Raw genomic sequence first — 57671 nt, forward strand, 5'->3', positions numbered from 1 at the left:
CACCAGTGTGCTGGAGGGCATGAACAACCGAATCAAAGTTATCAAGCGGATGGCCTATGGATACCGCGACACTGCGTACTTCTTCCTGAAGATCCGTGCCGCATTTCCCGGCAAAGTGCGATGAACCTTTTTTTATGCTGTTTCCTGCCAAGTTTCCTGTCCAGTTTCGTGCTGACCGGCTGACCGGCTGACCGGCTGACCGGCTGACCGGCTGACCGGCCGACTGGCGTCGATTCGTTATGAACGGTGCTGTGTCGAGCGTCGGTCGTTGTCTCCCCTGGCCTGGTCTAGGCTGAAGCCTGACATTCACGCATCGGGAGGGTGGCGCATGGGCGGCAAGGTGGCGGCGGCGTATCAGGCGACCAGGGGGTCAGTGCTCGACGTGGATCGCGCCTTCTATGACGGCCTGACCGAACGGGCGGGGAGTCGGCGGCGGGTGGCCAGTCACCGGGTACCGATTCGTGATGGGCTGGCATGGGAGGTCAAGGCGGGGCAGGTCTTTCGCATCGCCATCGTCGATGGCGCCCAGGTCGGTGACTTCAACATGTGGCATCGCCATGACCCGCGCGAGCGCATGTGGGCCTCGCGCACCCGTCAGCTGCAGCGGGCCCATGTCAGCACCTACGACAGGCTGTGGTCGACGCTGCCCTTTCTGCGTCCCATGGCCACCATCATCGACGACACTCTGGCAGGCTACGGTGAGGACGCCGAAGGCGGGCGTGTGCATGACCTGCTGGGAACCCGCTGCGATCCCTACGTCAATCGCCTGTTGACCGGCGAGGACTTCGACTTTCACTGCCATTCCAACCTGGTGAGGGCGGTCGCGCCCTGGGGGTTGACCGAGTTTGACGTGCATGACGTGCTCAATGTCTTCCAGTGCACCGGGCTCAACGACGATGACCAGTACTTCATGAAGGCCTGCCCGGCGCGGCCTGGGGACTATCTTGAGCTGTTTGCCGAGATCGACCTGTTGTGCGCGCTGTCCTGCTGTCCCGGTGGCGATCTGTCGGTGGATCTATGGGGGCCGGACGCCAGGGATCCGCTGTCCACCTGCCACCCCTTGGCGGTGGAAGTGTTCGAGATCGAGTCCGAGCGGCTGGCGCAGTGGCAGCCGCCCGAATCTCCGGCCTATGCAGGCGCCCACGGGCGGCGTGATCCCGATGTGGATTGGGCCGATCTCAAGGACAAGAGCTAGGCGCTGCTCCGATCGGATTCCTTTCTGGGAGGGGAGGTTGGCCTGCCTATCCCTATTGGGCGGCGGCGACTGCCTCGCTTCGGTGCTTGGGTGAGGCGAGATTCTGGCGCAGTGTGGCGTCAGGTGCGGTTTCTGGCGCTGCGTCTGATTCGATGCGCTGGGCGCCGAGCCCCGCAAGGAATTCATCGAGATCGGTGATGCGGCGCAGGGCCTGAAAGCGGGAGGCGGCCTCGCGGTCGCGCGCCTTCATGTGGTTCATCCACTGCTTTAGTAGCGATACCACCACTTTTGCCGGGAGTGTGGTACGCTGCATTGCAGCATAGGACGTCAGGATACCGGCTCGCTGGGCCCATGTCGTGGCCGGCAGGCGCTCTCCGGTGCACTGCCAGTGGCGGATGCGCGGGGCGAGTTTCGGGTCGGCCAGGGCGCCGCGGCCAAGCATGACGTCGCGACAGCCGGACAGGGTGCGTGCCTTCCAGTAGTCCTCGAGGGTCCAGATGTCGCCATTGGCGACGACCGGGATGCGCAGGCGCTGGTTGATGCGGCCGATCCACTCCCAATGGGCTGGCGGGCGATAGCCCTCGTCCCGGGTGCGGGCATGCACCACCAGTTGGGTGGCGCCGGCGGCCTCGGCGGCCAGGGCGCAGTCCAGCGCCCGGCGGCGGTCGGAGAAGCCCAGGCGGATCTTGGCGGTGACCGGGATGCTGTCGCCCACGGCACGGTGGACGGCGTCCACGGCACGCTCCAGGCGTCGCGGATCGCGCAACAATGAGGCGCCGCCGTCATGGCGGTTGACCAGCTTGGCTGGGCAGCCGAAGTTCAAGTCCAGGCTGATGGCGCCGAGGCGTAGCGCCTGGCGGGCATTGGCGGCCAGGGCGTCGGGGTCGGAGCCGAGCAGTTGCAGGTGCACCGGGATGTGGTTGGGGGTGATGACGCCCTCGGTCGCCAGTTCTGGGCAGTGCTTGTAGAACACTCGAGGCGGCAGACGCGCGTCCACCACCCGTACGAACTCGGTGACCGTCCAGTCGAAGCCGGCGTCGCGGGTCAGCAGGTCGCGGGTATGGGCGTCGATCACGCCCTCCATGGGCGCGAGCCCGATGCGACCTTCGTCTAACCCCTGTTTATGTAGTAATTTAACAACCAAAACTGCTACCTTTAGACCATGGTGCTGTGCCGGGGATGTGGCAGGGTATAGCATCAAAATTTTTGCGCAAGCCGTATGATCCAGAAAGATCAAGGCAACTTTGGCGCTACAACGCGGAGGATCCCGCATGCAAGACACTCAGTTGCTCAACGAGGGCCTCAGCCTGATGGCGCTCGGCATGGGTTTTGTTTTTGTTTTTCTTACGGTGCTGGTGATCACCACCACGCTGATGTCTCGTGTCATCGGTCGCTACTTTCCCGAACCGGTGCCGGTCGAGGCGCCCAAGCGCGGGGCGGCACCCGCCGCGCCGGGACAGGACGATGCGGTGATGGCGGCGATCTCGGCCGCGGTTCACCGCTACCGCCAGCGTCGCTGAGGTCGTCCGTACCAGGCGACGACCCTGACCGTGAATTTCGACAAAGCGCTTCATAACGATAAGGACCCAGCCATGAGCGAATCTGCACGCCCGCTAGGCATCACCGATGTCGTGCTACGCGACGCCCATCAGTCTCTGTTCGCCACCCGCATGCGTATCGACGACATGCTGCCCATCGCCGAGAAGCTCGACAAGATCGGCTTCTGGTCGCTGGAATCCTGGGGCGGCGCCACCTTTGACGCCTGTATCCGCTACCTCGGCGAAGATCCGTGGGAGCGGATACGGGCGTTGAAGGAAGCCATGCCCAATACGCCCCAGCAGATGTTGCTGCGGGGCCAGAACCTGTTGGGCTATCGCCACTATGCCGATGACGTGGTCGACCGCTTCGTCGAGCGCGCCAAGACCAACGGGGTCGATGTCTTCCGCGTGTTCGATGCGATGAACGACCCACGTAACCTCGAGCGTGCGATCCAGGCGGTCAAGGCCAACGATGGCCATGCTCAGGGTACCATCTCCTACACCAAGAGCCCGGTGCACACCCTGGACAGCTGGGTGGAATTGGCCAAGTCCATCGCCGACATGGGCGCCGACTCCCTGGCGATCAAGGACATGGCGGGGCTTCTGACTCCCTATGACGCCTTCGAGCTTGTCACCAAACTCAAGTCGGCGCTGAATATTCGCATCCATCTGCACTGCCACGCCACTACCGGGCTTTCATCGGCGACCGCGCTCAAGGCCGCCGAGGCAGGCGTCGACAACGTCGATACCGCCATCTCCTCGATGTCGATGACCTACGGCCACAGCCCCACCGAATCGCTGGTGGCGATGCTCAAGGACACCGAGCGCGATACCGGCCTGGACCTGGAGGCCCTGGAAGATATCGCCGCCTACTTCCGTGAGGTGCGCAAGAAGTACGCCGCTTTCGAGGGCTCGCTCAAGGGCATCGACTCGCGCATTCTGGTGGCCCAGGTGCCCGGTGGCATGCTCACCAACATGGAAGGCCAGTTGAAGGAGCAGGGCGCCGGTGACCGTCTCGATGAGGTGCTCAAGGAGATTCCTCGGGTCCGTGAAGACCTCGGCTATATTCCGCTGGTGACCCCCACCTCCCAGATCGTCGGCACCCAGGCGGTGATGAACGTGATGATGGGGGAGCGCTACAAGTCCATCTCCAAGGAGGTGCAGGCGCTGCTCAAGGGCGAGTACGGCGCTGCGCCGGCGGACTTCGACAGCGAATTGCAGAGCCGGGTGCTGGACGGTGCCTCGCCGATCACCGAACGTCCCGCGGATCGACTGGATCCCGAGATGTCGCGGTTGACCGATGAGCTGGCCGCCAAGGCCAAGGACGACGGCATCCGCCTGGCCGAAGGCGAGCGTCAGGTAGACGACGTTCTGACCTACGCACTGTTCCCGCAGATCGGGCTCAAGTTCCTCAAGAACCGTGACAACCCCGACGCCTTCGAACCTGCGCCCAGCGTCGAGGCGGCGACGCCCGCTGCGCCCGCCAAGGCGCCGGCGGCCAAGGCTGGTACCGCCGGACCCGAGACCTACACCGTCAAGGTCAACGGCACCGCCTACGTGGTCGAGGTCGCCGAGGGTGGCGACATTTCCCAGGTCAAGGAAGCGCCCGCCGCTGGCTCTTCTGACGCTGCACCGGCGGCGCCGGCAGCTTCCTCCGGCGAGACCATCGATGCACCGCTGGCCGGCAACATCTTCAAGGTCAACGTCAAGCCCGGCGACAGCGTGGCCGAGGGTGACGTGGTGGTCATCCTCGAGGCGATGAAGATGGAGACCGAGGTCCGCGCTGCCGCTGCCGGCACCGTGTCCGACGTCCAGGTCGCCGAGGGCGACAGCGTCTCCGTCGGCGACACCCTGATCGTGCTTTAAGGACCTCCCATGGAGAAGATTCTGACCCTATGGTACGGCTCCGGGCTGTACAACCTGACCCTGGGCCAGGCGGTGATGCTGGTGGTGGGCCTGCTGCTCTTGTGGCTGGCCATCTCCAAGAAGTTCGAACCGCTGTTGCTGGTGCCGATCGGCTTCGGCGGCATCCTGGCTAATATTCCCGAGGCGGGGCTGGCGTTGTCGGCGGCAGAGCAGGCGGCCCACCTGGGGCGTCCCGAGCTGCTGGCGCAGATGGCCCAGGCGCTCGGCACCAGCCTGCCGGCGGGCGCCGACGTGGATACCTGGCGCTACGCCATCAGCGAGACGCTGCACGGTGATATCTCGCCGGCGCTGCTTCGTACCGCCAACGACCTGGCCATGGATGGGGGCTATTCCCATGGCATGCTGTATCAGTTCTACAGCGTGGCCATCGCCTCCGGTATCGCGCCGCTGGTGATCTTCATGGGGGTCGGCGCGATGACCGACTTCGGTCCGCTGCTGGCCAACCCGCGCACCCTGTTCCTCGGCGCCGCCGCCCAGTTCGGCATCTTCGCCACTCTGATCGGGGCGGTGGGCATGACCGCCATGGGCTGGATGGACTTCAGCCTCAACCAGGCTGCGGCCATCGGCATCATCGGTGGAGCCGACGGTCCGACCTCGATCTATGTCTCGAGCATCCTGGCCCCCGAGCTGCTGGGTGCCATCGCGGTGGCGTCCTACTCCTACATGGCGCTGGTGCCGTTGATCCAGCCGCCGATCATGAAGGCGTTGACCACCCAGAAGGAGCGCAGCATCGCCATGACCCAGCTTCGTCCGGTGTCGAAGCTCGAGAAGATCGTGTTTCCGCTGGCACTGCTGATCCTGGTGGTATTGTTCCTGCCGGATGCGGCGCCGCTGCTCGGGATGTTCTGCTTCGGCAACCTGATGCGTGAGTGCGGGGTGGTCGAACGGCTCTCGGACACGGCGCAGAACGCCCTGATCAACATCGTGACCATCTTCCTCGGACTGTCGGTGGGCTCCAAGCTGATGGCCGACCGCTTCCTGGCGGTGGAAACCCTGGGCATCCTCGGGCTCGGCATGGTGGCCTTTGCCATCGGCACCGCCTGCGGTGTGCTGATGGCCAAGCTGCTCAACCTCATCAGCAAGCATCCGATCAACCCGTTGATCGGCTCCGCCGGTGTCTCGGCGGTGCCCATGGCGGCGCGGGTGTCCAACAAGGTGGGGCTCGAGTCCAATCCCCACAACTTCCTGCTGATGCACGCAATGGGGCCCAATGTTGCTGGTGTCATCGGCTCGGCGGTAGCCGCCGGGGTGATGATCAAGTACCTGGGATGATGATCGGGTCCCCGACATGATGGTCCCGGGATGGTGATCAAGACCCGGGAGTAGAGTCATCCGGGCCCGCAGCCCAGGTTTGACCGAACGCAGCGCCCCCGCCGCCAGGTGGGGGCGCTGCTTTTGTAGCTGACTCTGGTCGAGCCCGTCATCCCGCTTACACGCGATCGCCACGGTGCTGTCATGCGCGCTTTCTAGTCTGGCGGCTATTGCCACCGACGGAGGACGGGCATGATCGATGTCGAAAAGGCCTTGATGGCCAAGGTGCCGAAGGCACAGAGCTGGCCAGCCTGGTGCCGCCGCCTGTTGAGCGCCGGCCTCAAGGGGCTGGTGCACGAGCGCGAGATCAATGCCTTTCTCGAGCGTCATCGCCGCGCCGGAGGGCTCGAGTTCATCGACGCGGTGCTCGATCAGCTGAACTTCGGCTATTCGCTGTCGTCGCGTGATCGCGACAACATTCCGGTCGCCGGCAGGGTGGTGATCGTCGCCAATCATCCCCTCGGTGCTCTGGATGGGCTGGCGCTGGTACGCATGGTGGCGGATGTACGCCCTGACGTGAAGATCGTCGCCAATGATCTGTTGATGCAGCTTTCGCCGTTGGCACCCTTGCTGCTGCCGGTGGACAACCTGTCGCGCAGGGGCTTTCGCAAGAGCCTGCAGGGCATCGTCGATGCCCTCGACGATGAACAGGCGGTGATCGTCTTCCCCGCCGGCGAGGTGTCGCGGGCGGGGCCCAAGGGGGTAAAGGACGGCAACTGGCTGTCGGGTTTCCTGCACGCGGCCCGGCGCACCAATGCGCCGATCCTGCCGGTGCACGTGGGCGGTCGCAACTCCTCGCTGTTCTATTCGTTGGCCTCGCTGTACTCGCCGCTGGGCACGCTGCTGTTGCCCCACGAGATGTTTCGCCAGAAAGGGCGGCACATCACGCTCAAGGTGGGGGGCGAGATCCCGCTGTCACGCTTCGACCGCGAGGACCTGGCCACCGTCGCCAAGCTCAAGCTGTTGCGCAAGCACGTCTACCGTCTGGGGCGGGGACGCAAGGGCGTGTTTGTCTCCGAGGCCGGTATTGCCCATCCGGAAAATCGCCAGCACCTGCGAGAGGAGCTGGTCGACGCCGAGGTGCTGGGCAGGACGCCTGACGGCAAGCAGATCCTGCTGTTTGACCATCGTCCCGACTCTGCGGTGATGCGTGAGATCGGGCGGCTGCGCGAAATTGCCTTTCGCCGGGTCGGCGAGGGCACCGGCAAGAAGCGGGATCTGGACGAGTACGACGAGCACTATCGTCATCTGGTGCTGTGGGACGATCGTGACCTGGAAATCGCCGGGGCCTATCGTCTCGGTGAGGTCGGGCGCATCCTCGATAGCAAAGGCATCGAAGGGCTCTACAGCGCCACCATCTTTCATCTCGAACAGGCGCCGATGGATCGCTGGCGCCACGGGCTGGAGCTGGGCCGCAGCTTTGTCCAGCCACGCTACTGGGGACGTCGCAGTCTCGACTATCTCTGGCATGGTCTTGGCGCCTACCTGCGCCATCATCCCGAGGTGCGCTGGCTGTTCGGGCCGGTGACCATTCCCAATCATCTACCGCCCCTGGCCAAGGACCTGCTGGTCAGCTACTACCGGCACTACCACGGGGACGGTGACAGCCCGATCCGGGCCAAGGCGGTGTGCACGATGTCGCGCGCCGGGCGCGAGGAGGCGGATCGGCTGTTCGCCGGCAACGATGCCGGCGAGGACTTTCAGCGCTTGAAAGGCGCCCTGCAGGCCATGGGGGCGGGGGTGCCGGCGCTCTACAAGCAATACGTGGAGGTGGCCGAACCTGGCGGCGTCAGCTTCAAGGCCTTCGGCGTGGATACCGCCTTCGGCTACTGTATCGATGGCCTGGTGGTGGTCGACGTGGCACGGCTCAAGGCCGACAAGCGCAGACGCTATATCGGTGAAGACGCTGTCTCGTCTGGAGAGGACGCTCTCACCAAGGACGAACACGCCGTCCTGGAGAGGCCGCTTTAGCAGGGGTCGCGTCGGACCGGTCCCGGAGGCGGAACAGACGGGGCTGGAGGCTCCCTCGACGTTAGCATCGAGCGGGCCTAGCCTGCCTGATGGTCCAGGGACTCGATGCGGCCCTTCAGGCGAGTGCTGAGCTCGCTCAGGTCGGTGGACCGTTCACTGGGCCAGCCCAGGGTCAAGGTGACGCCTTCGGCCCCGTAGTCGACCGCCTGCACCGGGATATCCTGCCCCTGGCACCACTGCCGTGCGTCGGCCTCGCCGGCAAAGTCGACCCGTATCTTGAGTGGGCGGCGCTCGATGCATTCGCCCCTGGGCAGGCTTTCCAGCGCCGTGACCAGCGCCTGGGTATAGGCGCGGGCGAGTCCGCCGGTACCGAGTTTGGTGCCGCCGAAGTAGCGGGTCACCACCGCGCCCACCTGGCCGATGCCATCGCCATCGAGTGCCTGAAACATCGGTCGGCCGGCGGTACCGCCCGGCTCGCCGTCATCGGAGAAGCCAATGTGCACCTGCTCCCCGGGCGGGCCTGCGATGTAGGCGCTGCAATGATGGCTGGCATTGGGATGCTGCCTGCGAGCCTCGGCCAGCAGCGCTTCGAAGTCCGCCACCTTGGGGGCGTGGGCCACCCAGGCGATAAAGCGGCTCTTTTCCACCTCGATCTCGCTTTCGTGCCACTCACCGGGGGCAAGCTCGGGTATCGGGTAGCGCATCAGGCGGCCATTTCTTCCTGGCGGGCGACACCCATGACAAGGCCCAGCACACGGATGTCACTGTTCTTCAGGTAGATCGGGGGCATGGTCTCGTTGGCCGGCTGCAGGCGAACACCATTCTTCTCGATATAGAGCTTTTTCAGGGTGACCTCCTGGTCATTGATCATCACCACCGCCGTTTCGCCGTTCTCGGCGCTTTCCTGGCGTTCGATGATGATCACATCGCCGTCGAAGATATTGCAATCGATCATCGAGTTGCCGCACACCTTGAGGGCGTAGGTGTTGCGCCTGACCATGCGCGATGGCACCTGCAGGGTGGCGTTGTCCAGGCAGGCCTCGATCGGCATGCCGGCGGATACCTGCCCCAGCAGGGGGACCTCCACCAGGGCATCCGAGGTGGAGTCGACGGGTGCCCAGCTGTCGGCGATGGGCAGGTTGGGCAGGCGTTCGAGGAACTGGCAGGTCGCGATATCCATGGCGCGGGGTCTCCCTTGTTGTGAGGGTCGGGCTGTCACGGGATGGAGTAGCGGGTGGCGATTGGTGTCAACGTCGAGGGATCTTGATACTGTCGATTCATACAGTATGTGAAAGATAGCAGGCCTCGCCGCTCGTGCAAGTGCCATGGATCAACGAAAGGTGCATTGCCTGTGCGATTGCGGCTGTCAGCTGCGCTGGCTGTCTGGTTCGGGTAGTGCAATCGGTGTAAAGTCTGTGCGTGATTTGCTGCCCCGTCCCTGGTTGTGGAGTGCCCTTTGCGTCTGTGTCTTGAAGCCCGACAACTGGCCTGTGAGCGCGATGGCCGCTGGTTGTTTCGAGGATTGGATGTTGTCCTCAAGGCGGGGGAAGTGCTCCGAGTCGAGGGACCCAACGGCAGTGGCAAGACCACGCTGTTGAAGATCCTGTGCGGCCAGATCGCCGACGTCGATGGAGAGGTGCGCTGGCAGGGGCGGGCGCTGCCCCGCGCCCGCGCCGACCTGCTGGCCAACCTGCTGTATCTGGGCCATGCCCCGGGTATCAAGGCCAACCTGAGTGCCCTGGAAAACCTGCGTTGGTATCAGGCGCTGGGGGGCGAGGGGCGCCCCGATGCCGAGCTCGAGGCGGCCCTGGCCGAAGTCGGCCTGGCCGGCTTCGAGGACGTCCCCACCGCCCAGCTATCGGCCGGCCAGAAGCGCCGGGTGACCCTGGCTCGTCTGGTGTCGAGTCGCCGTGCCCTGTGGGTGCTGGACGAACCTTTTACCGCGATCGATGTGGCCGGCGTGGCCGCCCTGGAGCGCCGCCTGGCCAACCATGCCGCCAGCGGCGGCGCGGTGCTGGTCACCACCCACCATCCGCTGTCCAATGTGCCTGGCGTGCGCCGGCTGACCCTGGACGGACACCGACAGGTGGCTTCATGAACACGCCGACGTCTGGGTCGATCGAAGCCGCCGAGCCGGTCAGAGAGGCCGGTGATGGCCTTGGTCGCGCGATGGCTGCCACCTTCCGCCGTGACTTGACGGCGGTCGCCCGTCGACCGGGTGACGCCCTGACCCCGCTGGTGTTCTTCGCCATGGTGATCACCCTGTTTCCACTGGGGATCTCGCCGGAACCCGAACGCCTGGCGCTGATCGCCCCTGGCGTGTTGTGGGTGGCCGCCTTGCTGTCGGCACTGCTGTCGCTGGACGGCTTGTTTCGTGGCGACTTCGAGGACGGCACCCTTGAGCAACTGTTGCTTGCACCGCACCCGCTGTCGTTGCTGGTGCTGGCCAAGGTCGCCGTGCACTGGTTGACCACCGGGCTACCGCTGGCGTTGATGGCCCCCTTGCTGGGGGTGCTGCTGGCATTGCCCCAGGGCAGCTACCTGGCGCTGAGCGCGACCCTGGCACTGGGAAGTGGCTGCATCAGCCTGATCGGTGCCATCGGCGCAGGGCTGACGGTGGGGCTGGCGCGTGGTGGCATGCTGCTGTCGCTTCTGGTGTTGCCACTTTTCATGCCGGTGCTGATCTTCGGCACCGGCGCCATGGGCGCGGCGCTGGGCGGCGGGGAATGGCTTGGGCACCTGGCGGTGATCGGCGCGCTGTTGTCGGTAGCGCTGATGGCGGCTCCTGTGGCCATTGCCGCGTCGCTGCGCATCAGTATCCATGGTTGATCGGGCCGTCGTGGCCATCACGAATTCAAGGTTGATCGAGGTACAACGCTCATGTGGGCCTTCTTTCACAAGCTGGGATCGCCGCGCTGGTTCTACGGCATAGCCGCGCGTCTCTCTCCCTGGTGCTGGGCGCTGGCGCTGGCGCTGATCCTGGTCGGCAGCGTCTGGGGGCTGGCCTTCGCTCCGGCGGACTACCAGCAGGGCAACAGCTTTCGCATCATCTACGTGCACGTGCCTGCGGCCTTCCTGGCCCAGTCGATCTTCATGGCGCTGGCCGCCTCCGGCTTCGTGTTCATGGTCTGGAAGATCAAGATCGCCGACATGGCGGCAGCGATGATGGCGCCGCTGGGCGCCGCCATGACCGCCATCGCCTTGCTGTCGGGGTCGGTCTGGGGCAAGCCTACCTGGGGCACCTGGTGGCAGTGGGACGCCCGCCTTACCTCGATGCTGATCCTGCTGTTTCTGTATCTTGGCGTGATGCTGATCCGGCGCGCCTTCGCCCGCCCCCAGAGCGGCGCCAAGGCGGCGTCGGTGCTGGCCATGGTGGGGGTGATCAACATACCCATCATCAAGTACTCGGTGGAGTGGTGGAACACCTTGCACCAGCCCGCCAGCTTCACCATCACCGAACGCCCGGCGATGCCGGTCGAGATGTGGATGCCGCTGTTGATCATGGTGCTGGGATTCTACGCCTTCTTCGCGGCCTTCACCCTGACCCGCACCCGTACCGAGATCCTGCGCCGTGAAGGCCACAAGCGCTGGGTGAAAGAGCTGTTCGAGGAGCGTCCATGATGGCTTTCGAATCGCTGGCCGAGCTGGTCAGCATGGGCAGCCACGGCCCCTATGTGTGGACCGCCTGGGGTGCGACCCTGGGCTTTCTGCTGTTGAGCGTGATTCTGGTTCGCGGTGAAAGCCGCGGTGTTCGGCGCACCTTGCGCCGCCGGCTGAGGCGTGACGCCGCGGTCGCAAGTTCCCCCTCGGAGGATTAAGATGAGGGCTAAACGCCGAAATAAGATGCTGCTGGTGCTTGGACTGGTGGCGCTGTGTGCGGTGGCGGTGGGACTGACGCTGTACGCCCTGCGCTCCAACATCAACCTGTTCTTCAGCCCGGTGCAGATTGCCGCCGGAGAAGCCCCCGTGGACCGGCAGCTACGTGCCGGCGGGATGGTCAAGGAAGGCAGCGTCCATCGTGACAGTGACAGCCTGGACGTCAGCTTCGTGGTCACCGACTACGTCGACGATGTCGAGGTGCGCTACAGCGGCATCCTGCCGGACCTGTTTCGCGAGGGGCAGGGCGTGGTGGTGGTCGGCGAACTGACCGGCGACGGCTATATCGCGGCCGACAAGGTGCTGGCCAAGCACGACGAGAACTATATGCCGCCCGAGGTCGCCGAGGCATTGGAAGACGCCGGCTATTCGCCGGCAGACTACAAGCAGGCGGGCCCAGGCACGTCGCAGTAGGCTGCGTGCATCGACAAAAAAGGTATCCCGACAACAGGGCTCCGTGGTGCGGGGCCTTGTTTGCCCGAGGGGGGCAGGGCCGAAGGCGTTTCTTCGAGCCAGAAGGGGACAGGGTCAATCGACCATAACGCAGGCGTTCCGGGCCCATGGGCCCACGCGATTCAGTCGCAGAGCCAGGCGCCAGTGGACTGACGCGGACGGAAGGCGGGCCAAGGTGAATCCATGCTGATCAAGATGATTCCGGAAATCGGACACTACGCGCTGATCGTGGCGCTGCTGATGGCCTGCGTGCAGGCGGTGCTGCCGCTGGCCGGGGCTGCCACTCGGCGCCCGCTGTGGATGGCCTACGCGCGGCCGATGGCGGCGGGCCAGCTGGCCTTTCTGTTGATCGCCTACGGCTGTCTGACGGCGAGCTACATGCTCGACGACTTCAGCGTGGTCAACGTCGCCAACAACGCCAACTCGCTATTGCCCTGGTACTACAAGTTCAGCGCGGTGTGGGGCAACCACGAAGGCTCGGTGCTGCTGTGGAGCCTGATCCTCGGAGTCTGGACCTTCGCCGTGGGCTGCTTCTCCCGGGGGCTGCCACCGGACATGGTGGCGCGCGTGCTCGGCGTGATGGGGCTGGTCAGCGTGGGCTTTCTGGCCTTTGTGCTGATCACTTCCAACCCCTTCGAGCGTTCGCTGCCGAATATCCCCGCCGACGGCGCCGACCTCAATCCGCTGCTGCAGGACGTCGGTCTGATCATCCATCCGCCGATGCTGTACATGGGTTACGTGGGCTTCAGCGTGGTCTTCGCCTTTGCCATCGCTGCGCTGCTGGGCGGACGCCTGGATAGCGCCTGGACCCGTTGGGTGCGCCCCTGGACCAATATCGCCTGGGCCTTTCTCACCGTCGGCATCGCGCTCGGTAGCTGGTGGGCCTACTACGAACTGGGCTGGGGCGGCTGGTGGTTCTGGGACCCGGTGGAGAACGCCTCGCTGCTGCCCTGGCTCGCCGGCACCGCGCTGATCCACTCCCTGGCGGTGACCGAAAAGCGCGGCACCTTCAAGAGCTGGACGGTGCTGCTGGCGATCACCACCTTCTCGCTGTCGCTGATGGGCACCTTCCTGGTGCGCTCAGGGGTGCTGACCTCGGTGCACGCCTTCGCCAATGATCCTTCGCGGGGCCTGTTCATTCTGGTGCTGCTGGGCATCACCGTGGGCCTGTCACTGTTGATCTTCGCCCTGCGCGCGCCACGGGTCAGCCAGCCCGGAGGCTTCAACTGGGTATCCCGCGATGCCCTGTTGCTGGTCAACAACATCCTGCTGGTGGTGATGACGGTGACGGTGCTGCTCGGGACCGTCTATCCGCTGCTGCTCGACGCGCTGAACCTGGGCAAGATCAGCGTGGGGCCTCCCTACTTCAACGCCCTGTTCGTGCCCCTGACCGTATTGCTTTGCGTGTTCATGGGGCTTGGCCCCAGCGCCCGCTGGAAGCGCATGGCCGGGCGCGAGCTGCTGACCCGCCTGTGGTTCGCCGGTCTCGGCGCTCTGGTCATCGGCGTGGCGGCGCCGCTGGTCTACACCGGGCAGTGGAACCTGAAGGCGTCGCTGGGCCTGGTCGCGGCGCTGTGGCTGGTGCTGTCGCTGGTGCGTGACCTGTGGGGCAAGACCTCCCGAGCCGGCTCGCGCCTTGGCGCCCTCAAGCGCCTGACGCCTGCCTACTGGGGCATGGTGCTCGGCCATCTGGGGCTTGCCGTGACCATCATCGGGGTCGCCCTGGTGTCCAACTATTCGGTGGAGCGCAACGTGCGCATGAATGTCGGTGACCGCGTCGAGGTCAACGGAATCGGCTTTCACATGACGGCGCTGGACGAGCGTCGTGGGCCGAACTATGTCTCCGACGCGGCCACCATCGAGGTGACCCGAGAGGGCGCCAGCGCAAGCTTCGAGATGCACCCGGAGAAGCGCCTGTACATCGCGCGCGGCATGCCGATGACCCAGGTGGCGCTGCGGCCTGGCCTGTTCCACGACCTCTACGTGGCCATGGGCGAGGAGCTCGACGACGGCAGCTGGGCGCTCAGGGTGCAGATCAAGCCCTTCGTGCGCTGGCTGTGGCTGGGCGCACTGCTGATGGCCGCCGGTGGCATCATCGCCGTCGCCGACAGGCGCTACCGTCGCCGCTTGAGCGTACGTGAGCCCGAACCTGTCGTGACGGCCAGGGAGGCCAGTGCATCATGAAAGATCGTCAGCCGCTGGCCTTCGCTCCTGTCATTGTCGTCACGGCCAGGGAGACCCGTGCATGAAACGTCGACTTCTATTGCTGTTGCCGCTGGTGCTGTTTCTGGCGCTCGGGATCTTTCTCTATCAGGGGCTGTCGATCAACCCCTTTGAACGGGAATCCGCGTTGATGGCCAGGGAGTTCCCCGACTTCGAGCTGTCGACCCTCGAGGAACCCGAGCGCAAGGTGAGCCAGGACGCGCTGTCCGGCGAGCTTTCCCTGGTCAATGTCTGGGGCAGCTGGTGTCCGACCTGTCGTCAGGAGATGCCGCAGCTTCTGGATCTGGCCGAGCGCGGGGTACGCCTGGTCGGGGTCGACTACAAGGAAGAAGGTGCCAGCGACGGTGAGCGCAGGGCCAGGGGACGCGCCTTCCTGACCCAGTTCGGCAATCCCTTCGAGTTCAATATCTTCGATCCCGAGGGTACCCTCGGCTTCGATCTCGGCGTCTACGGCGCTCCCGAGACCTTCCTGGTAGACGCCGAGGGGATCATTCGCTACCACCACACCGGCTATATCACCGCCGACGATGTGGAGAAGATCATCTTGCCGGAGGTGGAAAAATGGCGTTGATCGATCTGTGCTGCTCGAGCGCTATCAGCGCCCGCACCCGCGCTATCAGCTCCAGCGCCCGCACCCGCGCTATCAGCTCTAGCGCCCGCACCCGCGCTAGCGGCGACGACCGCAGCGCCCGTGCACGTAACCTGCCTGGCTCGGGCCTTGGCTGGCTGGCGGGCATGGTGCTGGCGCTGTTGATGCTTGTCGCTGCGCTCGACGCTCGGGCGGAAGCCATCGAGGTACGCGGCTTCGACAACCCGGTGACCGAAAAGCGCTATCAGGAGCTGACCGCCACCCTGCGCTGCCCCAAGTGCGAGAACCAGGCGATCGGCGACTCCAACTCGCCGATCGCCGCCGACATGCGCGAGCGGGTCTACGCCCAGCTTCAGGACGGCCGCTCGGACAAGGAGATCATCGACTTCATGGTCCAGCGCTTCGGCGACTATGTCCTCTACAATCCGCGTCTCGAGGGGCGCACCCTGCTGCTGTGGGGGCTGCCCGGCGCGCTGGTCGTCATCGGCGCCCTGGTGCTGTGGCTGATCATCCGCTCACGGCGACGCACCCAGGTACGCAGGCTATCCGCCGAGGAGCAGGCGCGCCTGGACGACCTGATCGATAGAGAGGGATCCGCATGACCCTGTTATGGCTGGCCTTTGCCGTTCTGCTGCTGCTCGCGGCCTGGCTGCTGATCCTGCCCCTGCGCCGTGCGGCGAAGGTGGAACGCCTGCAACGTGCGCTGGAGGACAGCGATGACGCCGCCGCCCAGAACGTGGCGGTCTATCGTCGTCGGGTGGCGTCGCTGGAAGCGGCCAAGTCTCGGGGAGACATCGACGCGGCACGCTTCGACGAGGATCTCAGTGAACTCCAGCGCAGCCTGCTCGAAGACACCGAGCGGCTCAAGCGCTCACCGCTGAAGTCTGCCGCTGCGGGCAAGCTGGCGGTGCCGCTGGTGCTGGTGGCGGTGGTGGTGGTCAGCGTGGTGTGGTACCGCTGGGAGGGCGCCGAGGGCGACCTGGTGCTGTATCAGGCCATCGAAGAGGTACGCAACGACCCCGAGGCGAGCCTCGCGCTGATGATCCAGCGCCTCGAGCAGCAGGCCGAGAGCCAACCCGACAACCCTCGCGTGTGGCAGACGCTGTATCCGCTTTACCGCGACAGCGGCGCCTACGCCGAGGCCAGCGATGCCATCGAGCGTGTGCTTGCGCTGGAGGGGCGTTCACCCTGGTGGATCGGCGAGTTGGCCAAGATGCAGTACTTCATCAACGAAGGGCGGCTCGACGATCGCATTCTGGCGCTGTCCCGAGAGGCCAGTCGCGAGGCGCCGAATCTGCCCTCGGCCATGTGGTTTCTGGGGGTCGAGGCCTTCCAGCAGGACGACTACCAGGGCGCCCTGGGCTTCTGGCGGCGCGGTCTGTCGACGGCAGACGACTCGCCGTTGTCCGAGGCCATGCGCCAGGGCGTCGCCCAGGCCGAGCAACGCCTGGCCCCTGCGGCGAGCGAGCGCAATGTGCTGGTCAGCCTGTCGCTGGCCGACGAACTGGTCGGGCGTCTGGCGCCGGAGACCACGGTGTTCGTGGTGGCACGGGACAGCGAAGGCAAGCTGCCGCCGCTGGCCATCGAGCGCCTGACCCTGGCCGACCTGCCGGCCAGCCTGACCCTTGACGCCAGCGATGCCATGTCGCCCATGGCAAGCCTCGCGCAGGTCGATGAGGTGCGTCTGCTGGCGCGGGTATCGTCCAGCGGCCAGGCCCAGCCCCAGGCCGGCGATCTCATGGGTGAACGACAAGGGGTTGCAGTAGGCGGCCCGGACATGGATCCTGTCGCGCTTATCATCGATCGAGTGATTGAATAGTCCATGCGTCTGACGTCGATCCGGCTGGCCGGGTTCAAGTCCTTCGTCGATCCGGTCACGGTGCCCTTTGACGGCAACATGACCGCCATCGTCGGTCCCAACGGCTGCGGCAAGTCGAACATCATCGACGCCGTACGCTGGGTCATGGGCGAATCCTCGGCCAAGACCCTGCGTGGCGAGTCGATGACCGACGTCATCTTCAACGGCTCCACCGGGCGCAAGCCGGTGGGCATGGCCTCCATCGAGCTGACCTTCGACAACCGCGACGGCACCATGGGCGGGGTCTACGCCCAGTACGCCGAGATCTCGGTCAAGCGTCAGGTCACCCGGGACGCCCAGTCCAGCTACTTCTTCAACGGCCAGAAGTGTCGCCGACGCGACATCGCCGACCTGTTCCTGGGCACCGGCCTGGGGCCGCGCTCCTACGCCATCATCGGCCAGGGCATGATCTCGCGGCTGATCGAGGCGCGTCCCGAAGAGCTGCGCGCCACCCTGGAAGAGGCCGCCGGTATCTCCAAGTACAAGGAGCGCCGTCGCGAGACCGAAAATCGCATGCGTCGCACCCAGGAGAACCTGGACCGGCTCGACGATATCCGTGAGGAGCTGGACAAGCAGCTCGAGCGGCTCAAGCGTCAGGCCGAGGCGGCCAGACGCTACCAGTCGTTGAAAGAAGAAGAGCACCGGGTCAAGGGGGAGCTTGCGTTGTTGCGCGGACGCGCCTTGCGTGCCGCCCAGACCGAGCAGGACACCCGGGTGCGCGAGCTAGAGACCGCGGTGGAGCGCGAGGTGCTCGGCATGCGCCAGTGCGAGACCCGGCTGGAAGAGGCCCGCGCCGAGCACGATGGCCTGGCCTCTGAGCTCGACCAGCGCCAGGCACGCTTTTACGAGACCACCACTGCCATCGCCCGCCTCGAGCAGGAGCTCGAACACACCCGCTCCCGCGATCAGCAGCTGGCGCGGGATCTCGAGAGTGCCCGCCGCGAGCTCGAGGAGCTCGATCGTCTCGGCGAGGACGACAGTCAGCGCCTGCTGGCCCTCGAGGATCGCCTGGAGACCCTGGGCCCCGAGCAGGAAGAACTGGCAGAGCAACTGGCCGAGCTGGAAGCGGCGCTGGAGGAGGCCGAGCCCGCGGTGGAGGAGGCCGACGCCGAATGGGAGGCCTTCAACGAACGCTGGCGCAGCGACAGCCACGAGGCCGAACGCACCCAGGACCGCCTGCGTGAGCTGGAAGCTCGGCTCGAGCGCATCGCCGCCGACCGTGCCAAGCGCCGTCAGCAGCTCGATGAATTGCCGGACCTGGCCGGCCTCAGCGCCCAGCGCGAAGAAGTGAAGAGTCAGCTGGCCGAGCACGAGGCCCGCGCCGAGGAGCTCGAGGAGCGTCGTGAACGGCTGATCGAGCAGCGAGATGCCAACCGTCGCGAGGTTGTCGAACATGACCGCGCGCGCGAGCAGGCGCTCTCCCGTCACAGCGCCCTGGGTGGCGAGATCGCCTCGCTGGAGGCGCTGATCGAGGCGGCCCTGGCCGACCACGACGAAAGCCTGGACCGGCACCTGGCCGAGCATGGCCTTGCCGAGGCGCCACGCCTGGGCGAATGCCTGAATGTCGAGCCCGGCTGGGAGGAGACGGTGTCCTGGGTGCTGGGTCCCTGGCTCAGGGCCCGCATGGCGTCGTCGAGTCACTGTCGTGAGGTGATGGCCTCGCCGCTTGCCGCCGAACTGGCACTGCTCGATTCAGAGGCCAGCGTCGACGCTGCCGGCGACAGCCTGGCGGCGAGGGTCAAGGGCGCCGGTGCGGCCGCGCAGTGGCTCGCCGGCATTCGCTGTGCGGCCTCCCGTGACGAGGCCTGGCAGGCACAGGATCGGCTCGAGGCGGGGGCCAGCCTGGTGACCGCCGACGGCCTGTGGCTAGGCCCTGGTTGGGCGCGCCAGCGGGGCGAGGGAGATGGGCCGGATGCGTTGCTGGTGAGCCGTGCCCGGCTGGACGAGGCAAGTGCCGCCCTGGCAGAGCAGGAACAGCGGCTGGTGTCCGTCGAGCAGGCCCGCGAAGGTGCCCAGGCGCTGGTCGATCAGGCCGAGCAGGGGCTCGAGCAACTGCGGCTGTCGGAGCGTGAGCTGGATCAGGCGCGTCAGCAACTGGCGGTCCAGGACAATGGTCTGGCCAGCCGGCTTGAGCATCTGTCCAGTCGCGGCGCCGAGATCCACGAGGAGCTCGAGGGCCTGGCCGAAGCCGACGAGGAAGCGCGGCTGGCCATCGAGGAAATGCGCGAGCAGTGGCAGAGCGCCATGGCTCGGCTGGAAGAGGGCGCTGAGGTACGCGAGCGTCTCGAGCGCGAGCGCACCCAGGCGCGCGAACGGCTGGCCTCGCTGCGTACCCGCCAGCGTCCGCTGAGCGAGCGCTCCCAGCAGCTCACCCTGGAGCACCAGCGGTTGACCACCGAGCGTGCTGGCCTGGCCGAGCAGCAGGGGCGCGCGGGGGATACCCGCTCACGCCTGGAGGAGCGGGTGGCCGAACTCGAGGAAGCGCGTGAGGGGCTGCATGAGCCGGATGAGGAACGCCGCGAGCGTCTCGATGAGCTGTTGCACCGGCGCGAGCAGGAGGAGCGCCAGCTCAATGAGTCGCGGGCACGGGCGGCGGCGCTGGTCGAGCGCCTGCGCGACGACGAGCAGGCGCGGCAGAGCCACGAGCGAAATCTCGATGGCGTGCGCGAGCGTCTGCAGGAGGCGCGTATGCAGGTTCAGGCATTGGCGTTGAAGGCCGAGACCCAGGATGAGCAGCTCAGGGAACTTGGCCACGATGCCGAGGCTCTGACACAAGGGCTGGACCCCAATGCCACCGAGTCCGCCTGGCAGACCCGGCTGGAGGAGCTGGGCGAGAAGATTCGCCGGCTGGGGGCGATCAACCTGGCCGCCATCGAGGAGTACGAGCAGCAGGCCGAGCGGCGTGACTATCTCGAAGCGCAGCAGGCCGAGCTGAACGAGGCCCTCGAAACCCTGGACAAGGCGATCCGACGTATTGATCAGGAGACGCGGATGCGATTCCGCGATACCTTTGAGCGGGTCAATGCCGGCCTGCAGTCGCTTTTCCCGCGAGTCTTCGGTGGTGGAACCGCATGGTTGACCCTGACAGGCGATGATTTGCTGGAAACCGGGGTGGCCATCATGGCGCGACCTCCGGGCAAGAAGAACAGCACGATTCATTTGCTGTCCGGGGGAGAAAAAGCACTGACGGCGTTGTCCATGGTATTCGCCATCTTTCAGTTGAACCCGGCGCCGTTCTGTATGCTCGACGAGGTGGATGCGCCCCTGGACGATGCCAATGTCGGGCGCTATGCCAAGCTGGTGAAGGAAATGTCCGAGAGCGTTCAGTTCATCTATATCACCCATAACAAGATCGCCATGGAGGCCGGTGAACGACTGATGGGTGTGACGATGCAGGAACCTGGCGTCTCGCGACTGGTCTCGGTGGGCGTGGACGAGGCGGCCGCGCTGGCAGAAGCATGATGCACTTGAAAGGTGGTTATAATAGGGTTACCAAGTAAGACCATGATACTGCATGGCAAGGTAAGCAAAGGGAGTTGGAAGGGCGAATGCGAAGGGCACTGTCGAGAAGACCGGAGAAAATCCGGCGCTTGACAAATAAAAAAAGTGGCCCTTTTTTTCGCAATCACGCTATGCTGTTGACGGACAACCATCAGGCATGGCGCCTTAGCAAAGGCATGACGACCCATGGAACTAAGAGAGTGGCTGATCATTCTGGGGCTGGCACTGGTGACCCTCATCGTTATCGATGGGGCGCGTCGCCTCCAGCGCCAACGTCGCACTCCCCGCCTTGATGAGGTGCAGGGAGACGTCCTCGATAGTGGCTACGGTAGCTACGAAAGCGGCTATGGCAGTGGTCATGGCAGTCGCCATGATCAGGAACCCTCCATGGCGGCGAGCCCCGGACCCAGCGCGCCAGAGCGTCGGGAGGTGGCCTCGGTAGAGGACGACCCCGAGGAGCGTGCGCGCCAGGAAGAAATCAACTGGGAGCTGCCCAATGGAGGGGCCAGGGTCGTCAGGCCTGCGGACTTCTCCAATGTTCAGCCCAAGCCCAAGCTGCAGCGCCAGGAGCACCCCGGGCCATCCCGGGTGTTGTCCGAATTCCGCTCCAGTCAGGCCAGTCGCGCTCAGGAGGCTGGGGACAGCCAGCGCGCCGATGGATCGTCGACCAATGACCGGCCGGCGGACACCGTTGCCCCGCGAGCCAGTCAGCCGGCACCTGCAGCCCGGGCCGAGCAGCCCACCCAGGCAGAGGGTGTAGAAGAGGGTGCAGAACAAGCGCCCGCCGAGGCAGAACCGACTCCAGCACAGGCAGAGCCGTCGGTGCGGGTCGATCAAGCGCCCGCGCAGGCCCCGAACGCTGAAAACGCTGAAGAAGTGGCCGAGCAGTCCTCCCTGTCAGACGAGCCCATGGCGGCCGACAGCCGCGAGGAGCCAAGGGCCACCAGCGAGACGACGATGGACGCTCCGGTGGACGCTGACGCCTCCACCGGCAAGACTGCCCAGGACGAACACGCGGTGCGTGACGATGTCGCCGACGCGGGTGATGGGCGCCGCGAGCCCAGCTTGAGCGCGCGTCGTGACGATGACGTCGCCAGCGAGCCCGGCGACGCTGCCATGCCGTCTCTGGCGGCGGACCCACAGGACCACGAGGAATTCGACGAGGATCAGTATCGTCTGGTGGACTTCGAGGGGATGGGAGATTCGTTGAAGGATCGCTCTCGTCGCATGGGGTCCTCCGTGCATCGTTTTGGCGCTTCGCTGCAGAAGTCGCTGGGAGAACGCCGGGAACAGAAGCGTATCGAACGCGAGAAGCGTGAGAAGGAAAGAGCCGAGAAGGCACGACTCAAGGCCGAGCAGAAGGCCGAACAAGCCAAGCTCAAGGCCGAGGAAGAAGCTCGCCGGCAGGCCGAACAGGCACAGCATCAGGCCGAACAGCAGCGTCAGCGGCAGCAGGAAGAAGGGCTGCGTCAGGAGCAGGCCGCCCATGAGGCCGAGCGCCGCCGTCAGGAAGCCTTGCTTGCCAGGCAGGCCGCTGCCGATCAGCGTGGCGCCTCGTCGATGGAAGACGAAGCCTCGTTCGACGATGCCACGTACGACGAAGCCGCATTTGATGAAACTAAGGACATCGATGTCGAAGACTCCAGGGTGCGCACCCATCCGGTGCTCGAGAAGGCCCTGCGCCACGACGTCAACGCCGAGCATGCCCGTGACAGCCTGAGCAATGCCGAGGAAATCATCGTCATCAGCGTGATGTCCCGTGACGAGGACGGCTTCCCTGGCACGACCCTGCTGGAGCTGATGATGGCCTGCGGTTTGCGCTACAGCCGAGACATGGGCATCTTCCATCGCTTCGAGACCGAGGATGAGGGCAGCGCCCTGCAGTTCTCCATGGTCAACGTGCTCAAGCCCGGGACCTTCCCGATCGAAGCCATGGACGACTTCACCACACCTGGCATCACCCTGCTGATGCCGCTGCCCAGCGCCAAGGACAGCTCGGCGGCCTTCGAGGCCATGGTCGAGACCGCGATGGTGATCGTGCGCCATATGGGGGGGGAGCTGAAGGACGAGAATCACAGCGTGATGACCGCCCAGACCGTGGAGTTTGCCCGCCAGCGGGTGCAGGAGTTCGAGCGCCGCCACCGCCTGCATCGTTATCAGGTGAACTGACCGCGCAGGCGCTGCCTGGTACGCGACGGCCCCGTGGAGACACGGGGCCGTCTGCGTTTTCCTTCTGTGTCTTGATGGGGTGGACCGGGCTTGCCTGTCGGGGGCGGTGATGTCTGGCGGTTTTCTCCCGGCGGGCATGGGGTAGAATGGCCGATCATCAGCACTTCGCACTTCGCCAGGACAAGGGTTTACATGACCACCGATGCTTCGACCCGTGACGAGGTCGCGCGGCTTCGCACCGAACTCGATGACGCCAACTACCGCTATCACGTGCTCGACGACCCGCGCCTGCCTGACGCCGAGTACGACCGGCTGCTGCGTCGGCTGACGGAGCTCGAACAGGCCCATCCCGAGCTTGCGAGCCCCGACTCGCCGACCCAGCGGGTCGGTGCCAAGCCCGCCGACGGCTTCCCCGAGGTGACCCACGCGCTGCCCATGCTGTCGCTGGACAACGCCTTCGATGACGATGAGATACGAGCCTTCGTCAAGCGGGTGGCCGAGCGTATGGAGCTGGACGCCGACGCACTGTCGTTCTCCTGTGAGCCCAAGTTCGACGGCGCCGCGGTCTCGCTGGTCTACCAAGACGGTGTGCTGGTCAGCGGTGCCACACGTGGCGACGGCCGTACCGGCGAGGGCATCCTGTCCAATCTGAAGACGCTGAAGTCCATTCCGCTGCGCCTTCGGGGCGAGACGCCGCCGACGCTGATGGAGGTGCGCGGCGAGGTCATCATGCGTCACCAGGAGTTCGAGGCGATGAACGAGCGTGCCCGTGAGCAGGGCAGCAAGGTCTTCGCCAATCCTCGTAATGCCGCCGCCGGCAGCCTGCGCCAGCTCGACCCCAGGGTGACCGCCACGCGGCCACTCGAATTCCGTGGCTACCAGGTAGCGCGCCTTGAGCCCGATGGAGGCGCGAGCACCCATAGCGAACTGATGCAGCGGGTGGCCGAGGTCGGCCTGCCGGTCAGTCGCGAGCTCGAAGTGGTCAAGGGGGCGGACGGTGTGATCGACTACTGCCGCCGCCTGGGGGAGCGTCGTGAGCGCCTGGACGTCGATATCGACGGGGTGGTGATCAAGGTCGACGAGCTACGCCTGCAGCGCGAGCTGGGCTTCGTTTCGCGGGCGCCGCGCTGGGCCATCGCCTTCAAGTTCCCGGCCCAGGAGCAGACCACGACCCTCACCGACGTGGAATTTCAGGTGGGGCGCACCGGGGCGATCACCCCGGTGGCACGGCTCGATCCGGTCAGCGTGGCCGGGGTGACGGTGTCCAACGCCACCCTGCACAACGCCGACGAGATCGCGAGGCTTGGCGTGCGCATCGGCGACCGGGTCGCCATTCGCCGCGCCGGCGACGTGATCCCCCAGGTGGTCCGGGTGGTCGAGGCGGCAGGCGAAGGCGAGGATATCGTCTTTCCCGAGCGCTGCCCGGTGTGCGAGTCCGAGATAGAGCGGATCGAGGGCGAGGTGGTGGCACGCTGCTCCGGCGGGCTGGTATGCGCCGCCCAGCGCAAGGAGGCGCTCAAGCACTTCGCCTCGCGCCGGGCGATGGACATCGACGGCCTCGGCGTCAAGCTGATCGATGCCCTGGTCGAGCGTGACTGGGTCAAGACCCCGGCGGACCTGTTCAGCCTGTCCGCCGAACGGCTGGCAGAACTGCCGCGCATGGCCGAGAAGTCGGCCAGCAATCTGGTCGAGGCGCTGGAAAGGGCCAAGGCCACCACCCTGGCACGCTTTATCTACGCCCTGGGTATCCGCGAGGTCGGCGAGGCCACCGCGGCCAACCTGGCGAGCCACTTCGGCAACCTCGATGCCCTCAAGCAGGCCGACCGTGAGACGCTGGAGGCGGTGGACGACGTGGGTCCGGTGGTGGCCGCCCATATCGCCACCTTCTTCCACCAGGCGCACAACCTCGAAACGCTGGAGGCGTTGATCGCCGCCGGGGCGCACTGGGACGAGGTCGACGTCGGCGAGCGCCCCACGCCATTGGAAGGCCAGACCTGGGTGCTCACCGGTACTCTGGAGACCATGACGAGGGACGAGGGCAAGGCCCGCCTGCAGGCGCTGGGCGCCAAGGTGGCCGGCAGCGTGTCGAAGAAGACCCATTGCCTGGTGGCCGGCCCCGGTGCCGGCAGCAAACTGGCCAAGGCCGAGCAGGCGGGGGTCGAGGTGATCGACGAGGCGACCTTCCTCGCGCGCCTGAACGAGTGGGAATCCGAGAGTTCGGAGGAGCAAGCATGAGCCGTTTCGTCGAAGTACCCTATCGCATGTTGCCCGGGGAGACACTGGACGCCCTGCTGGAAAGCTTCGTCACCCGTCAGGGCTACGACACCACCGACACCGGAGAGGGCATGAATGGTTGGGTCAAGGAGCTCAAGGGCCAGCTCGAGCGCTCGGAGCTGATCATCGCCCACGATCTGGAGACCGAGAGCACCGAGGTGCTGACCCTGGCCCAGTGGCGATCCTTTGGCAGAGACATCGCAGATGACGAGGAAGAAGGAGACATCTGATCTGCCGATGCCCCCGGCCGCCTGACGCTTGCTGCGGCGGGTGAAAAAGACGACGGCCCGCCTTCAAGGCGGGCCGTCGGCGTCTGGGCGTTGCTGCTCGCGTCCAGCCCTGGAGCAAGCTCTGGTGCTAGCCCTGGTGCAAGCCCCGGAGCTAGCTCTATAGCCAGGCCCTGGAGCCCGCCCTTTTGCTAGCCCTGGCGCTTGCCCTGGACGATATCGCGGATCAGCCGCCGCCCCGGGTGCAGGTGGTCGGCCAGGGGGGCTTCCAGCGGCAGCGGTTCATCGCAGATCCGCGAGGCCAGCAGTTCGGCGCACAGCGGCGCGCTGGCCAGCCCCCGTGAGCCGTGGGCGGCGCTGATCCACAGGCCGGGATGGTGGCTGCCAGCGACGTCCGGCACCCGGGTGGCGTCCTTGGCCAGCACCGCGTAGTCGCGAAGCCATGCCGGCTGATCGGGCAGCGGGCCAGCGTAGGGCGTCTTGTCGGGGCTTGCGCAGCGCACACCGCCACGGCCATCGAGGTTCTCTATCGCCAGAGGATGGCCGGCCTGGCGCAGCTGGTCGAGGTAGCCCGGCAGGGTTCTGTCGAGTTCCTCCAGGTTGGCCTGGTGGTCTTCGTCGAGGGTGTCGTTGTCGCTACGCCCCGGGGCAAAGGTCGCGCCGAAGGTCAGCACGCCATCCAGCGGCGGTGCCACGTAGCCACCGGCGCAGACCACTCGCTTCGGCGCCGGGGCCTCGAGCGCCAGGGGCGCGCGGCTGACCTGGCCGCGTACCGCCTGCAGCGGCAGGCCAGTGACCTGGCTGAAGTCAGCCGAGCGATAGGCGGCGGCGACGATGACCTGATCCACCTCGATGGCGACGCTGGAGTGGTCGCCCTTCGGGTCGTGGCTGCCGACAAGACGCCAGCCGCCGTCCTCCAGAGGCTCGATGCTGTCGATGCTGGCCTGGACGCAGGTCACCCCTGGCGTGCGGGCGAGCTGCTCGCACAGCTCGCGCGGCCTGGCCCAGCCTGCCAGCGGATAGTAAAGGCCGCCGTGGGGCAGCGAGAGCCCGGCGAGGCTGGAGGCCTCGTCGGCGTCGATGCCACGCACCACCGTGTGGGGAAGGCCGTGGTGATCGAGAAAGCGTCGCTGACGACGGGCCTCGCGCTCGTTGGCACCGAGTTGCAGCACGCCACAGGGCGACCACAGGCGCTGCTCGGGGTCGAGCCGGGCGAGCCAGCGCTGGCTGTAGAGCAGCCCGCCCAGATAGACCCGGCTCTGGTGGTTGGTGTCGGCGGCGAGTTTCACGTAGAGCGCGCCCTGGACATTGCCGGAGCCTCCGCTGCCGGGGCGTGCGGCGTCGATCAGGGTGACCTCGACTCCGCGTCGGGCCAGCGCCTCGGCGGCGCTGCAGCCGGCGATACCCGCGCCGACGATGGCCACTCGCCGACAGGGCCGCGCCTCAGGGGGACGAAACCAGGGGGTGTGACGTCTGCCGGTGTCGTCGGGAGGTGAGTCGATCTCGCCGGCGAGCATCTCGCGCTTGCGTCCATGGCCCGGTACCTTGCGCCAGGCGAAGCCGGCGGCCTTTAGCCCGCGCTTGACGATACCGGCGCAGGTGAAGGTGGCGAAGGTGGCGCCAGGACGGGAGTGCGCCGCCATCGCGGCGAACAGTGCAGGCTGCCACATCTCGGGATTCTTCGAGGGGGCGAAGCCGTCGAGGAACCAGGCGTCCACCAGGCCGTCGAGCAGCGCAAGGCGTTCGCTGCTGTCACCCAGGTGCAGATCGAGAATGACCCGGGGCGACAGCACCAGTCGATGCACCCCGGTGACCGCCGCCGGCCATTGACGAATCAACGCCGCCGCCTTGTCGGCCAGATCCGGCTGGCCTGCCAGGGCCCGAGTCAGATCCTCGGCGCTCATGGGATAGCGCTCGGTGGAGACGATGTGCAGCCGCGCCCCGGGGGGCGCCAGCGCCTCGAAGCTGTGCCAGGCGCACAGCACGTTGAGCCCGGTGCCGAAGCCCGTTTCACCGATCACGAAGGGGCGCTGCTCGTGCCAGGCGGCAAAGCGCTGGGGCAGCCGGTTGGCGGCGATAAACACGTGCTCGGTCTCGGCGCGACCGTCGTGGCGCGAGAAGTACACATCGTCGAAGGCACGGGAGTGAGGGCTGATTCCGCTGTCGTCCTCGCGCCAGTCCAGTTCGGCGGTAGTGGCGGCGGTCAGGGCGGGGAGGCCATCTGGAGATGATGTCACGTCGAAGATTTCCGGCTGGCGGGGCTGGTCAAGAATTGATCACTCTGTTGTCGAGGGCGTGGCAACAGGGTTACAGCAATGCGTCCGCGGCGTTTCAACAGACTTTTCCACAGACTCTGTGAACAAGCGGGCTGTGAACAAGCGGGCTGTGAACAAGTTGGCTGTAAACAAACCGGTGCAAACAGGCTGTTCGTGAACGGCAGCCAGGACATCGCCTGTCCACGAACAGGTGCCAGAAGCAGGGTGCCCGCGATCCCGCCAGGTGCTCGGGGCAGGCACTCGGCTCGCCTCAGGGCAGGACCTTCTTGAACGGCTTGACGGTGACCGACGCATAGACGCCGGCGATCATGTAGGGGTCGGCATCGGCCCAGGCCTGGGCGCTGGCCAGGTCGTCGAACTCGGCGACCACCAGGCTTCCGCTGAAGCCGGCGTCTCCGGGATTTTCGCTGTCCACCGCCGGGTGCGGTCCGGCCAGCACCAGGCGTCCCTCATCGCGCAGGGCCTCGAGTCGAGCCAGGTGGTCGGGCCGGGCGGCCAGTCGACGTTCCAGGCTGTTGTCCACATCTTCGCTGATGATCGCGTAGAGCATCGATAGTTCCTCGATAGGGCCCGGTTGACGTTGGCCCGGGCAGACTCGCCGGGCGGTCGGATGCCGCTCTACGGCATCCTGGATGACGATCACCCGGCTCGGGGAGGCGCATGCGCGACGCGACCAGCATTGACCGCGGCAGGCGCCACGCGCACCATGGAGGCCATATTCTGTCAAAGTCGCCGCCCGGCGTCATGTCGAGGAGCCAGTTTCCTGTCCCATGCCAGCCCTTCCTGAGTCCTTCGAGGGCACGGCCCTCGCCATCGATTTGCATATGCACTCGACCGCTTCCGACGGCGCTCTTGCGCCGTCGGAACTGGTGACGCTGTGCCACGCCAAGGGGCTTTCGCATATCGCCCTGACCGACCATGACAGCCTCGAGGGGGTCGCCGAGGCCGACCGTCGCGCCCGCGAGCTTGGGCTGTCGGTGCTGCCCGCCAGCGAACTGTCCTGTCAGTGGCGGGGACTCAATATCCATGTGGTCGGGCTGTTGCCGTCGGGGCCGGGGGACATGCTGGAAGCCGGCCTTGCCGAGCAGGCCATCGCCCGCGAGAAGCGTGCCGAGACCATTGCCCGGCGACTCGAGCGCATCGGCCTGAGCGACGGGCTGGCCAAGGCGCGTGCCTGGGCCGGCAGCGACCGGCCGCTCAATCGCCCCGACTTCGCCCACGTGATGGTGGCAGAAGGGCTGGTGGCGGATCTGTCCGGGGCCTTCAGCAAGTATCTTGGCAACGGCAAGATCGGCGACGTGAAGTCGCATTGGCCCTACCTGTCCGAGGTGGTGGAGTGGATCCTCGACAGCGGCGGCGTGGCGGTGCTGGCTCATCCCCTTCGCTACAAGCTGACCCGGCGCAAGCGCGGCCTGCTGCTCGATGAGTTCTGTCGGGCGGGGGGCCAGGCGGCGGAGCTGGTCAGCGGCTTCCAGAACCCGGATGTCACCCGGGACCTGGCGCGACAGTTGATGGAGCGCGACCTGTACGGATCGCTGGGCAGCGACTTTCACTTTCCGGGAGGACACCTGGCACCGGGCAGCATGAGTCCGATTCCGCGCACCGCGGTGGCGCCGGTGTGGGCCCATCCGCGCCTTGCCGACTGGTTCGCCAGCGCGGCGAGTACGGACGTGGCGGGCCCTGGCGCGACAAATGGGAGCGTGGACGATGACACCCCGCGCGCCGGCCCGGAAGGCGAGAGCCCGGAAGACCAGAGCCCGGAATACCAGAGCCCGGAAGACCAGAGCCCGGAAGACAAGAACGCCGCCCATTCGGTCTAGTCTCAGAGGGAAGGCCCGCGCTGCGCCTCGTGCTTTCTTCGCCAACTTCTTTTGCCCGTTTGTTCGCCAGGGAGGCAACATGACCCAGTACTTTCAGATTCACCCCGACAACCCCCAGAAGCGCCTGATCGACCGCGCGGTCGAGATCATCCACAAGGGCGGAGTGGTGGCCTATCCGACCGACTCGGGCTACGCCCTTGGCTGCCACCTGGGGGACAAGAAGGCCATCGAGAAGATCAAGTGGCTCAGGTCGCTGGACGACAAGCACAACTTCACCCTGGTGTGCTCGGACCTGTCGGAGATCGGCACCTACGCCAAGGTGGACAACGCCGTCTTCCGCCTGCTCAAGGCCCACACCCCGGGCGCCTACACCTTTATCCTGCACGCCACCACCGAGGTGCCCCGGCTGCTGCTGCATCCCAAGCGCCGCTCCATCGGCGTTCGGGTGCCGGACCACGAGATCTCGCGTGCCCTGCTTGAACGCCTGGGCGAGCCGCTGATGAGCGTGACCCTGATTCCGGTAGGGGAGGCGTTGCCGATGACCGACCCCGAAGAGATTCGCGATCGCTTCGGTGCGCACCTGGACCTGGTGATCGACGGTGGCGCCTGTCAGCTGGAGCCGACCAGCGTGATCGATCTGCGCGACATGCCGCCGGTCATCGTGCGCGAAGGGCGCGGCGATATCTCACCCTTCCAGGAGTAGCGCTCGACGCAAACCAGCGAAAGCATGCGGCGCATTGTCAGAAAGGCGACAGGCGCATGCAGCCACGATGTTTCGACTGGTCCCGTCCCTGGCTCGCTCTCCTGAACCCCCGCCCTGGACAGGGGCCCGCTGCGGCCAGGGCCTTGGACAGAGGGCCCGTTGCGGCCAGGGCCTTAGACAGAGGGGCCGCTGCGGTCGGGATTGCTGACGCCATCGTCGCCATCATCGTCGTCATCTTCGCGCTTGGCCTTTTTTTCCTCACCGCCGTCGTCCTCCGGTTCCTCTTCAGGTTCTTCCTTCGGTGCGTTGGGGTCGGGGGTGTCCTCGTCGAGCCAGGTGCCACAGATCAGGCAGTACTTGGCACGCTGCTCGTGGCGGTCGTGGCCGCAGCCTGGGCAGGCTTCGTCGGAGTAGCGATCGGCACGAATCGAGCGGATTACCTCGGCGGAGAAGACCCCGGTGGGGACCGCGATGATCGAGTAGCCGATCAACATGACCACCACGCTGATGGCCTGGCCAAGCGGCGTCACCGGCGAGATATCGCCGTAGCCCACCGTGGTCAGGGTCACCACCGCCCAGTAGATGGCTACCGGAATGCTGGTGAAACCGGCCTCCCTCGGCTCGATCAGATACATCATCGAGGCGAAGATGGTCACCAGCATGAACACCGTGAACAGGAACAGGAAGATCTGGTGGCCGCTGCGCTTCAGCGCGTCGATCAACAGGCGTCCCTCGCCGACGAATTCCATCAGTCTCAGTATCCGGAAGATGCGTAGGCTGCGCAGCAGGCGGATGACGATCAGCGACTGGGCCCCGGGGATCAGCAGCGCCAGCCAGCTCGGCAGGATGGCGATCAGGTCGACGGTGCCGTAGAAGCTCTTCAGATAATTGAGTGGCCGCTCGAGGCAGTAGAGCCTGAGGACTAGCTCGATGGTAAAGAGGATGGTGAAGGTCCACTCGATGGCCCGGAACAGCTCGCCATACTGCATGCGCAGGCTATCGACGCTCTCCAGCACCACCACCAGCACGCTGGCCAGGATGGCGGTGATCAAGGCGATGTCGAAGCCCTTGGCCAGCCGGGTATCCGACTCGAAGATGATCTGAAAGATGCGCGTCTTGAGGCCTTCGGCGGCCGGCTTGTAGCCGTTGATCACGGGCGTGTCCTTGTGGTCTCGGGGCATTCTCCTGCAGGGATTGGGCTATCGCCTACAGGAAATGGGGCCATCGTCGGCGTTGCTCGCTATTGACGTTACTCCATCTCGACGTTGTCGGGTAGCCGGCGACCGAGTCTCAACAGGCCGGCGCCGACCTCGGCACTGAGCCAGTCGGGACGGTGCTCGGCGTCCTCGAGGGAGCCTTGCAGGTGCTTGACTTCCTCACCGACACCGGGCGCCGACGAGCACTGTGCAAGCCGCTCTAGCGTCTCCCGGGCGGTGACCATCCAGCCGCTGTCCTGGGTGTCGGCGTAGGCGTCGAGGGCGACCACCAGGCGATGCAGCAGGGTCGAGGGGCTGTCGCCGGACGGCAGCCGCCAGCCCTCCGCCAGTGCCGTTCCGCGAGCCGCCTTGCTGGTGTCCGATGGGCGCAGCGGGACGCTCTCGGCGAAGCCGTCGGCCAGTTCCAGCAAGCGCTCGGCGTCTCCCCGCTTGAGCTCGAGCTCGACCTCGCGAATGGTAACGCTTAGCTCCCCCACGCGAATCTCGCCCTCGTCGAGGGCGATTTCGACCTCGCCACCATCGCTTTGCACAAGCCACACCTCCCGCTGAAAGTCGGTGGTAAAGCAGGGAACCAGGCGGGTCAGCAGGGTCTCGTCCAATGCCTGGATCGGCTCGAGCCCCTTGAGACCTTCCAGGTCGAGGGTGTCGCCGGCCACCGGCCACTCCCATTCTCCCCGGGTGGACAGGCCTCCACCGCCCTGGCCGCTGGTCTTCAGGGTCTGGCGCCACTCGTCGCCGATACGCCGCAGACGCAGGGCGACGCGGGCCTCTTTGAGATCTCCCTCAGGGGTGTCGTAGTAGGTATTGACCAGCGTCTGACGGCGGGAATCCTCTCCGGCGAGGCGGGGGTGGCGTCGTAGCGCATCCGGGCCATCCGGCCCCAGGGCGAGTTTGAGTTCGACTTCATGGCTCATGCGGAGCGTCCTGACAGGGATAATGGAGGGTGAATCACATCAATGTGACGTTAGTGTGGCGGTATTTTTTCCATGACGTGACAGTTTGGGGTCACTATACTGTCGCCGCCATTTCTCCAGTGTCCGTGACTCCCTATGGTGACATCAAATCCGTTTTCGGCGATGTTTGGCCGCTCCCCCTTTCAACCGCTGCTGGCCCATATCGAAAAGGCGCACGACTGCTCTGCCGAGCTGCTGCCCTTCTTCGAGGCGACCCTTAGGGGCGACTGGGATGCGGCGGCCTCGCATCGTGAAGTGATTACCCGGCTCGAACACGAGGCGGACTCGCTGAAGACCGAGCTGAGGCTGAACCTGCCCAACACCCTGTTCCTGCCGGTTTCCCGTTCGGACCTGCTGGACCTGGTCAGCGTTCAGGACAAGATCGCCAACAAGACCCGCGATATCACCGGCATCATGCTCGGCCGCCAGATGCAGGTACCCGACGCCCTGGCGACCCCGATGCGCGAGTACATCGCCACCGCCGTCGACTGTGTCGCCCAGGCGCGTCAGGCCCTCGAGGAACTCAAGGACCTGCTCGAATCCGGCTTCGGACGCAATGTCACCGAGCTGATGCAGAAATTGATCCGTGGGCTGCATGATCTGGAGCAGCGTGCCGACGAGCAGCAGATCGCCATTCGTCGCCAGCTGTTCGCCCTCGAGAAGGACCTGCCGCCGGTAGACGTGATGTTCCTCTATCAGATCATCGAATGGATCGGAGAAGTGTCGGACCGCGCCGAGCGGGTCGGCAGCCGACTCCAGATCATGACGGCGAACTGAAGACCGTCTTTCCATCCGACCGCCCGCGGGCGGTCTGACGTCATTCAGACTTTCCTCAGTCAGCAATCAAGGGATCTTCTCCCATGTCGATCATTGCCCAGCACGGTGACATCTTCATCCTACTGGCCTGCGCGTTCGGTTTCTTCATGGCCTGGGGCGTCGGTGCCAATGACGTGGCCAATGCCATGGGTACCTCCGTAGGTTCACGGGCGGTCACCATCAAGCAGGCGATCATCATCGCCGTCATCTTTGAATTTCTCGGTGCCTGGCTGGCCGGTGGCCAGGTCACCGAAACCATCCGCAAGGGCATCATCAATCCGGCCCTTCTGGAAAACGACCCCCAGTTCCTGGTCTACGGCATGCTGGCCTCGCTGCTGGCCGCCGGCACCTGGCTGCTGATCGCTTCGATGAAGGGCTGGCCGGTGTCCACCACCCATTCCATCGTCGGTGCCATCGTCGGTTTTGCCCTGGCCGGGCTCGGCATCGAGGCGGTGGGCTGGGGAAAGGTGGGCCAGATCGCCGCCAGCTGGATCGTCTCGCCGCTGCTTGCGGGCTCCATCGGTTTCATGCTGTTCAAGTCGGTGCAGCGTCTGGTGTTCGAAGCCGACGACCCGTTCGCCGCTGCCAAGCGCTATGTGCCGATGTACGTGTTCCTGGTGGGTTTCATCGTCGCCATGGTGACCCTGACCAAGGGCCTCAAGCACGTGGGCCTGCACCTTGCTCCGTTCGAGAGTCTGTTGATCGCGGTGCTCTTTGGCCTGGCGCTGATGGGCCTGGGTATCTGGCGCGAGCGCAGCATCGGCCGTAGCCAGCGCAAGACCGACTCCTTCGGTTTCGAAGGTGTCGAGCGAGTGTTCGGCGTGCTGATGATCTTTACCGCCTGTGCCATGGCCTTCGCCCATGGCTCCAACGACGTGGCCAATGCCGTCGGCCCCCTGGCCGCGGTCATCAGCGTGGTGCATGAGCACGGCAGCATCGAAGGCGCCTCGGCGGTGCCCTGGTGGGTGCTGGTGCTGGGCGGTGGTGGCATCGTGGTCGGCCTGGTGACCTATGGTCACAAGGTCATCGCCACCGTCGGCACCGGCATCACCGAACTGACCCCGAGCCGTGGCTTCGCCGCCACCCTGGCCGCCGCCACTACCGTGGTGCTGGCCTCGGGTACCGGCCTGCCGATCTCGACCACCCACACCCTGGTGGGTGCGGTGCTGGGCGTGGGTCTGGCCCGTGGTCTTGCCGCCCTCAACTTGCGGGTCATCGGTACCATCGTGATGTCCTGGCTGATCACCCTGCCGGCGGGGGCGGGCCTTGCGATCATGTTCTTCTTTATGTTCAAGGGGATCTTCAACTAACGGGTTGGAAAGGGGCGATAGGGCTGACAGGCGAGATCGCCTTGCGATCATGTTGCTCTTTCTTGCATGTTCAAGGGGATCTTCAACTAGGCAGGGAGATCTTCAACTAGGCAGGGGGGCTTCCCCTTATGCGGGAATGAGAAGATCGCCTGGCGATCATGTTGCTCCTTTTCTCCCTCCCCCCCCCCCCCCACCCATGACGGCGCCTTCGGGCGCCGTCGTCGTGTCTGGCGTCCACAGCTACGCAGGTGGCAACCGGGCGTAACGGGCGGGGCGGGTGTGGGTCGATAGCAGGCTCTGATATAGTGAGGACTCCTTTCTCCTTGTCCGCCGCAGCAGGTCCGGTCCTTGAACACGTCCTTTTCCTTCGTCGACTGGTTTCGCCATTCCTCGCCCTATATCAATGCCCACCGTGGCCGCACCTTCGTCGTGCTGGTCGAAGGAGAGGCGATGGCGGCGGGGCGAGGGGAGTCGCTGATCCAGGACCTGGCGCTCTTGCACACCCTGGGGGTCAAGCTGGTGGTGGCCTTCGGCATTCGCCATCAGGTACACAGCGTGCTCGAGGCCGAGGGTATCTCGCCGGTGCGCCATCAGGGGCGCTGGGTCGCCGACGAAACCATCATGGCCAGGGTCGAGCGGGTCGCCGCCGAGCAGCGCCTGTGGCTCGAGGCGCGGCTGTCACTGGGGCTGCCCAACACGCCGCTGCACGGTATCGAGCTGACCACGGTGTCCGGCAATCTGGTCATGGCCAAGCCCCTGGGGGTGCGTGACGGCGTCGACTTCCAGCGTTCCGGCGAGGTACGCCGGGTCCGCTCGGGGGCGGTCAGAGCCCTGCTCGAGCAGCACTCGCTGGTACTGCTGCCGCCGCTCGGGTTTTCCAGCACGGGCGAGGTCTTCGATCTGGACGCCGCAGAGGTCGCCCAGCAAGTGGCAGTGGCGCTGAAGGCCGACAAGTTGATCCTGCTGGGGGAATCCGACGGTCTGCGCGATGACGGCGGGCGGTTGTTGCGACAGCTGTCTCCGGCGGAGGCGCGGCCGCTGCTGGACGACGCCTCTATCGGTGAGGAGCGCGCACGCCACCTGGGAGCCGCCTGCGAGGCGGCGTCCCATGGCGTCGCACGCACCCACCTGTTGTCCTGGCGCGACGCCGACGCTCTGCTGGGCGAACTCTTCACCCGTGACGGTGTCGGCACCATGATCACCCAGCATCGCTACGAACAGCTTCGAGCGGCGGGTGTGGAGGATATCGGCGGGCTGCTGGAGCTGCTGGATCCGCTGGAGAAGCGTGGCATGCTGGTCCCGAGATCCCGCGAACGGCTCGAGCACGAGATCGACGACTACCTGGTGATCGAGCGTGATGGCATGGTCATCGGTTGCGCCGCCCTGCACCGTTTCGACGACGCCAACGTCGGTGAGCTGGCCTGTGTGGCGGTGCACCCGGACTATCGTAGCGGCGCCCGTGGTGAACGCCTGCTGGCAGAGATCGAGCGTCAGGCCCGGCGCCAGGGCATCGATCGTCTGTTTGCCCTGACCACCCACACCGCCCACTGGTTTCTTGAGCACGGCTTTGTCCCCTCGGCGCTCGATGAACTGCCACCGCTGCGACGCGACGCCTACAATCATGCGCGGAAGTCGAAGGTAATGAGCAAGGCCTTGTAGATCGTACCAGGGAAGGTGCTCGTCGACGTTTCGGCCAACCATTACGGCGTCTCCAGATGGAGACGCCGTAATTGTTTGTTAAATAAGGGTATTTTGATTTTTACTCGTTTTGCGTCTGGATTTGGCGACGTTTGTTCAGGGGGCAGGCCTCGAAAGTCGGCCACGACGCTCAAGATGTCTGTGGTTGGCGATTTTTGATAATTTTAAGTTATTGATAATAAATAAGTTGCTTTGTTTTTGGCACAATGATCGCAATAGTCTTGGCGAGCAGGGAAGGTGGCGATCAAGTGTCGTTGTCCTTCCGGGATCGGCGGAGAAATCACTGCCCTGTGCGACTCCGACGAACCCAGCGCCTGCTCCGCGTGATGTGCGACACAAGGTTGCGATGAGACGGCACCGGCCGATCAGGCATGGAGAGGTGTCGTGAAGAGCAAGGATGCTCTGGCAAGGAAGCCGACCCCTTCGGGGGAGTCTTTCGCTCCGCCGCCCAGGCGACGGAGCTAGAACGAGGCAGGATGGGAGACCATCCTAGAGGTGAGGTCAGGTTCCTGGTAACGACGATCGCACCTTGGCTTCGGGCCCTTCGGGCCACCCGAAAACCGTTCAATGGGCGGACCAGGCCATCGATTGATCTGTTTTCGACCCTTCAGTTCCCTGCGTATTCGGGCCGGCCTAGCCGGCCCCTTTTTTTTCATACGGTTTTTTGCGAAGTCGGCTGAGTGTTTGACGCGGGGGTAATGGGCCAACTCTGGTATTCTTCTGGATGGATTGATGGACGTTTCATTCACCTTCCTTCACAGAACCCTGGTCATGACCTCTGCTGCCACGCGCCGTTGGCGCCCTCGCTCGCTGTTGCAACTAGTGCTGCTGGCCTTCGTGGTGGTCATGCTGCCGCTTGGTGTGCTGATGTACCAGGCTGGCCAGGCGCTGTCGGAGCTGTCGCGGCTGGCCGAGGTCAGCGCTCGTCAGGCGGTGTCCGAGACACGTCGGGCACGCACCCTGGGGTCGCTGGCGGTGGAAATGGAGCGTGGTGCGCGCCAGTACGCGGTGATCCAGGAAGAAAGCCTGCTCGACATCTACGCCGATCGTCTGGCCGAGTTCCGCGAGTTGCTGGCGCGTCAGCGCCTGCTGCTGCCTGATGACCCTGACATCCAGGCGCTGGAACGCCTGCTCGACGAACTCGCGACCCTGCCGCAACAGCCGCCGGAGGCCTACGCGGCTTCGCTCGACGACTTTGTAGCTTTTTCCCGACACGTCGAGGGTATGCGCCAGGCCACCAACAGGCGCATCGATCTGCGTCTGGACGCCATCCGTGAGCGGGCTCGAAAAGTTCAGCAACGCCTGTGGTGGCAGACCGGGGCGCTGGTCTCGGCGAGTCTGATGCTGATGCTGTTGTTCACCCGCTTGATCATACGCCCGGTGCGTCAGCTCGAGCGGCGCATCCTCGGCATCGGCAGTGGCTATCAGGACAGCCAGCAGCGCCACGTTCAGGGCCCTGCGGAGCTGGTAGCGCTGGGCGAGAGGCTCGACTGGTTGACCCATCGCCTGGAAGAACTCGAAGCCCAGAAACAGCAGTTCCTGCGCCATATGTCCCATGAACTGAAGACACCGCTGGCCAGCGTTCGTGAGGGATCGGCGCTTTTGTCCGATGGCGTGGCCGGTGAGTTGAGCCCGCGTCAGCGTGAAGTGCTGGACCTGATCGACGCCAGCGGCGCCGAACTGCAGCGCCTGATCGAGCAACTGCTCGACTATAATCTGTTGCAGCACCACCGCAGTGCGGCCATCGAGCGCCTCGACATGGCCACGGTGGCACGCGAGGTGCTGGCCAAGCATCGATTGAGCCTGCAGTCCAAGGAGATGTCGGTCGAAGTGTTCTCGGGCCCGCTGCAGTGGCGTGCCGATCATCAGGCCACCGCCCGATTGCTCGATAATCTGGTGTCCAACGCCGTGGCCTACGGTGAGGATGGTGGCAAGCTGCTGATTCGCGCCCGTGCACGCCACGACAGGCTCGAGCTCGAGGTAGCCAACACCGGCGAGCCGATCGCCGAGCAGGATCGCGACCACCTTTTCGAGGCCTTCTACCAGGGACGAGCACGACGCAAGGGTGCGCTCAAGGGCTCCGGCATCGGACTCTCCGTGGCGGCCGACTGCGCTCGTCTGCAGCACGGCCGGCTCGAGCTGATCGATGATCCCGAGTGGCCGGTGTGCTTTCGACTGACGCTGCCGGCAGCACCACCGGAAGATGGCCGACATTACGGCCTACATAACGATACAAGGCCCGCATTGACGGGCCAGGACGCAAGGAATCTGACGCTATGAACTCTAGGGGTGTGACCCTGACACCTCGACGCTCGCTTACCCGAGTCGTCGGTCCTGCCGCCGTTGTCAGTCTGATGCTGGTGATCAGCGGTTGTGAAATGCTGCCTATCGAGTCAGTCGGTGACGAAACACCGGCGGTCGAAGCGCTCGATCTGACCACCTGCCATGCAGAGGTGCCGACCTTCGCCGAGTCTTCTTGCATGTTGACCGACTGGATCGCCTTCGGTCTGGCCTCCCAGCGTGGCGATCGCCAGTGGCGTGACGCCATGCTGGCGCGGCTGGAAGGTCATGCGCCCGAGCAACGCCTGGGGCGCGCCGTGGCCTTGAGCTGGGGCAGCGAAGCCCAGTGGGACCAGGCGTCGGAGCTTTACAAGGCGGACCTGAGCCTGGCGCCCGTTGAACTCCAGCCCCTGCTGCGCTACTGGCTCAACGAACTCGAAGGGCGGCGCGCCCTGGATGACCGCGCCGGTCGCCATCATGGCGAGGTGGCTCGGCTACGCCAGGAAAACAAGGAACTGGCAGACAAGCTCGATGCCATGACCGCCATCGAGCAGAACATCAATCTGCGACAGCAGGCGGAGTAAGCGCTGTCAGGACGCTGGCGGGCTAAAGCAGAGAATGCCATGCCTGCCATCGAGCAGAACATCAATCTGCGACAGCAGGCGGAATGAGAGCAGAGCACCAACCAGCGACAGCGGATGGAGTGAAATTGTGGAGACGGTGATATGAAGCAAGTCGCAGCGACCGCGAACGCCAGGACATCGGCCCATGTACTGCTGGTGGACGATGATGTCAGCCTGCTGAAGCTTCTGGGCATGCGCCTGGAAAGCCGCGGCTATCGGGTGACCACCGCCGAGAGCGGTCGCGAGGCGCTCAAACGGCTGGAAGAAGGGCGGCCGGATCTGGTGCTGTCCGACCTGCGCATGGATGAAATGGACGGCATGGCGCTGTTCCAGGATATTCAGCGGCGCATGCCCGGCCTGCCGGTGATCATCCTGACCGCCCATGGCTCGATTCCGGATGCGGTCAGCGCCACCCGCCAGGGCGTGTTCAGCTTTCTGACAAAACCGGTGGACCGCGAAGAGCTGTTCGGGGCCATCGACGATGCTCTGTCCAATACCGCCAGCAGCGGCGAAGGCGACGACAGCTGGCGCGACGAGATCATCACCCGCAGCCCTGAAATGGAGCGTATTCTCGAGCAGGCGCGGATGGTGGCGGGGTCCGATGTCAGCGTGCTGGTCACTGGACCATCGGGCTCCGGCAAGGAGCTGCTGGCCAATGCCATCCACAAGGCCAGCGCCCGCGCCGACAAGCCCTTTATCGCGATCAACTGCGGCGCGCTGCCGGAGCAGTTGCTGGAAAGCGAGCTGTTTGGCCACGCCAAGGGCGCCTTCACCGGGGCCATCAGCGAACACGGCGGGCTGTTCCAGGCGGCCGACGGTGGCACCCTGTTCCTGGACGAGATCGGCGACATGCCACTGGCGATCCAGGTCAAGCTGCTGCGGGTGTTGCAGGAGCGTCAGGTGCGCCCGGTGGGCTCCACCACGTCGGTGCCGGTGGACGTGCGGGTGCTGTCGGCGACCCATCGCGATCTGGATCAGGCCATGCATGAAGGCGAGTTCCGTGAGGATCTCTACTATCGCCTCAACGTGGTCAACCTGAAGCTGCCGGCGCTCAAGGATCGCGCCGAGGATGTGCCGCTGCTGGTCAAGCATCTGGTGGCCCAGGCGGCGTCGCGCCACAAGCCCTTCGTCAAGGGGTTCTCGCCGGAGGCGCTCAATCTGCTGGCAACCTGTGCCTGGCCCGGCAATGTGCGTCAACTGGTCAACGTGGTCGAGCAGTGCGTGGCACTGTCCAGTGCGCCGATGATCCCGGAAGCCCTGGTGGCCCAGGCGCTGGCGGCGGAAGACAACGCCATGCCGACCTTCAACGACGCTCGCGCAGGATTCGAGCGTAGCTACCTGGTCAAGGTGCTGAAGATCACCGAGGGCAACGTGACCCAGGCGGCGCGCATCGCCGGACGTAACCGCACCGACTTCTACAAGCTCTTGTCCCGCCACGAGCTGGAACCTGCCTCGTTCAAGCCGGGGGTGGCCAGCCCCTCTCGCTAGCCCGATGGGCAGGCTTGGTCCGATGGGCCGAGCCCCCGAAGATCCCCGCTCCGGCCCCGTCCGGCTGCTTAAGCCGGCGGCGGTTCGTCGGCAAGGTGCCGCCCGCAAGATGCCGACAACCTAGGCCCCGTCGTCGTCGGATCGGTTGTCCGCGATCTGCTCGGCTGCCGGCCATGTCTCGATCACCTCGACGTCCAGCTCGCCATCGGCGAGACGAGCGTGCAGTCGCTGGCCGGGCGCGGTCTGATCGGCGCGGCGCACCGCCTGGCCGTCGCTGGCGGTGAGGATGGCGTAGCCACGGCCCAGTACGGCCAGCGGACTGACCGCCTGCAACTCCCGAGCAGCGGCCGCCAGGCGCTCGCGCCGATGGACCAGCGATAGCCGCTGGGCGCCGTCGAGACGGCGTCTCAAGCGGCTCAGTTGGCGCCGATTCTCGTCCAGGGTGAGTCCGGGCGAGCGCAGCGATAGACGGTGAGCCAGGTCTGTCTGGCGGCGCCGCTCGGCGACCACTCGACCGCTGATGGCGCGTCCGAGGCGTTCCTTCAGCTGGCCAAGACTATCGCGCTGACGTGCGATCGCCTCGCCGGGGTGACGCAGGCGCGAGCGCAGGTGATCCAGCCGCTGGCCTTCCCGCTGCAACAGGCGTGCTTGTGCACCCTTCAGACGATTGTCTACCTGGGTTAGCCGGGCCGTCAGCTCCTGGCGCGAGGGCACTAGACGTTCGGCGGCGGCGGAGGGCGTCGGTGCGCTGGCGTCGGCGGCCAGATCCGACAGGCTCTGGTCGGTCTCGTGGCCCACCGCAGACATCACCGGCAGGCGCGAGTGGTGGATCGCTCGGGCCAGGTGTTCATCGTTGAAGGCCCACAGATCCTCGAGACTGCCGCCGCCACGGGTGATCAGCACCACGTCCCGGGCCGGGTCCAGCGTCGCCTGGCGATTGAGCAGGCCCAGGGCGGCGATGATCGCGGGCGCCGCCTCGGCCCCCTGGACCGGTACCGGTATCAGGGTCACCGTGACCAGCGGCCAGCGTGCCCGGAGTACCGCCAGCACGTCGCGCAGGGCGGCGCCGCTGGCGGAGGTAAGTACCAGCAGATGTCGCGGGGGAAAGGCCAGCGAGCGAGCGTTGGTGAAGACCCCCTGGTCGCCCAGGCGTTGCTTGAGCGCCGCCAGGGCGGCGAGCAGGGCGCCGGCTCCGGCGGCCTGCACCGCCTCGACGATCAACTGGTAGTCGCCCCTGGGCTCGAACAGCGAGACTCGGGCGCGCACCCGCACCAGATCACCGTCGCGCATGGGCGTCGACACAAAGCGTCCACGCGTGCGAAACAGCACCGCCTTCACCTGGGCGCGTTCATCCTTGAGGGTGAAGTAGACGTGCCCCGAGGCCGGGCGCGAGACCCCCGACAGCTCGCCTTCGATCCACTGTTCGCCCAGGTCGGCCTCCAGCGCAGAGCGCGCGCGTCGATTGAGGTCGCTGACCGAGAGTACGTCCTGGGCGCTATCCGACGTCGCTGTCATGGAGGCTTCCTGGGCTGGCATTGAAGAGAATCGGCGAGCATCAGCGACTGGCAGGACCACGCTGGCAAGTGACAGGTTACCAGAGCCCAGGTCGCCGCTTCAGCAAAGTCGAACTACGCTTAACGGGACAGGCGGGCAACCGGTCTGCCTCGCACGCGCCGCTGCGACGGAGGAGGGCACATGTCGGGACTTCGCGCGCCCGATATCGGGCCTATCGTGGGGCACACCACGGCTCACAGCTGTCGGTTGTGGGTTCGCGGTATCGCTCCCAATGATGATGGCGTCGACCTGACCGCGTCCTTGCGTACCGTGGGCCTGCTGGCGGTGGTCGAGGACAATGGCTTGCCCCGCCTGATCGACGGTGATCCGTCACGTCCCCACGCCTTCTATTTTCGTCTGCACCGGGAGTTTGATCGTACCGGAACCTTCGAGCTGGGGGCCGAGGAAGGTCTGGGAGCGATCGATGGCGTGGCGCCGCTGGGGCAGCCCGATGGCGTTGTGCCGTTGACGCCCGATACCCGCTACAAGGTGCGTGTCGCGACCCTCACCCTGGATGACACGACGCCCGATGTGGAAAGCCTGAGTGACGCCCAGATCGCCGCCAGGCTGCCCGACGTCAACGGCATGGCGTCGCTGCTCGCCGACCTCGATGGCGAGCACTGCGAGGCCGAATTCACCACCTTCGCCGCCGCAGTGGAGCCACGACTGGCCTTTCTGCTGGGGTCCTGTCGCTATCCCGGTACCCTGTGGAAGACCAAGGAAGCCGATCGCATCTTCGGCCCCATGGCCAGTCACTTAAGGCGTCGAGGCAGTCGGCCGGCGGCGCGCTTCAGCCTGCTGGTGGGCGATCAGATCTACGCCGATCAGTACAGTCGCTTCGTGCCGATCGGTCGCGCCGAGACCTTCGCCGAGTTTCAGGACCGCTATCGCCAGGCCTTTGGTTCCCCGCAGATGCGCCACTTTCTGCGTCAGGCACCGGTGTACATGATCCTCGATGACCACGAGATCGAGGACAACTGGCATCGTGACCGCCTCGCCGCCAAGCGCGAGCTGTTCAATGTCGCCATTGGCGCCTACATGAGCTACCAGTGGTCACACTGCCCGCGCAGCTTCGGGCGTCATCTGCACTATCACTTCGACTGCGGCGGCTATCCCTTCTTCGTCTGTGACACCCGTACCCATCGTACCTACGGTCGCGAGAACCGGGTGATGGACAACCATCTGCTGGGACGGCCCAGCATCGACCCCCAGCATCCTTCCCAGCTGGACGTGCTGCTCACGTGGCTGAGCGACCAGCAGGCCCGCTGCGGCGCTATGCCCAAGTTTGTCGTTACCTCGACGGTGTTCGCGCCCAGTCCGCTGGATGAAAGGCTCGATCCGGCCCTGGATGGCCATGACGCCCAGGCGCCGACGGATCTGGTGCGGACCAACCTCTCCCGGCGTGCCGAAAGCGATAGCTGGTCGGGGTTTCCGGCCACCCGCAAGGCGCTGGTCGAACATATCGTCGAGGCCGGCATCGACAACGTGATCTTCCTCAGCGGCGACGTGCACTGCGCCAATATCGCCGAGATGGTGGTGGAAGGGGGCGGTGGCGAGCCGCGACGGCTGTATGACGTCACCTCCTCGGCGCTTTACTGGCCGTTCTTCTGGGCCGACGGGGACCCCAACGGCTTTGTTCACGACTCCCGTCTGCCCGGTCAGGTGGATGGCTTTCCGCTGTTTGATGGTGACGTGACGCTGCACTACCGGGCCTTTGGCTTCTATCAGCAGGAAAACTTCTGTCGCCTGGAGCTGGACCGCGCTCACCACCGTCTGCGGGTCAAGGTGATCGATCGCTACGGCGATGAAGTCAGGGTGACGGACCCCGATGGCTCCGTGGTGCCCTATAACGATCTGGCGCTGGTGCCCTGGTAGCGAGCGATATGGCCGGTAGCGGCAATGTCGAAAGCGGGGCTGAAGGGCGCTGGGCTGGAGAGCGCTCGTCGGAAGAGTGCTCGTCGAAAGAGTGCTGACGGGCCGGTCGCCAAAGGGCGGGCGGCCCGGACGACAGGCGCAGGAGCAGGTCCTTTCCTGGAGAAATGGCGGTGAATACGACTAACCCCATGCTGGCGGGATTGCTGTTCGAGGAAACCATGCGAGGCCATTTTTCGCTCGGAAGCCAGGCGCCCGAGCGTGGTGAACGGCTGGGGCATGCAGAAGGCACCGAACTGGCCCTGCACGCCAAGGTCCAGATCGATGACATGGGCGCCTTCCTGGCCGACGACCGCCACCACGGCAGGCTGGGTGGTGTCGTCGATTTTGCCCCGCTGGGCCTTGGGTTGGTGATTCTCGAGGGCGACTTTCAGTTGTTTTCCCAGGGCCCCGGGGCGGGGCGTCAGATGGTCTACGACGCGGTACTGGAACTGGATGAGCGGCGATTGTTCCTGCACGGGGTGAAGCGGGTCAACGACGATCCGGGGCCTGATCTCTGGCGCGATACCACCACCCTCTATACCACTCTGCATGAGGGCGAGAGCGCCACGGCCGACATTCTCGGGGCGGGCATCCTGCACCTGGGCGTGGCCGAGTTGATGGCCATGCTCAAGACCATGACGCCGACGGGCCAAGGGGACCTGCGCACGGTGGCGGATTTCGGTCGCTTCTTCTTTGGTGAACTGTGGCACCTCTATGCGCCCTGGGTCATTCGCCGGGAGCCCGAGGCATGAACTACGACGCCATCGTGGTGGGGTCAGGGTTTGGTGGGGCCGTGGCGGCCTGCCGGCTCGCCGAGGCCGGGCTCAAGGTGCTGGTGCTTGAGCGCGGAAGACGCTGGGAGCGCGAGGACTTTCCCCGGGGGCCGGATGATGACTGGTGTTTCGATGTGGACGCCCCTCGGGAGCGTCATGGCTGGCTCGACCTGCGCTTCTTTTCGCGCATGGCGGTGGCACAGGGCGCTGGCGTGGGTGGTGGTTCGCTGGTCTACGCCAATGTCTCGGTGCCAGCTGAGCGGTTCGCCTTCGACAGTGGCTGGCCGGAGGCGATCGACTTCAATGAGCTCGTCCCCTACCAGGACCGGGTAGGCCAGATGCTGGAGGTGGCCGAGGTCCCCGCGGGCCAGGTCAGCGAGCGCTATCGACTGGTCCAGGAGGCCGCCGTGCGCAGCGGAGACGGCGATCGCTTTCGCCCCTTGCCGCTGGCGGTGCGCTTCGACCCCGACTGGAACTATCGGCTCAGTGAGCCTCACCACCGTCGACACAGTCGGCAGGCCCTCAATGTCCACGGCAAGGAACAGGGGACTTGCATCCACTGCGGCTATTGCGATATCGGCTGCCCGGTGGGGGCCCGCAATACCCTTGACCTGAATTACCTGGCCCGGGCGGAGCAGTTGGGGGCGCAGATACGTCCATTGAGCATGGTGCGATCGCTGGTGCCGGAATCCGGGGGCTACCGGGTGACCTTTCAGCATCTGGAAGGCGCGCCGACGATCCGTCACGAGCGCGCCGAGCGAGTGATCCTTGCCGCTGGCTCGCTGGGGTCCACCGAGCTGTTGCTGCGGGCCAGGGACCAGTACCGCACCCTGCCGGAACTGTCGCCGCTGCTCGGCCATCACTGGTGCGCCAATGGCGATTTCCTGACCCCCGCGATCTACCCGAACAGACGCATCGATGCCTGTCGCGGGCCGACCATCAGCGCCGCCATCGACTATCTCGACGGCAGCGACGGCGGTGAGCGCTACTTCGTCGAGGACGGCGGCTACCCTGACTTGATCGCCCACGCCTTGACGCAATTGCTGTCGCGCTCCGCCACCGCGAGCATGTTGCGGGGTGGCTGGCGCGCGGTGCTGGCCGAGGCGCTCAAGGAGAATGACCCCGATCGCTGCCTGATGCCCTGGTTCGGCCAGGGCATGGACACCGCCGACGGGGTGCTCAGGCTGACGCGGCGTTGGCTGGAGCGAGAGCCGTCGTTGAGCCTGGACTATCGGGTGGCCGCGTCGCGAGCCACGGTGCAGGCGCTGTGCGAACGCCACAAGCGCCTGAGCGCGGCCACCGGAGGCGTCGCCATCGAGCCACCGAGCTGGCGCCTGCTGGACTATTTGATCACCCCGCACCCACTGGGCGGTTGTCCCATGGGAGAGAATCGCTGGGACGGGGTGGTCGACCATGCCGGGGAGGTGTTCGGCTATCCGCGACTGTACGTGCTCGACGGTGCCATCGTGCCGCGCGCGCTGGGGCTCAATCCCTCGCGCACCATCGCCGCCCTGGCCGAGCGCGCCATGGCGCGGATGCTGGCCTAGCAGACGGAAGCGGCGACCCACCGGGAGGTAACATCATGGCCCGCGAGATCCCCCTCTATACCCTCGACGGCGTTGTCGACGCCGGGGTCACCCAGCACGGCTTCTGTACCGAGGATGGCCTGGGGCTGTCGCTGCTGCGCTTTCGGCGTGGCCAGGGGCGCATGGCGGTGATGATCGTTCACGGCCTGACCACCTCCAGCGACATGTTCATCCAGCCCGAGCATCGCAATCTGGTCAGCTTCCTGCTGGACGAAGGGGTCGACGAGGTGTGGACGCTGGACTTCCGCATGAGCAACCGCCACCCCTACAACCTGCAGCCCAACCGCTACTCCATGGATGACTGTGCGCTGTTTGACTTTCCCGCGGCGGTGGCAAAGATCCGTCAGGTCGCCGGTGACGACGTCGAGCTGCACGTGATCGCTCATTGCCTCGGCTCGATGGGCTTTGCCATGGCACTGTTCGGCGGCACCGTCAGCGGCATTCGCTCCTGCATCCTCAACAGCGTTGCGCTGACGCCCCATGTACCGCGCTGGTCGAGGATCAAGGGCCACATCTTTCCCTTCGTGATCGAGCGCATCTTCCAGCAGCCCTACGTCAGCCCGCGCTGGAGCGAGGATCCAAGATTCACGCTGGGCAAGCTGTTGTCGAAAGGCGTATCGCTGTTCCACCGCGAATGCGACGTGCCGGCCTGCCATATGCTGTCACTGATGTGGGGCACCGGCTGGCCGGCACTGTACAACCACGAGAACCTGGACGAGCGCACCCACCGACGGGGTGGTGACCTCTACGGCCCGGTAGGGCTCAACTATCACCGTCATGTCTTGAAGATGCTGCGCCGGGGCCATCGCACAGTGAAGATGCGCGAGGCGCCCGAATACGCCGCGCTACCCGACGACTACCTGCTCGAGGCGCGCCGCGTCGATACCCCCTGCCTGTTGCTGACGGGACGCGACAATCGCGTCTTCACCGACAGCAACGTGCACTGCCACCGGGCCCTGGAGGAGGCCGCCCCAGGCCGCCATGAGCTCGCGATCATCGACGGCTATGGCCACCAGGACGTGTTCATGGGTGCCCGGGTCGACCGTGAGGTCTTTCCCCGGTTGATGACGTTTCTGAACGCCCACACTTGAGCCCAGGCGCCACGCCTGAATCCAGGTGCCGTCAGGCCCTGAGGCGGCGATGGGCCCAGCCCACCAGCGGCGGCAGCGCCACCAGCAGAACGGTGATGCGCAGCAGATGGTGGGAGGTGACGAAGGCCGGTTCGATGTTCAGTGACAGCGCCACCAGGCTCAGCTCCGGCGCCCCGCCCGGCATGTAGGCCAGCAATGCCGCGGCCACCGAGATGCCGGTCAGCGCCTGGCCGACCCAGGCCGCCGCCACCGCCAGCACCACCAGGATCAGCGCCTGGACCACCGCCAGACCCAGCTGGCGCGCCATGTCGGACAGCGCCACGCCGACGAAGCGCACGCCCACCGAGGTGCCGATGACCACCTGAGCCAGGGCGATCAGCGCCGGTGGCAGCACCGCGTGGGTCAGCCCGGAAAAGTGCAGCAGCGACGACACCAGCGCCGGGCCGAACAGCAGGGCGTTGGGCAGGCGCAGCACCCGGCCGACCACGGCGCCGAGCGCCGCCGCTACCACCAGCCAGGCGGTGCCGGCGAGCGACGGTAGCTGGCTCCACTGGGCCGGCCCGTTGCTGGCGCCGGCCAGATCCACGTGGCCGAACAGGCCGAGGATCGGTGGAATCGCCAGCAGCAGCACCAGGATACGCACCGCGTGGGTGATACCGACGGCGCGCAGGTCAGCGCCAGACTCGTGGGCCATCATCAACAGCGCCGACAGTCCGCCCGGGGCGCCGGCGTAGAGCGCGGTGTCCAGCGAGTGACCGGCCACGCGGTAGCTGAAGGCCACCGCCACCACCATCATTACCGCGGTGGCGGCGAGCATGATCGCGGCGCTGGCGGCCCAGGCGGTGATATCGCCGGACAGCTCCGGGGTGAAGGCCGAGCCCAGCATCACCCCGATGACCACCAGAACCCCCTTGCGCAACCGTCCCGGCGAGCCCAGGCGCACCCCGGCGAGGCTCGCCAGGGTGGTGGTGATCAGGGCGCCGAGTAGCCACGGAAGCGGCAGGTCGATCAGGTAGGCGATGACCCCGCCCAGGCCGCCCAGGGCGAGGGTGGGCAGGAAGCGCCAGGCGCCGGGGGGAAGGAGTGTGGGGGCGGCGGGCATGGCGTCTCCTGTGTGCGTTGCCTGTACTCTGTGCACAGGTGGTGGTGATCGAGCCTGACGACGGCGCGCGGCGCCAGATGGCGCCACGCAGGGACTACATAAGGGCTACACAAGGGCTACATAAGGGCTACGCTGGGGCTTCGTGCGGGCCACACAAGAGCGATGCCGAGAGCGATGCCGAGAGCTATGCCAGGGCCTTTGCCGGGGCGACTCGAGCATGGCCCTGAAGCCCGTTGCATCAAGCCTGACTCGAGGGCCGTTGCTTGAGCAGCTTGGGTACCAGCCAGGGCAGTACCAGCAGTGCCGAGGCGGCGATCCACAGCGACAGCGAGATGCCGGACTGCCACAGGATGGCGGTGTCGCCACCGCTGATCGCCAGCGCCCGACGCAGGTTCTCTTCCATCAGGCCGCCCAGCACGTAGCCGAGGATGACCGGCGCCAGTGAGAAGCCGAGCTTGCGCAGCAGGTAGCCGAAGACACCGATGACGAGCATCAGATAGATGGCGGTCAGGTCGGAATGCAGCTGATAGACCCCGACGAAGGATAGCACGGCGATGGCCGGCACCAGCACCCAGCGCGGGATGGTCAGCACCTTGGCGAAGACCCCGGCCAGCGGCAGGTTGAGCGCCAGCAACACCAGGTTGCCGATGTACAGCGAGGCGATCAGGCCACCGGCGACCTCCGGGTTGTCGGTGAACATCATCGGTCCCGGGGTGATGTTGTAGAGCATCAGCGCGCCGAGCAGCACCGCGGTGGTGCCGGAGCCGGGGATGCCCAGGGTCAGCATCGGTACGAAGGAGCCTGCGGCGGAGGCGTTGTTGGCCGCTTCGGGCGCCGCCAGGCCACGCATGTCGCCGGTGCCGAAGGTGTTGTCCTTGTCCACCAGCCGCTTTTCGGTGGTGTAGGACACCGCCCCGGCCACCGAGGCGCCGGTTCCGGGCAGTACGCCGATGATGAAGCCGAGCACGCCGGAGCGCAGCATGGTGCCCTTGCAGGCCATCACTTCCTTGAGGCTGACGAACACCCGGCCCAGCGGCGGCAGGGTGTCATCGACGTCGTCGCGATGGGCGTGCTCGAGCATCAGCAGGATCTCGCTGATGGCGAACAGGCCGATGATCATCACCACGAAGTCGATACCGTCATAGAGCTCCGGCATGCCGAAGGTGTAGCGCATCACGCCGGTGCCGGAGTCGACGCCGACGGTGCCGATCAGCACGCCGAGCACGGCGCCGATGGCGGTCTTGATCGGGTCCTTGCCCATCATCACCGACATCGACGAGAAGGCGAATACCATCAGCGCGAAGAATTCGGCGGGACCGAACATCACCGCCACCCGGGCCAGCAGCGGGGCGAACAGGGTCAGGCCGATGATGGCGATGGTGGCGCCGACAAAGGACGCCACCGCCGACAGGCCCAGCGCCGGACCGGCCAGGCCACGCTTGGCCAGCGGATGGCCGTCGAGGGTGGTCATCACCGCGCCGGCGTCGCCGGGCACATTGAGCAGGATGCTGGACATGCGCCCGCCGTACTCGGCACCGGTGTAGATGCCGGCCAGCAGGATCAGCGCGGATTCGGCGGGCAGGCCCAGGGTGTAGGCCAGCGGCATCAGGATGGCGATGCCGTTGATTGGCCCGATGCCCGGCAGGGCGCCGAACAGGGTGCCCAGCAGCGCGCCGAGGAAGGCCAGGCCAAGATTGAGCGGCGTCAGGGCGACGCCGAAGCCTTCAATAAGAAAGTCGAACATGGGAACACCTTGATCAGGGATCGGTGGCGGTCAGGGCTGGGGCAGCGCTGGCAGCTAAGCTGTTACAGGAGCTGGCATCAGGGCGGCGGTTCGCGCTACCACGGCAGGCCAGGCAGGCCGATGCCAAGGCCATGGGTGAACAGCCACTGGCCGCCCAGCGCCATCAGCACACCGGTGGCCACGGCCTTGAGCGGACTGGCCTCGAACAGCCAGGCCAGGGCGGCGATCACCAGCATCGAGCTCAACAAAAAGCCCAGGCGCGGGAACAGCACGGCGTAGACCAGCAGCAGCACCAGCACGCCGATCAGGCGCAATCCCAGGCGCTTGTCGGGCCAGTGGCCGTTTTCTCCCGGACGTATCACCAGCACCAGCGACAGCAGCCCCAGCAGGATGGAGAGCCCCAGCGGAAAGGCCTTGGGGCCGACGGGGTCGTAGCTGAAGGGCACCTCGAGGGACAGGGCGTTGACGGCGGTAAACGCCGCCAACCCCATCAGGGCGATACCCAGACAGCGGTCGGCGGCGATACTCATTGGGTCAGACCCACTTCCGTGGCCAGCTCCTTGAAGCCGGCGACCTGATCCTTGACGTAGCCGTCGAAGTCGTCACCGAAGCGGGCCATGGGGAACAGGCCGCGAGCTTCGCGCAGTTCGGCGAAGGTCTCGTTGCCGGCCAGGTTCTCGAGGCGCTCGACCCAGGCCTGGTAGGCCTCGTCGCTGACCTCGGGGCCCATGTAGTAGCCGCGCCAGATCGGCCACTGGACGTCGTAACCCTGTTCGGCGGCGGTGGGAATCTCGGCGTAGGGGCCGCCCATGCGCTCCTCGGACAGCGCCGCCAGCACGCGGATGTCGCCGCTCTCGAGCTGGGACTTGAGCTCCGACAGGTCACCGGAGAACACCTGGATATGGTTGCCGAGCAGTGCGGCCAGGGCCTCACCGCCACCCTCGAAGGCCACGTAGCGCAGGCTGCGCGGGTCGACGTCGGCGGCCTTGGCGGTCAGCGCGGCCTTCATCCAGTCCTGGCTGCCCACGCTGCCACCGGCGCCGAAGGCGACCTGGGTGGGGTCTTCCTGCAGCGCCGTCATCAGCTCATCCAGGGTCTGCCAGGGCGCGTCGGCCTTGACCACGATGGCGCCGTAGTCGACCCCCAGGGCGCCGACCCAGCGCACTTCGCTGGCGTCGTACTGGCCGAACTTGCCCAGCGCCAGGTTGACCGCAGCGCCGGTGCTGGCGGCGACGATCAGGTTGGGGTCGTCGGTGCGCACGCCGTTGACGTGGTTGTAGGCCACCGCACCGATGCCGCCGGGCATGTAGGTGACCAGCATCGGGTCCTCGATCAGTCCGGTCTCGAGCAGGCCATTGGCGGCCAGCCGGCAGGTCAGGTCGTAGCCACCGCCGGGCTTGGCCGGGGCGATGCATTCGGCCTCGTCGGCGGCCTGGGCGGTGCCAACGCTGAGGCTGGCGCCGAGCAGCAGGGCGGCGGGCAGAGCTGTGATATTCTTCATGCGGACTCCTGACAACTATTATTATGGGTTGATGAAACCGGGGTGCTTTAGCGTGAGAGATGCTAGGCCGACTAGCTTTCATCAACCTGTCATGCCCTCCCTGCCTGGATAAGACATTAGTCGCATGCGCCTTCTCGTCGTCGAAGATGATGCCCTCATCAGCCGCTCGCTGGTCGAGGCCCTGACCCCCCTTGGCAATACCGTGGAGGTGTTCGCCTGCTGCAGTGATGCCAGGGCGGCGCTGCGCCAGGGTGGGGTCGACCTGATGCTTCTGGACATCGGCCTGCCCGACGGCGACGGCCTGTCACTGCTGGCCGAGTTGCGTGACGCGGGCGATCGCACCCCAGTGATCATCCTGACCGCCCGGGACGCCCTGGATGACCGGGTCAGGGGACTCGACCTGGGCGCCGATGACTACCTGGCCAAGCCCTTTGAGCTGGCCGAACTTGAGGCGCGGGTACGCGCGCTGCTCAGGCGCAGCCAGCAGCGTGCCGACAACCGTCTTGGCCTGGGTCCCTTGTCCTTCGATCCGGCCAGCGGCGCCGCCAGTCTGTTCGGCGAGCCCATGGCGCTGCCCCATCGCGAATTGCTGCTGGTCGAAAGCCTGTTGCTGCACGCTGGAGCCATCGCGCCTCGCGAGACCCTGGAAGGGCGACTTTTCGGCTTCGGCGAGGTGGGCTCCAATGCCCTGGAGGTCTACGTCAGCCGGCTGCGCAAGCGGCTCAAGGGCGCAGGTCTGCGCATCCGCACCTTTCGCGGTCTCGGCTACCGTCTGGAAGAGGACGACGGGTGATCGAGGTCGAGGGATCACTCAAGCGTCGGCTCGGTGGCTGGCTGGTGGTCACCGTCGGAGTGCTGGGGCTGGCGCTGATGGTGGAGGCCTGGGTCAGCAGTCAGCGGGCGGCGGCGCGGGCCTTCGACGCCCAGTTGCAGGCGGCGGCGCTGACCATCGCCGAGGCGGTGCGCTGGCAGGACGGCATCCCCCAGGTGGTGGTGCCGGCGGCGGCGCTGCAGATCCTCGCCACCGACAGCCAGGCGCGGGTGTTCTACGCGGTGCTGGACGATGAAGGCAGGACGCTGTCGCGTAACTGGCCGGTGGACATCCCCGTCGCCTGGCAGCAGGCGCTGGATGAAGGCGGTATGTCGCGGGACTTGACCACGACGCTGGGAGAGCTGCGTCTGCATGCCCAGCGGGTGGCCTCGGCGGGTTGGGTCACCCAGCTGCCGGTGCAGGTGTGGGTCGGGCATACCCTCGAGGGGCGCCGAGCCCTGGCCCGCTCACTGTTCGAGCGTTCGCTGTCGCGCTTTATTGCCATGGTGCTGCTGACCGGGGTGCTGATGGGCTTGACCATGCGCGCGGCGCTGTCTCCCCTGCGCCGCCTGCGCCGCCAGATTCGTGGACGCGGCGCCGATGACTTCAGTCCGCTGGCGGCCAGGGTGCCCAGGGAGCTTCATGAGCTCGCCCAGGCCTTGAACCACCTGTTCGCCCGTCAGCGCCAGGGCCGCGAGGATCTTCTGCGCTTCACCGCCGACGCCAGCCACCAGCTCAAGACGCCGCTGGCGGGACTCAAGACCGTCAGCGAGCTGGGCCTTCGCAGCAGTGATCCGGATGAATGGCGCCAGGCGCTCACGCGCGTTCACGCCCGGGCCGAGGACACCAGCCGACTGGCCGGCCAATTGCTGTCGCTGGCGCGACTGCGCCACCTCGACCGGGAGACGGCGCTGCCTGCGCTCGACCTGGGTGAGCTGGTACGCGACGTCGCCCTGGACTGGGCGGCGCGGGAGCGGGCGGCGGAGCATGACCTCGGGCTTGGCAGCCTGCCAGCCGAGCCGCTGAAGGTCTGTGTCGAGGACTGGGCACTGCGCGAAGCCCTGGGCAACCTGATCGACAACGCCCTGCGCTACACGCCGACAGGTTGCGAGATCACCCTGCATCTGTCGCGCGAGGGCGACTGGGCGCGGTTGTCGATCGTCGACGACGGCCCTGGTGTCGCCGACGCGGCGCTGGCGACGCTGGGGCAGCCGTTTCAGCGGGGTGGGCGCCAGGACACCGAGGGCTCCGGGCTTGGTCTTGCCATCGTCGATACCACCGCCCGGCGCATGGGCGCCCGCGTGCAATTCGCCAACCGCTCGCCGCAGGGACTCGAGGTGGTGCTGTGGCTGCCGCTGGCGAAGGACGAACAGGATGTCACCGGTGCCTTTGCGGCCGACGTGAATCAAGGAGAGAGTACTTGATGTCCCTGCAGCCCGGACAACGCCTTCGATCCTGTGGACGTCTCCCGGCCCGCTGTGCGACGCAGGTCACACGGCGGCAGCCCCTGGTGGTGTCGCCGTGCCTGCCGCTTTTACTGCTCATGCTTCTGCTGCTGGGTGGCTGTCACAGCGGCGACAGCCGCACCCCCACAGATGAAGATCCGCTGGTGATCTCGGCGGCGCTGGATCTTGACGTGGTGGCGCCGCTGCTGGACGCCTTTCGCCAGGCCTATCCCCAGATTCCCCTGCGCTTTGAGGATCGCACCACCCGGGAGGTGGACGACAGCGTGGTGGGACATCTTCAGGGAGGCCAGGCGACGGGCGAAGGGGCGAGCAGAGCGCCGGACGTGGTGATCAGCTCGGCGATGCCGTGGCAGATGGCCCGGGTCAATGAAGGACTGGCGCGGCGCCTGAACGGGCCGGAGATCGAGCGCTGGCCCGAGTGGGCGCGCTGGCGCGACGAGGTCTTCGCCTTCACCTTCGAGCCGGTGGTGATGGCCTATCGGCTGGATCTGTCGCGGCATATGCTGCCGCCTCAGACCCATGGCGACCTGCACGCACTGCTGGCGACCCAGGCCCGCTGGCTGACGGGCAAGGTGACCACCTACTCGCCGCTTTCCAGCGGGGTGGGCTACACCCTGGCCCAGCAGGATGCACGCTACTCCTCGCGCTTCTGGGAGCTGGTCGGCGCCATGGGGCGTGTCGATACCCGCCTGGAGACGACCACCCGGGCCATGCTCGAAGGGCTCAGCCAGGGACGCTACTGGCTCGGCTACAACCTGCTGGGGTCCTACGCCATGGTCTACGCCCAGGAACATCCCGAGGTGATCGTGCAGGTGCCCAGGGACTATTCGCTGGTGCTGATGCGCATGGCCTTCGTGCATCGCGATGCCCCCCACGTCGAGGCCGCCGAGACCTTCGTCAGGTTTTTGCTGAGTCAGCGTGGCCAGCGGGTGCTGGCGGGACAGACGCCACTGTTCAGCGTGCTGCCGGGGGTGACCGGCCCCTACACCGCCGCCAGGCTGCGCACCCAGGTGGGGGAGCGGCTCTACCCGATACTACCCAACGCCACCTTGCTGGCCTTCGTCGATCCTGCCCGCCGGGAGGCCTTCGCCGACCACTGGCGAGCGCGTTTTCAGGGCGAGCCGGCGGCCAACGATGCGGTCGAACGGGGTAGCGGGGCGCTGGCGCCGGAGTAGACGGCGGATGGCAACCGAGGAGCATCGATGTGTCAAGCTGGCACATTGCCGGAGGCCGGGGCGGAACGTTATAATGGGCGATTAACTTCTTCCCTCCCTCTAAAGCCTCAGTGGGTGTTGCCGATTATGCTACGTATGGCCCAAGAAGCACTTACGTTTGACGACGTATTGCTCGTTCCCGGCTATTCCGACGTTCTCCCCAAGGACGTCAGTCTCCGGACCCGCCTGACTCGCGACCTCTTCCTCAATATTCCCCTCGCCTCCGCCGCCATGGATACCGTCACCGAAGCCCGCCTGGCCATCGCCATGGCCCAGGAAGGTGGCATCGGCATCATCCACAAGAGCATGGGCATCGCTCAGCAGGCGCTGGAAGTGCGCAAGGTCAAGAAGCACGAGAGCGTCATCGTCAAGGATCCCGTCACCGTCGGACCCAAGGCCAAGCTGCAGGACCTGCTGGCGATGGCCAAGGAACACGGCTTCTCCGGCTTCCCGGTGGTCGAGGGCGAGACCCTGGTCGGCCTGGTGACCGAGCGTGACATGCGCTTCCAGCCCAACCATGGCGACAGCGTCGCCGACATCATGACCCCGAGCGATCGCCTGGTGACCGTGCCGGAAGGCACCCCGCTGGACGTCATCAAGGGCAAGATGCAGGAGCACCGGGTCGAGAAGATGCTGGTGGTGGACGGCGACTTCCGCCTGCGTGGCCTGGTGACCTTCCAGGACATCGAGAAGGCGCGTACCTTCCCCAGCGCCGCCAAGGATGCCGACGGCCGCCTGCTGGTCGGCGCCGCCGTGGGTACCGGTCCGGAAACCCCTGATCGGGTCAAGGCGCTGGCCGAAGCCGGTGTCGACGCCCTCGTCGTCGATACCGCCCACGGTCATTCCCGTGGCGTGATCGAGCGGGTGCGCTGGGTCAAGGAGCACTTCCCGCAGATCCAGGTCATCGGCGGCAACATCGCCACCGCCGACGCCGCCCGGGCGCTGGCCGAGGCCGGTGCCGACGCGGTCAAGGTGGGCATCGGTCCCGGCTCCATCTGCACCACCCGCATCGTCGCCGGTGTCGGCGTGCCGCAGATCACCGCGGTGTCCAACGTGGCCGAGGCGCTCAAGGAGTTCGACATCCCGCTGATCGCCGACGGTGGCGTGCGCTTCTCCGGCGACATCGCCAAGGCGGTAGCCGCCGGTGCCAGCTGCATCATGGTCGGTGGCCTGCTGGCCGGCACCGAGGAGGCGCCGGGCGAGGTCGAGCTGTTCCAGGGGCGTACCTACAAGGCCTACCGTGGCATGGGTTCCATGGGCGCCATGTCCCAGACCCAGGGTTCCAGCGACCGCTACTTCCAGGACAAGGACGACGGCGTCGAGAAGCTGGTGCCGGAAGGCATCGAAGGCCGGGTGCCCTATAAGGGCGTGATGGGTGCCATCGTGCACCAGCTGATGGGTGGCCTGCGTGCCTCCATGGGCTACACCGGCTGTGCCAGCATCGACGAGATGCGCACCAAGCCCGAGTTCGTCAAGATCACCGGCGCCGGCTTCAACGAATCCCACGTTCACGACGTCCAGATCACCAAGGAAGCGCCCAACTATCGAGCAGGGTAGGCGCTGACGTGACGCGCCAGGCGTATCGCACCAGACGCGTTGCACCAGAGGGCGCGCGGGGCGACTCGCCCCTCGTCACCCTGAGCTGGAAGCGGTCCGCCGCTTCCAGCTTTTCGCTTTTCGATTGCTCGGCCCACCGGCCCCACTGCCTGCAAGGTAAGTCCCCATGACCGATATCCACGCCCACAAGATCCTGATCCTCGACTTCGGCTCCCAGTACACCCAGCTGATCGCTCGCCGGGTTCGCGAGATCGGCGTCTACTCCGAGATTCGCGCTTTCGACATCACCGAGGAGGAGATCCGCGAGTATCGCCCCAACGGCATCATCCTGGCCGGTGGCCCGGAGTCGGTGACCGAGCTGGACTCGCCGCGGGCGCCGGCCTGCGTGTTCGAGATGGGGCTGCCGGTGTTCGGTATCTGCTACGGCATGCAGACCATGGCCGAGCAGCTGGGTGGCAAGGTCGAGGGCTCCAACAAGCGCGAGTTCGGCTACGCCCAGATTCGCCTGGACGCCGAGACGGCGCTGTTCAAGGACATCAAGGATCACGTCGATCCGGACAGCGGGCGCGGCCTTTTGGACGTGTGGATGAGCCACGGTGACAAGGTCGCCCAGGTGCCGGAGACCTTCACCGTCACCGCCTCCACCCCGAGCTGCCCGATCGCCGCCATGGCCTGGGAGGAAAAGCGCTTCTACGGCGTACAGTTCCACCCCGAGGTCACCCACACCCTGCAGGGTCAGCGCATCCTCGAGCACTTCGTGCTGGAGATCTGTGGCGCCGAGCGCAACTGGACGCCGGCCAAGATCATCGAGGACCAGATCGCCCGGGTGCGTGACCAGGTCGGTGACCGCCACGTGCTGCTGGGACTGTCAGGCGGGGTCGACTCCTCGGTGGTCGCGGCCCTGTTGCACAAGGCCATCGGCGATCAGCTGACTTGCGTGTTCGTCGACAACGGCCTGCTGCGCAAGAACGAAGGCGATCAGGTGATGGAGACCTTCGCCCAGCACATGGGCGTGCGGGTGATCCGCGTCGACGCCGAAGAGCTGTTCCTCGGCAAGCTCGAA

The 57671-nt window shown here is 65.9% G+C and carries 48 protein-coding genes (1 of these 48 running past the window's edge); 36 read left to right on the forward strand and 12 right to left on the reverse strand.

Annotated features, from left to right (window positions below; all coding sequences use genetic code 11):
• On the forward strand, positions 1–124 hold a 124-nt coding region (locus tag C9F12_RS19415; RefSeq protein WP_146188265.1), incomplete at its 5' end, for a transposase.
• Between the two features lie 204 nt (positions 125–328).
• Positions 329–1195, forward strand: coding sequence for a DUF1989 domain-containing protein (locus C9F12_RS19420; RefSeq protein WP_108449927.1), 867 nt, complete (start codon positions 329–331; stop codon positions 1193–1195).
• A 52-nt stretch (positions 1196–1247) separates the two neighbouring features.
• Here C9F12_RS19420 and C9F12_RS19425 read toward each other — a convergent pair whose 3' ends face one another.
• Positions 1248–2279, reverse strand: coding sequence for a tRNA-dihydrouridine synthase family protein (locus C9F12_RS19425; protein WP_045991123.1), 1032 nt, complete (start codon positions 2277–2279; stop codon positions 1248–1250).
• A gap of 187 nt (positions 2280–2466) precedes the next feature.
• On the opposite strand from C9F12_RS19425, the gene C9F12_RS19430 reads away from it, so the two are divergent.
• From C9F12_RS19430 to C9F12_RS19445, 4 genes are all read left to right on the forward strand, one after another.
• A complete protein-coding gene (locus C9F12_RS19430; protein ID WP_045991122.1) occupies positions 2467–2715 on the forward strand; it encodes an OadG family transporter subunit in 249 nt (82 codons plus the stop codon).
• A gap of 72 nt (positions 2716–2787) precedes the next feature.
• Positions 2788–4599: a sodium-extruding oxaloacetate decarboxylase subunit alpha gene (oadA, locus tag C9F12_RS19435; RefSeq protein WP_108449928.1), complete on the forward strand. Its 1812-nt coding sequence runs from the start codon at positions 2788–2790 to the stop codon at positions 4597–4599.
• Positions 4600–4608: 9 nt separating this feature from the next.
• Positions 4609–5931: a sodium ion-translocating decarboxylase subunit beta gene (locus tag C9F12_RS19440; RefSeq protein ID WP_108449929.1), complete on the forward strand. Its 1323-nt coding sequence runs from the start codon at positions 4609–4611 to the stop codon at positions 5929–5931.
• 231 nt (positions 5932–6162) lie between these two features.
• On the forward strand, positions 6163–7941 hold the full coding sequence (locus C9F12_RS19445) for a lysophospholipid acyltransferase family protein (RefSeq protein WP_108449930.1): 1779 nt from the start codon (positions 6163–6165) through the stop codon (positions 7939–7941).
• Between the two features lie 77 nt (positions 7942–8018).
• Here the strand turns inward: C9F12_RS19445 and C9F12_RS19450 are convergent, their stop codons facing one another.
• Together C9F12_RS19450 and lexA are read right to left on the reverse strand one after the other, a co-directional pair.
• Entirely contained in the window at positions 8019–8645 is a 627-nt protein-coding gene (locus C9F12_RS19450) for a YigZ family protein (protein ID WP_108132325.1), read from the reverse strand.
• A complete protein-coding gene (gene lexA, locus C9F12_RS19455; protein ID WP_045991117.1) occupies positions 8645–9121 on the reverse strand; it encodes a transcriptional repressor LexA in 477 nt (158 codons plus the stop codon). Before lexA ends, C9F12_RS19450 begins: the two co-directional genes overlap by 1 nt.
• Positions 9122–9397: 276 nt before the next feature.
• Between lexA and ccmA the strand changes: the two genes are divergently transcribed.
• From ccmA to C9F12_RS19520, 13 genes are all read left to right on the forward strand, one after another.
• Complete coding sequence (gene ccmA, locus C9F12_RS19460; protein WP_108449931.1) at positions 9398–10039, forward strand: cytochrome c biogenesis heme-transporting ATPase CcmA; 642 nt, start codon at positions 9398–9400, stop codon at positions 10037–10039.
• Positions 10036–10770 (forward strand): heme exporter protein CcmB, encoded by a 735-nt coding sequence (gene ccmB / locus C9F12_RS19465; RefSeq protein WP_108449932.1) that lies wholly within the window; start codon positions 10036–10038, stop codon positions 10768–10770. The genes ccmA and ccmB overlap by 4 nt, the downstream gene beginning before the upstream one ends.
• 51 nt (positions 10771–10821) lie before the next feature.
• Entirely contained in the window at positions 10822–11562 is a 741-nt protein-coding gene (locus tag C9F12_RS19470) for a heme ABC transporter permease (RefSeq protein WP_045991114.1), read from the forward strand.
• Positions 11559–11759 carry a heme exporter protein CcmD gene (gene ccmD / locus C9F12_RS19475; protein WP_240184305.1) on the forward strand — a complete coding sequence of 67 codons (201 nt, stop codon included), beginning with the start codon at positions 11559–11561 and terminating at the stop codon, positions 11757–11759. The genes C9F12_RS19470 and ccmD overlap by 4 nt, the downstream gene beginning before the upstream one ends.
• A 1-nt stretch (position 11760) precedes the next feature.
• Positions 11761–12231, forward strand: coding sequence for a cytochrome c maturation protein CcmE (gene ccmE, locus C9F12_RS19480; RefSeq protein WP_045991113.1), 471 nt, complete (start codon positions 11761–11763; stop codon positions 12229–12231).
• Between the two features lie 222 nt (positions 12232–12453).
• Entirely contained in the window at positions 12454–14454 is a 2001-nt protein-coding gene (locus tag C9F12_RS19485; RefSeq protein ID WP_108449933.1) for a heme lyase CcmF/NrfE family subunit, read from the forward strand.
• Between the two features lie 61 nt (positions 14455–14515).
• Entirely contained in the window at positions 14516–15064 is a 549-nt protein-coding gene (locus C9F12_RS19490; RefSeq protein ID WP_045991111.1) for a DsbE family thiol:disulfide interchange protein, read from the forward strand.
• Positions 15055–15684, forward strand: coding sequence for a cytochrome c-type biogenesis protein (locus C9F12_RS19495; RefSeq protein ID WP_345840326.1), 630 nt, complete (start codon positions 15055–15057; stop codon positions 15682–15684). Before C9F12_RS19490 ends, C9F12_RS19495 begins: the two co-directional genes overlap by 10 nt.
• Complete coding sequence (gene ccmI / locus C9F12_RS19500) at positions 15681–16901, forward strand: c-type cytochrome biogenesis protein CcmI (protein ID WP_045991110.1); 1221 nt, start codon at positions 15681–15683, stop codon at positions 16899–16901. The genes C9F12_RS19495 and ccmI overlap by 4 nt, the downstream gene beginning before the upstream one ends.
• 3 nt (positions 16902–16904) lie before the next feature.
• Complete coding sequence (gene smc, locus C9F12_RS19505) at positions 16905–20402, forward strand: chromosome segregation protein SMC (RefSeq protein WP_108449934.1); 3498 nt, start codon at positions 16905–16907, stop codon at positions 20400–20402.
• A gap of 225 nt (positions 20403–20627) precedes the next feature.
• Positions 20628–22610 carry a cell division protein ZipA gene (zipA, locus tag C9F12_RS19510; RefSeq protein WP_108449935.1) on the forward strand — a complete coding sequence of 661 codons (1983 nt, stop codon included), beginning with the start codon at positions 20628–20630 and terminating at the stop codon, positions 22608–22610.
• 192 nt (positions 22611–22802) lie between these two features.
• Positions 22803–24845, forward strand: a complete 2043-nt coding sequence (gene ligA, locus C9F12_RS19515; protein WP_108449936.1) for an NAD-dependent DNA ligase LigA — start codon at positions 22803–22805, stop codon at positions 24843–24845.
• Positions 24842–25114: a YheU family protein gene (locus C9F12_RS19520; protein ID WP_108449937.1), complete on the forward strand. Its 273-nt coding sequence runs from the start codon at positions 24842–24844 to the stop codon at positions 25112–25114. The genes ligA and C9F12_RS19520 overlap by 4 nt, the downstream gene beginning before the upstream one ends.
• Positions 25115–25302: 188 nt before the next feature.
• Here the strand turns inward: C9F12_RS19520 and mnmC are convergent, their stop codons facing one another.
• Both mnmC and C9F12_RS19530 read right to left on the reverse strand, forming a co-directional pair.
• Positions 25303–27348: a bifunctional tRNA (5-methylaminomethyl-2-thiouridine)(34)-methyltransferase MnmD/FAD-dependent 5-carboxymethylaminomethyl-2-thiouridine(34) oxidoreductase MnmC gene (mnmC, locus tag C9F12_RS19525; protein WP_108449938.1), complete on the reverse strand. Its 2046-nt coding sequence runs from the start codon at positions 27346–27348 to the stop codon at positions 25303–25305.
• A 289-nt stretch (positions 27349–27637) separates the two neighbouring features.
• Entirely contained in the window at positions 27638–27937 is a 300-nt protein-coding gene (locus C9F12_RS19530; RefSeq protein ID WP_045991104.1) for a YciI family protein, read from the reverse strand.
• A gap of 274 nt (positions 27938–28211) precedes the next feature.
• Here C9F12_RS19530 and C9F12_RS19535 point away from each other — a divergent pair, with 274 nt between their 5' ends.
• A complete protein-coding gene (locus C9F12_RS19535; RefSeq protein ID WP_345840327.1) occupies positions 28212–29207 on the forward strand; it encodes a PHP domain-containing protein in 996 nt (331 codons plus the stop codon).
• Between the two features lie 79 nt (positions 29208–29286).
• Entirely contained in the window at positions 29287–29910 is a 624-nt protein-coding gene (locus C9F12_RS19540) for an L-threonylcarbamoyladenylate synthase (RefSeq protein WP_045991103.1), read from the forward strand.
• 173 nt (positions 29911–30083) lie between these two features.
• Here C9F12_RS19540 and C9F12_RS19545 read toward each other — a convergent pair whose 3' ends face one another.
• Positions 30084–31061, reverse strand: coding sequence for an ion transporter (locus tag C9F12_RS19545; RefSeq protein WP_240184309.1), 978 nt, complete (start codon positions 31059–31061; stop codon positions 30084–30086).
• Between the two features lie 98 nt (positions 31062–31159).
• Positions 31160–32041 (reverse strand): CYTH domain-containing protein, encoded by an 882-nt coding sequence (locus C9F12_RS19550; protein WP_108449940.1) that lies wholly within the window; start codon positions 32039–32041, stop codon positions 31160–31162.
• A gap of 135 nt (positions 32042–32176) precedes the next feature.
• Between C9F12_RS19550 and C9F12_RS19555 the strand changes: the two genes are divergently transcribed.
• From C9F12_RS19555 to glrR, 6 genes are all read left to right on the forward strand, one after another.
• A complete protein-coding gene (locus C9F12_RS19555; protein ID WP_045991100.1) occupies positions 32177–32857 on the forward strand; it encodes a TIGR00153 family protein in 681 nt (226 codons plus the stop codon).
• An 83-nt stretch (positions 32858–32940) separates the two neighbouring features.
• Entirely contained in the window at positions 32941–34206 is a 1266-nt protein-coding gene (locus C9F12_RS19560; RefSeq protein WP_045991099.1) for an inorganic phosphate transporter, read from the forward strand.
• 348 nt (positions 34207–34554) lie between these two features.
• Complete coding sequence (gene argA / locus C9F12_RS19565; RefSeq protein WP_108449941.1) at positions 34555–35865, forward strand: amino-acid N-acetyltransferase; 1311 nt, start codon at positions 34555–34557, stop codon at positions 35863–35865.
• Between the two features lie 771 nt (positions 35866–36636).
• Positions 36637–38184: an ATP-binding protein gene (locus C9F12_RS19570; RefSeq protein ID WP_240184306.1), complete on the forward strand. Its 1548-nt coding sequence runs from the start codon at positions 36637–36639 to the stop codon at positions 38182–38184.
• Entirely contained in the window at positions 38181–38768 is a 588-nt protein-coding gene (locus tag C9F12_RS19575) for a hypothetical protein (protein ID WP_231498601.1), read from the forward strand. The genes C9F12_RS19570 and C9F12_RS19575 overlap by 4 nt, the downstream gene beginning before the upstream one ends.
• 141 nt (positions 38769–38909) lie before the next feature.
• On the forward strand, positions 38910–40295 hold the full coding sequence (glrR, locus tag C9F12_RS19580; RefSeq protein ID WP_045991097.1) for a two-component system response regulator GlrR: 1386 nt from the start codon (positions 38910–38912) through the stop codon (positions 40293–40295).
• A gap of 120 nt (positions 40296–40415) precedes the next feature.
• On the opposite strand, the gene xseA is transcribed toward glrR, so the two are convergent.
• Positions 40416–41810, reverse strand: a complete 1395-nt coding sequence (gene xseA / locus C9F12_RS19585) for an exodeoxyribonuclease VII large subunit (RefSeq protein ID WP_108449942.1) — start codon at positions 41808–41810, stop codon at positions 40416–40418.
• Between the two features lie 180 nt (positions 41811–41990).
• Here xseA and C9F12_RS19590 point away from each other — a divergent pair, with 180 nt between their 5' ends.
• From C9F12_RS19590 to C9F12_RS19605, 4 genes are all read left to right on the forward strand, one after another.
• On the forward strand, positions 41991–43724 hold the full coding sequence (locus tag C9F12_RS19590) for an alkaline phosphatase D family protein (RefSeq protein WP_108449943.1): 1734 nt from the start codon (positions 41991–41993) through the stop codon (positions 43722–43724).
• Between the two features lie 170 nt (positions 43725–43894).
• On the forward strand, positions 43895–44515 hold the full coding sequence (locus C9F12_RS19595) for a hypothetical protein (RefSeq protein ID WP_146164648.1): 621 nt from the start codon (positions 43895–43897) through the stop codon (positions 44513–44515).
• On the forward strand, positions 44512–46083 hold the full coding sequence (locus C9F12_RS19600; RefSeq protein WP_108449944.1) for a GMC oxidoreductase: 1572 nt from the start codon (positions 44512–44514) through the stop codon (positions 46081–46083). Before C9F12_RS19595 ends, C9F12_RS19600 begins: the two co-directional genes overlap by 4 nt.
• 35 nt (positions 46084–46118) lie before the next feature.
• Positions 46119–47213: an alpha/beta hydrolase gene (locus C9F12_RS19605; RefSeq protein WP_108449945.1), complete on the forward strand. Its 1095-nt coding sequence runs from the start codon at positions 46119–46121 to the stop codon at positions 47211–47213.
• Positions 47214–47244: 31 nt separating this feature from the next.
• Here the strand turns inward: C9F12_RS19605 and C9F12_RS19610 are convergent, their stop codons facing one another.
• The 4 genes from C9F12_RS19610 to C9F12_RS19625 form a co-directional block, all read right to left on the reverse strand.
• On the reverse strand, positions 47245–48315 hold the full coding sequence (locus C9F12_RS19610) for an AbrB family transcriptional regulator (RefSeq protein ID WP_045991092.1): 1071 nt from the start codon (positions 48313–48315) through the stop codon (positions 47245–47247).
• A 238-nt stretch (positions 48316–48553) separates the two neighbouring features.
• Positions 48554–50059: a tripartite tricarboxylate transporter permease gene (locus C9F12_RS19615; RefSeq protein ID WP_045991091.1), complete on the reverse strand. Its 1506-nt coding sequence runs from the start codon at positions 50057–50059 to the stop codon at positions 48554–48556.
• A 95-nt stretch (positions 50060–50154) separates the two neighbouring features.
• Positions 50155–50589: a tripartite tricarboxylate transporter TctB family protein gene (locus tag C9F12_RS19620; RefSeq protein ID WP_045991090.1), complete on the reverse strand. Its 435-nt coding sequence runs from the start codon at positions 50587–50589 to the stop codon at positions 50155–50157.
• Positions 50586–51560: a tripartite tricarboxylate transporter substrate-binding protein gene (locus C9F12_RS19625; RefSeq protein WP_108449946.1), complete on the reverse strand. Its 975-nt coding sequence runs from the start codon at positions 51558–51560 to the stop codon at positions 50586–50588. The genes C9F12_RS19620 and C9F12_RS19625 overlap by 4 nt, the downstream gene beginning before the upstream one ends.
• A 124-nt stretch (positions 51561–51684) precedes the next feature.
• Here C9F12_RS19625 and C9F12_RS19630 point away from each other — a divergent pair, with 124 nt between their 5' ends.
• From C9F12_RS19630 to guaA, 5 genes are all read left to right on the forward strand, one after another.
• The gene (locus C9F12_RS19630; RefSeq protein WP_045991089.1) at positions 51685–52353 is read left to right on the forward strand and encodes a response regulator; all 669 of its coding nucleotides are present in this window, start codon (positions 51685–51687) and stop codon (positions 52351–52353) included.
• Entirely contained in the window at positions 52350–53795 is a 1446-nt protein-coding gene (locus C9F12_RS19635) for a sensor histidine kinase (RefSeq protein ID WP_108449947.1), read from the forward strand. The genes C9F12_RS19630 and C9F12_RS19635 overlap by 4 nt, the downstream gene beginning before the upstream one ends.
• A 119-nt stretch (positions 53796–53914) precedes the next feature.
• Entirely contained in the window at positions 53915–55012 is a 1098-nt protein-coding gene (locus C9F12_RS19640) for an ABC transporter substrate-binding protein (RefSeq protein WP_108449979.1), read from the forward strand.
• A gap of 126 nt (positions 55013–55138) precedes the next feature.
• Positions 55139–56608, forward strand: a complete 1470-nt coding sequence (gene guaB, locus C9F12_RS19645) for an IMP dehydrogenase (protein ID WP_045991087.1) — start codon at positions 55139–55141, stop codon at positions 56606–56608.
• 166 nt (positions 56609–56774) lie between these two features.
• Positions 56775–57671, forward strand: partial view of a glutamine-hydrolyzing GMP synthase gene (guaA, locus tag C9F12_RS19650; protein WP_045991086.1) — the 5' portion only. It continues 681 nt past the right edge of the window; 897 of the gene's 1578 nt are visible here — the first part of the coding sequence; it begins with the start codon at positions 56775–56777; its stop codon lies off the right edge, out of view.

Source organism: Halomonas sp. BN3-1 (assembly GCF_003056325.1).
Classification (GTDB): Bacteria; Pseudomonadota; Gammaproteobacteria; order Pseudomonadales; family Halomonadaceae; genus Halomonas; species Halomonas litopenaei.

Excerpts from the sequence above, each read along its gene's own strand:
- C9F12_RS19620 (WP_045991090.1), bottom strand. The coding sequence starts at position 50,589 with ATGAGTATCGCCGCCGACCGCTGTCTGGGTATCGCCCTGATGGGGTTG.
- C9F12_RS19440 (WP_108449929.1), top strand. The coding sequence starts at position 4,609 with ATGGAGAAGATTCTGACCCTATGGTACGGCTCCGGGCTGTACAACCTG.
- C9F12_RS19590 (WP_108449943.1), top strand. The coding sequence starts at position 41,991 with ATGTCGGGACTTCGCGCGCCCGATATCGGGCCTATCGTGGGGCACACC.
- C9F12_RS19605 (WP_108449945.1), top strand. The coding sequence starts at position 46,119 with ATGGCCCGCGAGATCCCCCTCTATACCCTCGACGGCGTTGTCGACGCC.
- C9F12_RS19520 (WP_108449937.1), top strand. The coding sequence starts at position 24,842 with ATGAGCCGTTTCGTCGAAGTACCCTATCGCATGTTGCCCGGGGAGACA.
- C9F12_RS19615 (WP_045991091.1), bottom strand. The coding sequence starts at position 50,059 with ATGTTCGACTTTCTTATTGAAGGCTTCGGCGTCGCCCTGACGCCGCTC.
- C9F12_RS19470 (WP_045991114.1), top strand. The coding sequence starts at position 10,822 with ATGTGGGCCTTCTTTCACAAGCTGGGATCGCCGCGCTGGTTCTACGGC.
- C9F12_RS19445 (WP_108449930.1), top strand. The coding sequence starts at position 6,163 with ATGATCGATGTCGAAAAGGCCTTGATGGCCAAGGTGCCGAAGGCACAG.
- ccmB (WP_108449932.1), top strand. The coding sequence starts at position 10,036 with ATGAACACGCCGACGTCTGGGTCGATCGAAGCCGCCGAGCCGGTCAGA.
- ccmE (WP_045991113.1), top strand. The coding sequence starts at position 11,761 with ATGAGGGCTAAACGCCGAAATAAGATGCTGCTGGTGCTTGGACTGGTG.
- C9F12_RS19575 (WP_231498601.1), top strand. The coding sequence starts at position 38,181 with ATGAACTCTAGGGGTGTGACCCTGACACCTCGACGCTCGCTTACCCGA.
- C9F12_RS19420 (WP_108449927.1), top strand. The coding sequence starts at position 329 with ATGGGCGGCAAGGTGGCGGCGGCGTATCAGGCGACCAGGGGGTCAGTG.
- C9F12_RS19490 (WP_045991111.1), top strand. The coding sequence starts at position 14,516 with ATGAAACGTCGACTTCTATTGCTGTTGCCGCTGGTGCTGTTTCTGGCG.
- guaB (WP_045991087.1), top strand. The coding sequence starts at position 55,139 with ATGCTACGTATGGCCCAAGAAGCACTTACGTTTGACGACGTATTGCTC.
- smc (WP_108449934.1), top strand. The coding sequence starts at position 16,905 with ATGCGTCTGACGTCGATCCGGCTGGCCGGGTTCAAGTCCTTCGTCGAT.
- zipA (WP_108449935.1), top strand. The coding sequence starts at position 20,628 with ATGGAACTAAGAGAGTGGCTGATCATTCTGGGGCTGGCACTGGTGACC.
- C9F12_RS19535 (WP_345840327.1), top strand. The coding sequence starts at position 28,212 with ATGCACTCGACCGCTTCCGACGGCGCTCTTGCGCCGTCGGAACTGGTG.
- ligA (WP_108449936.1), top strand. The coding sequence starts at position 22,803 with ATGACCACCGATGCTTCGACCCGTGACGAGGTCGCGCGGCTTCGCACC.
- lexA (WP_045991117.1), bottom strand. The coding sequence starts at position 9,121 with ATGGATATCGCGACCTGCCAGTTCCTCGAACGCCTGCCCAACCTGCCC.
- C9F12_RS19555 (WP_045991100.1), top strand. The coding sequence starts at position 32,177 with ATGGTGACATCAAATCCGTTTTCGGCGATGTTTGGCCGCTCCCCCTTT.
- C9F12_RS19485 (WP_108449933.1), top strand. The coding sequence starts at position 12,454 with ATGCTGATCAAGATGATTCCGGAAATCGGACACTACGCGCTGATCGTG.
- C9F12_RS19570 (WP_240184306.1), top strand. The coding sequence starts at position 36,637 with ATGGACGTTTCATTCACCTTCCTTCACAGAACCCTGGTCATGACCTCT.
- C9F12_RS19540 (WP_045991103.1), top strand. The coding sequence starts at position 29,287 with ATGACCCAGTACTTTCAGATTCACCCCGACAACCCCCAGAAGCGCCTG.
- C9F12_RS19560 (WP_045991099.1), top strand. The coding sequence starts at position 32,941 with ATGTCGATCATTGCCCAGCACGGTGACATCTTCATCCTACTGGCCTGC.
- C9F12_RS19495 (WP_345840326.1), top strand. The coding sequence starts at position 15,055 with ATGGCGTTGATCGATCTGTGCTGCTCGAGCGCTATCAGCGCCCGCACC.
- glrR (WP_045991097.1), top strand. The coding sequence starts at position 38,910 with ATGAAGCAAGTCGCAGCGACCGCGAACGCCAGGACATCGGCCCATGTA.
- C9F12_RS19425 (WP_045991123.1), bottom strand. The coding sequence starts at position 2,279 with ATGGAGGGCGTGATCGACGCCCATACCCGCGACCTGCTGACCCGCGAC.
- xseA (WP_108449942.1), bottom strand. The coding sequence starts at position 41,810 with ATGACAGCGACGTCGGATAGCGCCCAGGACGTACTCTCGGTCAGCGAC.
- C9F12_RS19530 (WP_045991104.1), bottom strand. The coding sequence starts at position 27,937 with ATGCTCTACGCGATCATCAGCGAAGATGTGGACAACAGCCTGGAACGT.
- C9F12_RS19625 (WP_108449946.1), bottom strand. The coding sequence starts at position 51,560 with ATGAAGAATATCACAGCTCTGCCCGCCGCCCTGCTGCTCGGCGCCAGC.
- C9F12_RS19430 (WP_045991122.1), top strand. The coding sequence starts at position 2,467 with ATGCAAGACACTCAGTTGCTCAACGAGGGCCTCAGCCTGATGGCGCTC.
- ccmD (WP_240184305.1), top strand. The coding sequence starts at position 11,559 with ATGATGGCTTTCGAATCGCTGGCCGAGCTGGTCAGCATGGGCAGCCAC.
- C9F12_RS19450 (WP_108132325.1), bottom strand. The coding sequence starts at position 8,645 with ATGCGCTACCCGATACCCGAGCTTGCCCCCGGTGAGTGGCACGAAAGC.
- C9F12_RS19640 (WP_108449979.1), top strand. The coding sequence starts at position 53,915 with ATGCTTCTGCTGCTGGGTGGCTGTCACAGCGGCGACAGCCGCACCCCC.
- C9F12_RS19610 (WP_045991092.1), bottom strand. The coding sequence starts at position 48,315 with ATGCCCGCCGCCCCCACACTCCTTCCCCCCGGCGCCTGGCGCTTCCTG.
- C9F12_RS19550 (WP_108449940.1), bottom strand. The coding sequence starts at position 32,041 with ATGAGCCATGAAGTCGAACTCAAACTCGCCCTGGGGCCGGATGGCCCG.
- ccmI (WP_045991110.1), top strand. The coding sequence starts at position 15,681 with ATGACCCTGTTATGGCTGGCCTTTGCCGTTCTGCTGCTGCTCGCGGCC.
- oadA (WP_108449928.1), top strand. The coding sequence starts at position 2,788 with ATGAGCGAATCTGCACGCCCGCTAGGCATCACCGATGTCGTGCTACGC.
- C9F12_RS19630 (WP_045991089.1), top strand. The coding sequence starts at position 51,685 with ATGCGCCTTCTCGTCGTCGAAGATGATGCCCTCATCAGCCGCTCGCTG.
- C9F12_RS19600 (WP_108449944.1), top strand. The coding sequence starts at position 44,512 with ATGAACTACGACGCCATCGTGGTGGGGTCAGGGTTTGGTGGGGCCGTG.